Consider the following 57,089-nt stretch of genomic DNA (forward strand, 5'->3'; position numbering starts at 1 on the left):
CGCGTCGACGGCGGACCCGTGCGCAGCGCCCCGCTGCGCGCCTGGAACGGCGGCGACCGCTACGGCGGCGAGGACAACATCCGCTTCGACGAGTACCGCGCCACCGTCGAGGGCGCCCGTCCGGGCGCAAAGGTCACCGTGTGGTTCACCGGCCGCACCCACAAGGGCGGATCCGCGGCCGCCGAGCCCTTCACCTTCACCGTGGCCCGTACCGCGCCGCGCGCCGACACTCTCGTCGTCGCCGACGAGGGCGGCACCGCCGCGGCCCGCAACACCGCCGCGTACGTGAAGGCGCTCGCCGACAACGGACGCGAGGCGGCCGTGTGGGACGTCGCCACCCAGGGCGCGCCGCCCGCGCTGGGCGTCCTCGGCCACTACGACACCGTCCTGTGGTACGCCACCGGCCGCCCCGACGGAGCCACCCTGCTGGCCGTGCGCGACTTCCTCAACGAGGGCGGCAAGCTGATCACCGCGGGCGTCCGGGCGGGCAGCAGCACCCGGGTCGCCGGCGTGGAGAGCGACGACTTCGCCCGCTTCTACCTGGGGGCCGGCGCGCACACCGCGCAGGCCCGGCCCGGCCGCTTCACCGGTGCGGGTGAGCTCGCGGGGACCACGGCGCAGCTCGGACCGCTCGCCTGGGCCGGCGCCTTCAGCCCGCTGTCCGAGCAGCTGCCGCCGGAGACCTTCCCGCAGTTCCGCAGCGCCGCCGCCGGCGCCTACACCCCCGCGTCGATCACACAGGGTGACGGAAAGGCGGCGCCGGTGCCGTCCGCGGCCGCCGTCACGACGCGGGACACGGTGCTGTTCGGCTTCGGTCTGGAGCACGTCGCGGACCCCCGCGAGAGGGCTGCGCTGACCGGTGGAGCCCTGCGCGCGATCGGCGGATGAAACCCCTTGTTCCGCCCACCTGAGCAGGCCCTCTTTCACCTGCGAGGGGGCCGGACGGGCCCGCGCGGCCAATGTCACGTACCTCCCTTCTTAGAGGTAGGGTCGGTGGTGGTCGGGGACATCCCATACAGCCGCCGGGGACAGCCCGGCACACCAACGAGGAGATCGGTTCGTGACGATCCGCGTAGGCATCAACGGCTTTGGCCGTATCGGTCGTAACTACTTCCGTGCGCTCCTGGAGCAGGGTGCGGACATCGAGATCGTCGGTGTCAACGACCTGACCGACAACGCCACCCTGGTGCACCTGCTGAAGTACGACTCCATCCTGGGTCGTCTCCAGCACGAGGTCAGCCACACCGACGACACGATCACCGTCGGCAACATGACCTTCAAGACGATGGCCGAGCGGGACCCGGCCGCCCTCCCCTGGGGCGAGCTCGGTGCCGACATCGTCATCGAGTCCACCGGCATCTTCACCAAGCGCGAGGACGCCGCCAAGCACCTCGCCGCCGGTGCCAAGAAGGTCCTGATCTCCGCGCCCGCCTCCAACGAGGACATCACCATCGTGATGGGCGTCAACCAGGACAAGTACGACGCGGCCAACCACCACGTCATCTCCAACGCCTCCTGCACCACCAACTGCGTGGCGCCGATGGCGAAGGTGCTGGACGAGAGCTTCGGCATCGTCAAGGGCCTGATGACGACGGTCCACGCGTACACCAACGACCAGCGCATCCTCGACTTCCCGCACAAGGACCTGCGCCGCGCCCGCGCCGCCGCGGAGAACATCATCCCGACCTCGACCGGTGCCGCCAAGGCCACCGCCCTGGTCCTGCCGCAGCTCAAGGGCAAGCTGGACGGCATGGCCATGCGCGTCCCGGTCCCCACCGGCTCCGTGACCGACCTGGTCGTCGAGCTGGAGCGCGAGGTCACCAAGGACGAGATCAACACCGCCTTCCAGAAGGCCGCAGAGGGCCAGCTGAAGGGCATCCTCGAGTACACCGAGGACCCGATCGTCTCCGCGGACATCGTCAACTGGCCGGCGTCCTGCACCTTCGACGCCTCGCTGACGATGGCGCAGGGCAAGCAGGTCAAGATCATCGGCTGGTACGACAACGAGTGGGGTTACTCCAACCGCCTGGTGGACCTCACCGTCTTCGTCGGCGGCCAGCTCTGATCTCCGCCTGATCCCTCAGGCGCCGAGATGGTAAGGACGGGGCTCGTACGACGCGATGACGCGTCGTCCGGGCCCCGTTCCATGGCTGTTCCTTACCGAAGTCACGGAGTCACTGCATGAAGACGATCGACGATCTCATCCGGGACGGCGTCGAAGGCAAGCGAGTCTTCGTCCGCGCCGACCTGAACGTGCCCCTGGAGGGCACCGTCATCACCGACGACGGCCGCATCCGCGCCGTCGCGCCGACGATCGCCAAGCTGGCCGAGGCCGGCGCCAAGGTGATCGTCGCCTCCCACCTGGGCCGTCCCAAGGGCGCCCCGGACCCCGCGTTCTCCCTGGCCCCGGTCTCCGGCCGGCTCGGCGAGATCCTGGGCCGCCCCGTCGCATTCGCCACCGACACCGTGGGCGACAGCGCGAAGGCCACCGTCGCCGGTCTCGGCGACGGCGAGGTCACGCTGCTGGAGAACCTGCGGTTCAATGCGGGCGAGACCAGCAAGGACGACGCCGAGCGCGGTGCCTTCGCCGACGCCCTCGCCTCGCTCGCCGACCTCTACGTCGGTGACGGCTTCGGCGCCGTGCACCGCAAGCACGCCTCCGTCTTCGATCTCCCCGCGCGCCTGCCGCACGCGGCCGGCGGCCTGATCGCGGCCGAGGTCGGCGTGCTGAAGAAGCTCACCGAGGAGGTGCAGCGCCCGTACGTCGTCGTCCTGGGCGGCGCCAAGGTCTCCGACAAGCTGGGCGTCATCGACAACCTGCTGAAGAAGGCCGACCGCATCCTCATCGGCGGCGGCATGTCGTACACCTTCCTGGCCGCCAAGGGCCACGAGGTGGGCATCTCGCTGCTGCAGGAGGACCAGAAGGCCACCTGCCTGGCCTACCTGGCGGAGGCGGAGAAGCGCGGCGTGGAGTTCGTCCTGCCCGTCGACGTCCTGGTCTCGGCGGACTTCCCGGACCTCAAGGGCAAGACCCCGGCCGACTACGAGGTCGTCGCCACCGACGCCATCCCGGCCGACAAGGAGGGCCTGGACATCGGCCCGAAGACGCGTGAGCTGTACGCGTCCAAGCTCGCCGATGCCGGCACCGTCTTCTGGAACGGCCCGATGGGCGTCTTCGAGCACCCCGACTACGCGAACGGCACGAAGGCCGTCGCCCAGGCCCTGGTGGACACGGACGGCTTCACCGTCGTCGGCGGCGGCGACTCGGCCGCGGCCGTGCGCATCCTGGGCTTCGACGAGAACGCTTTCGGCCACATCTCGACCGGCGGCGGCGCCAGCCTCGAGTACCTCGAGGGCAAGACGCTCCCCGGCCTCGCCGCACTGGAGGACTGAACCACCGTGACCGCACGCACCCCGCTGATGGCGGGCAACTGGAAGATGAACCTCAACCACCTCGAGGCCATCGCCCATGTCCAGAAGCTCGCCTTCTCCCTCGCCGACAAGGACTACGACCGCGTCGAGGTCGCCGTCCTGCCGCCCTTCACCGACCTGCGCTCGGTGCAGACGCTGGTGGACGGCGACAAGCTGCAGATCAAGTACGGCGCCCAGGACATCTCGGCGCACGACTCCGGCGCCTACACCGGCGAGATCTCCGGCGCCATGCTCGCCAAGCTCAAGTGCACCTTCGTCACCGTCGGGCACTCCGAGCGCCGCCAGTACCACGGCGAGACCGACGAGATCTGCAACGCCAAGGTCAAGGCCGCCTTCCGGCACGGCCTGACCCCGATCCTGTGCGTCGGCGAGGGCCTGGACGTCCGCAAGGCCGGCAACCAGGTCGCCCACACCCTCGCCCAGGTCGACGGCGGCCTGAAGGACGTCCCGGCCGAGCAGGCCGCCACGGTCGTGATCGCCTACGAGCCGGTGTGGGCCATCGGCACCGGCGAGGTCGCCACGCCCGAGGACGCCCAGGAGGTCTGCGGGGCCATCCGCGGCCGCCTGGCCGAGCTCTACGACCAGGAGCTGGCCGACAAGGTCCGCATCCAGTACGGCGGCTCGGTCAAGTCCGGCAACATCGCCGCGATCATGGCCCAGCCCGACGTCGACGGTGCCCTGATCGGCGGCGCCTCGCTGGACGCCGACGAATTCGTCAAGATCGTCCGCTTCGGCGATCAGTAGCGGCTATGACGACGGGTGCTCCCCGTCGTACCCTGTCGGGGCCGGGACCGGCACGAATGCCGGTCGCCGGCCCCGCAGCACTTTCCATTCAGTCAGTCCGAGAGAGTTGGTCCAGCCGTGGTCATCGGGTTCTCGATCGCCCTCATCGTCTTCAGCGTGCTGCTGATGATGCTGGTGCTCATGCACAAGGGGAAGGGCGGCGGCCTGTCCGACATGTTCGGTGGCGGCATGCAGTCCTCCGTCGGCGGATCCTCGGTCGCCGAGCGGAACCTCGACCGGATCACCATCGTGATCGGTCTGCTGTGGTTCGCGTGCATCATTGCGCTCGGCGTCCTGATGAAGCTCGACAACTGACGCGTCGTCGTCACCGCGGCCTATGATGGGGCTGCGTTCTTCGTGGCCGGGCTGTAACTCCTGCCACTGGACGCGCGTTGGGCCTTACGTAGACTGAGGCGCCCGCAGCGGAGCCGACCACCTGGCTCCGCGGCACCATCACGCAGGGAGTTACGACCGTGGCAAGTGGCAACGCGATCCGAGGAAGCCGGGTCGGGGCGGGGCCGATGGGCGAGGCCGAGCGGGGCGAATCCGCACCGCGCCTGCGCATCTCCTTCTGGTGCTCGAACGGGCACGAGACGCAGCCCAGCTTCGCCAGCGACGCCCAGGTGCCCGACACCTGGGACTGCCCCCGCTGTGGCTTCCCCGCCGGCCAGGACCGGGACAACCCGCCGGACCCGCCGCGCACCGAGCCCTACAAGACCCATCTGGCCTACGTCCGCGAGCGGCGCAGCGACGCCGACGGCGAGGCCATCCTCGCCGAGGCGCTCGCCAAGCTGCGCGGGGAGATCTGAGGCCGGCTCACCCGGACGGACGCACAGCGGCCCGGTCGCACACCCCACACGGTGTGCGACCGGGCCGCTGTGCTGTGCGCTGCGCGGTGCACGTGCGAGGAATCGACGGCAGATCAATTAGGTTGGAAACGGCGGGGACCAACCGAGTAGAAGTGGGCTGATGTCCGAGATGAACGCACAGGGCCGCACCAGGCCGGACCGCACCCGCGAGTGGCAGGCACTGGCCAAGCACCGCGCCGAGCTGGGGGAGGTGCACCTGCGTCAGTTGTTCGCGGACGATCCGCGGCGCGCCGAGAGGTACGCCCTGACCGTCGGCGACCTGTACCTCGACTACTCCAAGCACCTCGTGACCGACGAGACCCTCACCCTGCTGCGCGAGCTGGCCGCCGCGATGGACGTGGCCGGCCTGCGCGACGCGATGTTCCGCGGCGAGAAGATCAACACCACCGAGGGCCGCGCGGTGCTCCACACCGCCCTCCGCGCCCCCGAGTCCGCCGTCGTCGAGGTCGACGGGGAGAACGTCGTCCCCGCCGTGCACGCCGTGCTGCGCAAGATGCAGGTCTTCACCGACCGCATCCTTTCGGGTGACTGGAAGGGTTACACCGGCAAGCGCATCCGCAACATCGTCAACATCGGTATCGGCGGCTCCGACCTCGGCCCGGCCATGGCGTACGAGGCGCTGCGCCCCTACACCCACCGCGACCTCACCTTCCGCTTCGTCAGCAACGTCGACGGCGCGGACCTGCACGAGGCCGTGCGCGACCTGGACGCCGCCGAGACGCTGTTCATCGTGGCCTCCAAGACCTTCACCACGATCGAGACCATCACCAACGCCACCTCCGCGCGCAACTGGCTGCTCGACCGGCTGGGCGTCGGCGAGGAGGCGGTGGCCAAGCACTTCGTCGCGCTGTCGACGAACGCCGAGAAGGTCGCCGAATTCGGCATCGACACCGCCAACATGTTCGAGTTCTGGGACTGGGTCGGCGGCCGCTACTCCTTCGACTCCGCCATCGGCCTCTCCCTGATGATCGCCATCGGCCCCGACCGCTTCCGCGAGATGCTGGCCGGCTTCCACCTCGTCGACGAGCACTTCCGCACCGCGCCCTTCGAGGAGAACGCCCCCGTCCTGCTGGGCCTGCTGGGCATCTGGTACGGCAACTTCCACGGCGCGCAGTCGCACGCGGTGCTGCCCTACAGCCACTACCTGTCGAAGTTCTCGGCCTACCTGCAGCAGCTCGACATGGAGTCCAACGGCAAGTCCGTCGACCGCGAGGGGACGCCCGTCACCTGGCAGACCGGGCCGGTCGTGTGGGGCACGCCCGGCACCAACGGGCAGCACGCGTACTACCAGTTGATCCACCAGGGCACCGAACTCATCCCCGCCGACCTGCTGGGCTTCGCCCGGCCCGTCGACGAACTGGAGCCGCGGCTCGCCGCCCAGCACGACCTGCTGATGGCCAACCTCTTCGCCCAGGGCCAGGCGCTCGCCTTCGGCAAGACGGCCGAGGAGGTCCGGGCCGAGGGCGTACCGGCCGAACTGGTGCCGCACAAGACGTTCCGGGGCAACCACCCGACGACGACGATCCTGGCGAACGAGCTCAGCCCGTCGGTGCTCGGGCAGCTGATCGCACTGTACGAGCACAAGGTGTTCGTGCAGGGAGCGATCTGGAACATCGACTCCTTCGACCAGTGGGGGGTCGAGCTGGGCAAGGTCCTCGCGAAGCGGGTCGAGCCGGCGCTGACGGAGGGCGCGGCGGTGCCGGGCCTCGACGCATCGACGGCGACGCTGGTCGCCCGCTACCGCACGGTGCGGGGCCGCTGACGCACGCACACACAACGCCGGGCGGGCTGCATCGCAGCCCGCCCGGCGTTGTGTTCGTGCGTACCGGTTACGGCGACGCCGGGGGGTAGAGGTCGCGCGGGAGCCGGGAGGCCGCCGCCGCGTCCAGGAGCCACAGCGTGCGCCGCGTGCCGCGCGCTCCGGCGGCCGGGGCCTGGACCTCGCCGGCACCGGAGAGGGCCATGGCCACCGCCGTGGCCTTGTCCTCGCCGGCCGCCAGCAGCCAGACCTCCCGTGCCGCCCGGATCGCCGTCAGCGTCAGCGACACCCGCGTCGGCGGGGGCTTGGGCGATCCGTGGACGCCGATGACCGTGCGCTCGGTCTCCCGCACGCCCGGGTGTTCCGGGAAGAGGGAGGCCACGTGCGTGTCGGGGCCGACGCCCAGCAGCAGGACGTCGAACGCCGGTACGGGGCCGTGGTCCTCCGGCCGGGCCGCGGCGGCCAGTTCGGCCGCGTACGCCTCGGCCGCCGCGTCGGCGTCCTCGTGCGTGCCGTCCGGGGCCGGCATGAAGTGCACCCGGGCCGGGTCGAGGCCGACCCGGTCGAGGAGGGCCTCGCGCGCCTGGGTGTCGTTGCGCTCGGGGTCGCCCTCGGGCAGGAAGCGCTCGTCGCCCCACCACAGGTCGAGCCGGGACCAGTCGATCGCGTCCCGGGCGGGCGCGTCGGCGAGGGCCGCGAGGAGCGCGTTGCCGTTGCGCCCGCCGGTCAGGACGACGGAGGCGCAGCCGCGGGCGGCCTGGGCGTCCACGATCTTCGTGATCAGCCGGGCCGCCGCGGCCTTGGCCATCAGCTCCTTGTCGTGGTGGACGACGATCTGCGGGGTGCTCACTTGCCCGCCCGCTTCCTGGCCTGCTTCTTCGCCGCCGGCTGCTCCGCCTCGTTCGCCTCGTTCGCCTCGGTGGCTTCGGCCGGCTCGGCCGGCTGCTCCGGGGCGGCCGGCTCGCCGCCGCCCCCGGCGGGGGTCGCGGCGGGCAGCGGTTCGCCCAGGGCCTCGACGCCGTACTTGACCGCGGACTCGTAGATGAGGTCCGGGTCGAGCCGGCGCAGCTCCTCCGCGAGGAGGTCGGCGGTGTCGCGGCGCTTGAGCGCGACCGACCGGTCGGGCTGGCCGCGCATGGTGAGCTTGGCCAGGGAGCCGTCGGCGCGGTCGAGGGTGATGACGCCGTCCTTGGTCTCCATGCGCACGGCGGTCAGGCCGGGCCCCTCGGAGACGGTGCGCCGGGCGGTCACCCCGAGGCGGTCGGCCAGCCACATGGCCAGCAGTTCGCCGCTGGGGTTGTACGCCTCGCCCTCGACCTCGGCCGCGGTGATCTCGATGCCGGGCTGCTGGTCGAGCGCGGCGGCGAGGACCGAGCGCCACGGCGTGATGCGGGTCCAGGCCAGGTCGGTGTCGCCGGGGGTGTAGGTGGCGGCGCGGGTGGCGAGCTCGGCGACGGGGTCCTCGGCGGTGTAGGCGTCGGTGACCCGGCGCTGGCCGAGCGCGCCGAGGGGGTCCTTGGCGGGGTTGGCGGGGGAGCCCACCGGCCACCAGACGACGACGGGGGCGTCCGGCAGCAGCAGGGGCAGCACCACGGACTGCGCGTGGTCTATGACCTCGCCGTACAGCCGCAGCACCACCGTCTCGCCGGCGCCGGCGTCGCCGCCCACACGGACCTCGGCGTCCAGGCGGGCCTGGGCGCGGTCACGGGGCGAGCGGCTGACCCGCTTGATGACGACGAGCTTGCGCGACGGGTGCTCGCGGGACGCCTCGTTGGCGGCCTTGAGCGCGTCGTAGGCGTGCTCCTCGTCGGTGACGATGACCAGGGTGAGGACCATGCCGCTGGCCGGGGTGCCGATGGCGCGGCGGCCCTGGACCAGCGCATTGTTGATCTTGCTGGCCGTGGTGTCCGTAAGGTCGATCTTCATGGCCGACGCCAGCTCCGTCCGTCTCGTGCGAGCATCTCGTCCGCCTCGACCGGCCCCCAGGTGCCGGCCGGGTACTGCGCGGGCCTGCCGTGCTTCTCCCAGTACTCCTCGATGGGGTCGAGGATCTGCCAGGAGAGCTCGACCTCCTTCAGGCGCGGGAAGAGGTTGGACTCGCCGAGCAGGACGTCGAGGATCAGCCGCTCGTACGCCTCGGGGCTCGACTCGGTGAAGGACTCGCCGTAGGCGAAGTCCATCGAGACGTCCCGGACCTCCATCTGGGTGCCCGGTACCTTCGAGCCGAAGCGCACGGTGACGCCCTCGTCCGGCTGCACCCGGATCACCAGGGCGTTCTGCCCCAGCTCCTCGGTGGCGGTCTGGTCGAAGGGGGAGTAGGGGGCGCGCTGGAAGACGACCGCGATCTCGGTGACGCGGCGGCCCAGCCGCTTGCCGGTGCGCAGGTAGAAGGGGACGCCCGCCCAGCGGCGGTTGTCGATGTCCAGCTTGATCGCGGCATAGGTGTCGGTCTTGGAGTTGGGGTCGGTGCCCTCCTCCTCCAGGTAACCGACGACCTCCTCGCCGCCCTGCCAGCCGTGCGTGTACTGGCCGCGCACGGTCTCCTTGCCCAGGTCCTTCGGCAGCCTCACGGCGCTGAGCACCTTGGTCTTCTCGGCGGCCACCGCGTCGGCGTCGAAGGAGACGGGCTCCTCCATGGCCGTCAGTGCCAGCAGCTGCAGCAGGTGGTTCTGGATGACGTCGCGGGCGGCGCCGATGCCGTCGTAGTAGCCGGCGCGGCCGCCGATGCCGATGTCCTCGGCCATGGTGATCTGCACGTGGTCGACGTAGGACCGGTTCCAGATCGGCTCGAAGAGGGTGTTGGCGAAGCGCAGGGCCAGGATGTTCTGGACCGTCTCCTTGCCGAGGTAGTGGTCGATGCGGAAGACCGACTCGGCGGGGAAGACGTCGTGGACGATCCGGTTGAGCTCCTGGGCGCTGGCCAGGTCGTGGCCGAAGGGCTTCTCGATGACGGCGCGCCGCCAGGCGCCCTCCTGCTGCTCGGCCAGGCCGTGCTTCTTGAGCTGCTGGACGACCGTGGGGAAGAACTTCGGCGGCACCGAGAGGTAGAAGGCGAAGTTGCCGCCCGTGCCCTGGGCCGCGTCCAGCTCCTCTATGGTCGCCTTGAGGGTCTCGAAGGCGGTGTCGTCGTCGAAGTCGCCCTGGACGAACCGGCAGCCCTGCACCAGCTGCTGCCAGACCTCCTCGCGGAAGGGGGTGCGGGCGTGCTGCTTGACGGCCTCGTAGACGACCTCGGCGAAGTCCTCGTCCTCCCACTGCCGGCGGGCGAAGCCGATGAGGGAGAAGCCCGGCGGGAGCAGGCCGCGGTTGGCCAGGTCGTAAACGGCGGGCATCAGCTTTTTACGTGACAAATCACCCGTGACGCCGAAGATGACCAGGCCCGACGGCCCCGCGATGCGCGGGAGCCGTCGGTCCAGAGCGTCACGCAGCGGATTGCTGCTGCTCAATTCATGCCTCCGGTGCCAGGCGCTTGAGCTCCGCCTCGGTGGACTTCAGAAGGTCGTTCCAGGACTGCTCGAACTTGTCGACGCCCTCGTCCTCCAGGAGCTGGACGACCTCGTCGTACGAGACGCCCAGGCGGGCCAGCGCGTCGAGCTCGGCCTTGGCCTGCTCGTACGTGCCGCGCACCGTGTCACCGGTGATCTGCCCGTGGTCGCCGGTGGCCTGCAGGGTGGCCTCCGGCATGGTGTTGACCGTGTTGGGGGCGACCAGGTCGTCGACGTACAGCGTGTCCTTGTAGGCCGGGTCCTTCACACCGGTCGAGGCCCACAGCGGACGCTGCTTGTTGGCGCCGGCCTTCTCCAGCTCGGCCCAGCGGTCGGAGGAGAACACCTCCTCGTACGCCTGGTACGCCAGCCGGGCGTTGGCCAGGGCGGCCTTGCCGCGCAGCTCCTTGGCCTCGTCCGTGCCCAGTGCGTCCAGGCGCTTGTCGATCTCGGTGTCCACGCGGGAGACGAAGAAGGACGCGACCGAGTGGATCAGCGACAGGTCCAGGCCCGCGGCCTTGGCCTTCTCCAGACCGGTCAGGTAGGCGTCCATCACCGCGCGGTAGCGCTCGAGCGAGAAGATCAGCGTGACGTTGACGCTGATGCCCAGCCCGATGGTCTCGGCGATGGCCGGCAGGCCCGCCTTCGTCGCGGGGATCTTGATCAGGGTGTTGGGCCGGTCCACCAGCCAGGCCAGCTGCTTGGCCTCGGCCACGGTGGCGCGGGTCTTGTGCGCCAGGCGCGGGTCGACCTCGATGGAGACCCGGCCGTCACGGCCGCCGGTGGCCTCGAAGACCGGGCGCAGGATGTCGGCGGCGTCGCGGACGTCCGCCGTGGTGATCATGCGGATGGCCTCTTCGACGGTGACCTCACGGGCGGCGAGGTCGGCGAGCTGCTGCTCGTAGCCGTCGCCGCTGGAGATCGCCTTCTGGAAGATCGACGGGTTGGTCGTCACGCCCACCACGTGGCTCTGGTCGATGAGCTCGGCCAGGTTGCCGGACGTGATGCGCTTGCGGGACAGGTCGTCCAGCCAGATCGCGACGCCTTCGTCGGAGAGGCGCTTGAGTGCGTCTGTCATGGGGTCTGCATCTCCTAGCAGGTATGTGTACGAAGCGTCAGCGGCGGGCGGCGTCGGCGATCGACTCGCGGGCGGCCTCGACCACGGCCTCGGGGGTCAGGCCGAACTCGCGGTAGAGCACCTTGTAGTCGGCGGAGGCGCCGAAGTGCTCCAGCGAGACGATGCGGCCGGCGTCACCGACGTAGCGGTACCAGGTCAGACCCACACCGGCCTCCACGGCGACGCGGGCCTTGACGTCCGGCAGCAGCACGCCGTCCCGGTACGCCTGGTCCTGCTCCTCGAACCACTCGACGGACGGCATCGACACCACGCGGGTCGGCACGCCCTCGGCCTGCAGGGTCTCGCGGGCCTCGACGGCCAGCTGCACCTCGGAGCCGGTGGCGATCAGGATGACCTGCGGGCGGCCGCCCTCGGCCTCCAGCAGCACGTAGCCGCCCTTGGCCACGCCCTCGTTGGGCTCGTAGGTCGGCACGTTCTGGCGGGTGAGGGCCAGGCCGTGCGGGGCCGGCTTGGCGACATGGCGCTTCATGATCTCGCGCCAGGCGATCGCCGTCTCGTTGGCGTCGGCCGGACGGACCATGTTCAGGCCCGGGATGGCACGCAGCGCGGCCATGTGCTCGACCGGCTGGTGGGTCGGGCCGTCCTCGCCCAGGCCGATGGAGTCGTGCGTCCACACGTAGGTGACCGGCAGCTTCATCAGCGCGGCCAGACGCACGGCCGGGCGCATGTAGTCGGAGAACACCAGGAAGGTGCCGCCGTAGACGCGGGTGTTGCCGTGCAGCGCGATGCCGTTCATGGTCGAGCCCATGGCGTGCTCGCGGATGCCGAAGTGGATCGTGCGCCCGTACGGGTTCGCCTCCGGCAGCGGGTTGCCCACCGGGAGGAAGGACGACGACGGGTCGATCGTGGTGTTGTTCGAGCCGGCGAGGTCGGCGGAGCCGCCCCACAGCTCGGGCAGCACGCCGCCGAGCGCCTTGAGGACCTCACCGGAGGCCTTGCGGGTGGCGACGTCCTTGCCGGCCGGGAAGACGGGGATCGCCTTCTCCCAGCCGTCCGGGAGCTCGCCCGCGGCGATGCGGTCGAACTCGGCGGCGCGCTCCGGGTTGGCCTCGCGCCACTTGAGCAGCTGCTTCTCCCAGGTCGCACGGGCCTCGCGGCCGCGGTCGGCGGCCTTGCGGACGTGCTGGAGGACCTCGTCCTCGACCTGGAAGTGCTGCTCGGGGTCGAAGCCCATGACGCGCTTGGTCGCGGCGACCTCGGCCTCGCCCAGCGCCGAGCCGTGGGAGGCCTCGGTGTTCTGGGCGTTGGGGGCCGGCCAGGCGATGATCGTGCGGGCGGCGATGATCGACGGCCGCTCGGTCTCGGCCTTGGCCGCCTGGAACGCCGCGTACAGCGCCTGGACGTCGAAGTCGCCGTTGGCGGCCTGCTCGATGCGCTGGACGTGCCAGCCGTAGGCCTCGTAGCGCTTGAGGACGTCCTCCGAGAAGGCGGTCTCGGTGTCGCCCTCGATCGAGATGTGGTTGTCGTCGTACAGCGCGATCAGGTTGCCGAGCTTCTGGTGGCCGGCGAGCGAGGACGCCTCGGCCGAGATGCCCTCCTCCAGGTCGCCGTCGGAGACGATCGCCCAGACGGTGTGGTCGAACGGGGACTCGCCCTGCGGCGCCTCCGGGTCGAACAGACCGCGCTCGTAGCGCGCGGCCATCGCCATGCCCACGGCGTTGGCGATGCCCTGGCCCAGCGGGCCGGTGGTGGTCTCCACACCGCGGGTGTGACCGTGCTCCGGGTGGCCCGGGGTCTTGCTGTCCCAGGTGCGGAACGCCTTGAGGTCCGCCAGCTCCAGGCCGTACCCGGCCATGAACAGCTGGATGTACAGGGTCAGGCTGGTGTGGCCCGGGGAGAGGACGAACCGGTCGCGGCCGGTCCAGTCGGCGTCACTGGGGTCGTGGCGCATCAGCTTCTGGAACAGCAGGTAGGCCGCGGGCGCCAGGGACATCGCCGTGCCGGGATGGCCGTTGCCGACCTTCTGCACGGAGTCCATCGCCAGGACACGGGCGGTATCGACGGCCCTCTGGTCCAGTTCGGTCCATTCGAGGTCTGTGGTGGTCGGCTTCATGCTCACCCTCGGATCAGGGCTCCTCTCCACATGATCAATCTGCCGGGGGCGGTATGTTCCGCCACGACGCGGCGGACCCGAGCCTACCCCCGCCTGGACGCGCATCTTTTCGACGTACAGTCGGGCTCACCGGCACTCATTTGAGACGTGTCAAACGTGTCGGACGGCTCTCATGTGATCGGTACGGACCGCCGGGTCATCAGCGGGATCCTCGACCATTCGATCGCCGACCGGGGCAACCTCATCCTGATGTGAATCATTCCCGCCGCGGGGCACGGCGGGTCCTCCTCTCCAGCCTGCCGGGCGCAGCGCCCGCGCGCCTGTCGAGGGCGGCTGTTCCGGCCGGGCCCCGGGGGAAACACGACCCACCCCGGCGAAGGCCGTGCTACCCCCTGCGTCTAGAGTGGCGTAGTACGCGCAAGCCTTTACCCGGGATTCAGGCCCGGACGCGCTTGCTGGCCTTATCTCTGTCAGGGGTGTGCGTGACGGCCGTCGAATCCCGTCCTGCAGGGGTGCTCGTCGACGAGCGCCCCGCTCACCGGCCGTTGGGTGCCCGGGTCAAGGGCTTCGTGGCGCTGACGAAGCCGCGCGTCATCGAGCTGCTGCTGATGACGACGGTGCCGGTGATGTTCCTGGCGGCCCAGGGCGTGCCCGACCTGTGGCTGGTCCTGGCCACCTGCATCGGCGGCTACCTCTCCGCGGGCGGTGCCGGGGCGTACAACATGTACATCGACCGGGACATCGACGCGATGATGGACCGCACGTCCCAGCGTCCGCTCGTGACCGGCATGGTCTCCCCCCGTGAGTGCCTGGTCTTCGCCACCGCGCTGACCGTCGGCTCGACGGTGTGGTTCTGGTACCTGGTCAACCCCCTGTCGGCGATGCTCTCGCTCGGCGCCAACGCGTTCTACGTCATCGTCTACACGATGATCCTCAAGCGGCGTACGGCCCAGAACATCGTCTGGGGCGGCATCGCGGGCTGCCTGCCGGTGATCATCGGCTGGTCCGCGGTGAAGAACGAGGTCTCCTGGGCCTCCCTGATCCTCTTCCTGGTCATCTTCTTCTGGACGCCGCCGCACTACTGGCCGCTGTCGATGAAGGTCAAGGACGACTACGAGCGCGTCGGCGTGCCGATGCTGCCGGTCGTCGCGGGCAACAAGGCCGTGGCCAAGCAGATCGTCCTCTACAGCTGGGTGATGGTCGGCGTGTCGCTGCTGCTCACGCCCCTGGGCTACACCGGCTGGTTCTACACGCTGGTCGCCGTGGTGTGCGGCGCGCTGTGGCTGAAGGAGGCGCACGCACTGCAGGCGCGCGCCAAGGCGGGCGTCACCGGGCCCAAGCTCAAGGAAATGCGCCTGTTCCACTGGTCGATCACGTACGTGTCGCTGCTCTTCACGGCCGTGGCCATCGACCCCTTCCTGCGCTGACACGCACCGCGACGTCCCGACGACGGGCGCTTCGGGTGGCCAAGGCCACCCGAAGCGCCCGTCGCCGTATGGGGCTACTCGTCGGTAGCATCCTGGCCATGGCAGACAACAAGGCAGCAGCAAAGCTCGCCCGGCAGATCACCGCCTTCGCCAAGCAGCACGGCGGCAGCGCCGAGGGGCAGCTCGCGCACATCGGCCGCGGCACGACGCGCATCGCCCTGGTCGGGGCCGACGGACAGTGGGGCAACCTCGTCGCCCGCACGCACGAGACGGCGCGCGAGGCGGTCGAGCTGGCCGGGCTCACGCTGCGGGACGACTTCGACGGCGAGATGGCGGCGAAGGTGCGCACGGGCCCGTACGAGTGGAAGCGCATGGCGGGCCTGCAGATCGGCGGCCCGAGCAACGACTGAATCCGTTGCGGGGCACGCCAGAGCGCCCCGAAAGGGGCGCGGGGAACTGCGCGACAAGCCACGACGCGCCCGCAGACGGGGGCCGTGCTTCGCCCGTCGGCTGCAGGCCGTCAGTGGCCGATCGCGCAGTTCCCCGCGCCCCTTTCGGGGCGCGTCGTCTAGCGGCCTGCGGCCGCGACCGGGACGGCGGCGGCCTCGCCGGCAGGCGCCGGCACCGAGGGCGCCTCCCCCCGCGTCCGGAGCGACAGCGACACCCGCAGGGCCGCGATCCATACCAGGCACGAGCCGAACATGTGCGTGCCGACCACGATCTCGGGCGAGTCGTTGAAGTACTGCACGTACCCGACGACCCCCTGCAGCATCAGCACGACGAACAGCTCCGCCACCCGGCGCCGCGGCACCGCCGGCGCCCCCACGGCCCGCAGCACGAACCACAGGGCCACCGTCAGGCCGACGACGACGAAGACGAAGTCGACGTGCAGCTGGGTGATCTGGTGCCAGTCCAGCGGGATGCGGTGGACGTTCTTCTTGGCGTCGCCCGCGTGCCGGCCGGAGCCGGTCACCACGGTGCCGGCCACGATCAGCAGGGCGGTCGTCGCGACCAGGATCCAGCCGAGCTGCCGTACGGGGCGGGCCACCAGGTCGCGCGGCTCCTCGTCGCCCTCGTGGGAGCGGTGCCACATCACCACGGCGACCGTCAGCAGCGCCGTGGAGGCGAGGAAGTGCGCGGCGACGATGTACGGGTTGAGGCCCGTCAGTACGGTGATGCCGCCGATGATGCCGTTCGCGGCGATGATCCAGAACTGGATCCAGCCCAGCCGGGTGAGGCCCTGCCGGCGCGGCAGGTAGGCGCGCGCCGCCACGATCGCCACGCCGACGACGGCGCACAGCACGTACGTCAGCATGCGGTTGGTGAACTCGATGACGCCGTTGATGCCCATGGCGGGCGTGGGCGTCAGGCTGTCCTCCGTGCACGTCGGCCACGTCGGGCAGCCGAGGCCCGACTGGGTGAGCCGGACCGCGCCGCCGGTGACCACGATGACGACGGCCATGAGGACGGTGGCGAGCGCGGCGCGCCGGACGAAGCGGGCGGAGGGCTGCCAGCGGTCGGCGACGAGCTGGAGGGGGTTCAGCGTTTTCGGCACGCCAGTCATCGTACGGGGGCGTTTGTGCACGGATTCACGAGCCCCCCGCAGCGTGCCGCGCCCCCCTCACTCCCAGCGGAAGAACCGGCCCGCGGCGCCCAGCCCCAGCACGGCCCACGCCCCCAGGATGCCCAGGTCGGCCCAGGGCATGGCGGCGCCGTCGCGCAGCACGTCCCGCAGGCCGCCGGAGAGCGCGGAGATGGGCAGCAGGCCCAGGACGGACTGCACCGCGCCCGGGAACTTCTCCAGCGGCACGATCACCCCGCCGCCGACCAGCAGGAGCAGGAAGACCAGGTTGGCGGCGGCCAGGGTCGCCTCCGCCTTGAGCGTGCCGGCCATCAGCAGCCCCAGGCCGGAGAACGCGGCGGTGCCGAGCAGGAGCAGGGCCACGACGGCGAACGGGTTGCCGTGCGGCGACCAGCCCAGCGCAAAGGCGATCACGGTCAGCAGCGCCACCTGCAGCACCTCGGTGACCAGCACCGAGCACGTCTTCGCCGTCATCAGCGCCCAGCGCGGCAGCGGCGAGGCGCCCAGCCGCTTGAGCACGCCGTAGCGGCGCTCGAAGCCGGTGGCGATGGCCTGGCCGGTGAACGCGGTCGACATCACCGCGAGCGCCAGCACGCCGGGGGCGAGGAAGTCGACGGCCTTGCCCGTACCGGTGTCGACGATGTCGACGGAGCTGAAGAGCACCAGCAGGAGCGTGGGGATGACCACGGTCAGCAGCAGCTGTTCGCCGTTGCGCAGCAGCATCCGGGTTTCCAGGGCGGCCTGCGCGCGGATCATCCGTCCCAGCGGCGCGGCGCCGGGGCGGGGGGTGAACGTACCGACGGCGGTCATCCGCGCAGCTCCTTGCCCGTAAGCTCCAGAAAAACGTCCTCGAGCGTGTGCCGCTCGACCGTTATGCGGTCCGGCATGACGCCGTGCTGGGCGCACCAGGCGGTGACCGTCGCCAGCAGTTGCGGGTCGACCGTGCCGCTCACGCGGTACGAGCCGGGGGTGGCCTCCGCGGCGGCGGAGCCGGTGGGCAGCGCCTTGAGCAGCGAGGCCAGGTCCAGGCCGGGCCGGCCGGTGAAGCGCAGGGTGTTCTCGGCGCCGCCCCGGCACAGCTTCTCGGGGCTGCCCTGGGCGACGACGCGGCCGCCGTCGACGATGGCGACGTCGTCGGCCAGCTGCTCGGCCTCGTCCATGTAGTGGGTGGACAGCAGGACCGTCACGCCGTCGGTGCGCAGCTCGCGCACCAGGTCCCAGGTGGCGCGGCGGGCCTGGGGGTCGAGGCCGGCGGTGGGCTCGTCGAGGAAGACGAGCTCGGGGCGGCCGACGACGGCCATGGCGAGGGACAGGCGCTGCTGCTGGCCACCGGAGAGCCGGCGGTAGTTCGTGCGGCCGCACTCGGCCAGGCCCAGGCGCTCGACGAGCGCGTCCACGTCCAGGGGGTGGGCGTGCAGGGCGGCGACGTGCCGCAGCATCTCGTGGGCGCGGGCGCCGGCGTAGATGCCGCCGCTCTGCAGCATCACGCCGACGCGGGGGCGCAGCCGGGCGGCGTCGGCGACCGGGTCCAGGCCCAGGACGCGTACGGTGCCGGCGTCGGGGCGGCGGTAGCCCTCGCAGGTCTCGATGGTGGTGGTCTTGCCGGCCCCGTTGGGGCCGAGGACGGCGGTGACGCCGCCGCGTGCGACGGTCAGGTCCAGTCCGTTCACCGCGGTCTTCGTCCCGTACCGCTTGACCAGGCCGTGGACCTCGACCGCGGGCTCTTCATGCATGCGGGAAGTCTACGGAGCCCGGGCCCGGACGGACCCCGCCGGGGTCGGCGGTTAGGTAACCCTAAGTGATCAAAGCCACCGTTCCGTGATCCTCCGGCGCTTGTCGGGCTTCGGGCAATTACGCAACAATGGTGTTGTGAAATACGCGGGCGAGGCACCGGAGGCTCCCGCGGCCGGCCAGGCCGCCGGGCCGGAACCCGTCGTGCCCGCACCCGCGCGCGACGCCCGCGACCGCGACGAGCAGCGCGGCACGCGCAACCGCGTGGCCCGCTCCATCCTCGACCACGGCCCCTCCACCGCCGCCGAGCTGGCCGAGCGCCTGGAGCTCACCCAGGCGGCCGTGCGCCGGCACCTGGACACCCTCCTCGCCGAGGGGATCGTCGAGCCCCGCGAGAAGCGCGTCTACGGCGCCCGCGGCCGCGGCCGCCCCGCCAAGGTCTTCGCGCTCACCGACTGCGGCCGGGACGCCTTCGACCAGGCCTACGACCAGCTCGCCCGCGACGCCCTGCAGTGGATCGCCCAGGCCGCCGGCGGCGGGGAGGCGGGAGAGGCCGCGGTCGCGGCATTCGCCCGGGCCCGCATGGCCGCGCAGGCCGAGGCGTACCGCGAGCGCGTGCAGGCCGCACCCCCCGAGGAGCGCACCGAGGCCCTCGCCCGGGCATTGACCGCGGACGGGTACGCTGCTACGGCGCGCAGCGCACCGGTCGGCGAACAGCTCTGCCAGCACCACTGCCCGGTCGCCCACGTCGCCGAGCAGTTCCCGCAGCTGTGCGAGGCGGAGACCGAGGTCTTCTCCCGCCTGCTCGGGACCCATGTGCAACGTCTCGCCACCATCGCCCACGGCGACGGTGTGTGCACGACGTTCATCCCCAAGACGATCAACACCGCATCCACCAGCACGGCCGGGAGGAACCCCGCATGACTCTCCCCACGGAGACTGCCCACCCTGAGCTCGAGGGCCTGGGCACCTACGAATACGGCTGGGCCGACTCCGACGTGGCCGGTGCCGCCGCCCGGCGCGGCCTCTCCGAGGACGTCGTCCGCGACATCTCGGCCAAGAAGTCCGAGCCCGAGTGGATGCTCAAGCTCCGTCTGAAGGGCCTCAAGCTCTTCGGCAAGAAGCCCATGCCGACCTGGGGCTCCGACCTGTCGGGCATCGACTTCGACAACATCAAGTACTTCGTGCGCTCCACCGAGAAGGCCGCGGCCTCCTGGGAGGAGCTGCCGGAGGACATCAAGAACACCTACGACAAGCTGGGCATCCCCGAGGCGGAGAAGCAGCGCCTGGTCGCCGGTGTCGCCGCCCAGTACGAGTCCGAGGTCGTCTACCACCAGATCCGCGAGGACCTGGAGGAGCAGGGCGTCATCTTCCTGGACACCGACACCGCCCTGAAGGAGCACCCCGAGCTCTTCCAGGAGTACTTCGGCACGGTCATCCCGGCCGGTGACAACAAGTTCGCCGCGCTGAACACCGCCGTGTGGTCCGGTGGCTCCTTCATCTACGTCCCGCCGGGCGTCCACGTCGACATCCCGCTGCAGGCCTACTTCCGCATCAACACGGAGAACATGGGCCAGTTCGAGCGGACGCTGATCATCGTCGACGAGAACGCCTACGTGCACTACGTCGAGGGCTGCACCGCCCCGATCTACTCCTCCGACTCGCTGCACAGCGCCGTCGTGGAGATCATCGTCAAGAAGGGCGGGCGCTGCCGCTACACGACGATCCAGAACTGGTCGAACAACGTCTACAACCTGGTCACCAAGCGTGCCGTGGCCTACGAGGGCGCGACCATGGAGTGGGTCGACGGCAACATCGGCTCCAAGGTGACCATGAAGTACCCGGCCGTCTACCTGATGGGCGAGCACGCCAAGGGCGAGACGCTCTCCATCGCCTTCTCCGGCCAGGGCCAGCACCAGGACGCCGGCGCCAAGATGGTCCACATGGCGCCCAACACCTCCTCCAACATCGTCTCCAAGTCGGTGGCCCGGGGCGGCGGCCGCACCTCCTACCGCGGTCTGATCGAGATCGCCGAGGGCGCCCACGGCTCGAAGTCCAACGTGCTGTGCGACGCGCTGCTGGTCGACACCATCTCCCGGTCGGACACCTACCCCTACGTCGACGTCCGCGAGGACGACGTCTCCATGGGCCACGAGGCGACCGTCTCCAAGGTCAGTGAGGACCAGCTCTTCTACCTGATGAGCCGCGGCCTGTCCGAGGACGAGGCCATGGCGATGATCGTGCGCGGCTTCGTCGAGCCGATCGCCCGCGAGCTCCCCATGGAGTACGCGCTGGAGCTCAACCGGCTGATCGAGCTGCAGATGGAAGGCTCGGTCGGCTGACGCCACCGCCCTTTCCACACGACGCAGCGAAAACTTTGTGACAGGAAGAGAGCACGACGACAGCCATGGCTGACAACACTCCCGTCGGCAGCACCACCGACGGCGCCATCCAGGTGGGCGGGGCCGAGCAGCCCATCGAATCCCGCTTCTCCGCCCTCGCCTCCTACGACGTCGCCGACTTCCCCGTGCCGCACGGCCGGGAGGAGGAGTGGCGCTTCACCCCGCTCGCGCGCCTGCGCGGCCTGCACGACGGCACCGCGGTCGCCGACGGCGCCGGGGTCAAGGTCGAGGTGAGCGCCCCCCAGGGCGTGACCGTGGAGACCGTCGGCCGCGACGACGCCCGCCTCGGCCGCGCCGGCAAGCCCGTCGACCGGGTCGTCGCCCAGGCGTACAGCTCCTTCGAGAAGGCCTCGGTCGTCACCGTCCCCAAGGACACGCAGCTCACCGAGCCGGTGCGCATCAGCGCGCACGGCGAGGGCGGGGTCGCCTTCGGCCACCTGCAGGTCGAGGTCGGCGCCTTCGCCGAGGCCGTCGTGGTCATCGACCACACCGGTGACGCCACCCTGGCCGCCAACGTCGAGTACGTCATCGGCGACGGCGCCAAGCTCACCGTCGTCTCCGTCCAGGACTGGGCCGACACCGCCGTCCACGTCGCCCAGCACACCGCGCTGATCGGCCGCGACGCCTCCTTCAAGTCCGTGATCGTCACCTTCGGCGGCGACCTGGTGCGCCTGCACCCGCGGGTCGTCTACGGCGCCCCCGGCGGCGAGGCCGAGCTGTACGGCCTGTACTTCACCGACAACGGCCAGCACCAGGAGCACCGCCTCTTCGTCGACCACGACACCCCGCACTGCCGCAGCAACGTCGTCTTCAAGGGCGCGCTGCAGGGCAAGGACGCGCACGCGGTGTGGATCGGCGACGTCCTCATCCGCGCCGCGGCCGAGGGCACCGACACCTACGAGCTCAACCGCAACCTCGTCCTCACCGACGGCGCCCGCGTCGACTCGGTCCCCAACCTGGAGATCGAGACCGGCGAGATCGTCGGCGCCGGCCACGCCTCGGCCACCGGCCGCTTCGACGACGAGCAGCTGTTCTACCTGATGGCCCGTGGCATCCCCGAGCAGGAGGCCCGTCGCCTGGTCGTGCGCGGCTTCTTCGCCGAGCTCGTCCAGCAGATCGGCATCCCCGAGCTGGAGGAGCGCCTGATCGCGAAGATCGAGGAAGAGCTGGAGGCGTCGGTCGCATGAGCGAGTTCGTGAAGGTGGCCTCCCTGGCCGAGCTGGAGGAGGACACCCCCAAGCGGGTCGAGGTCGACGGCACCCCGGTGTCCCTCGTGCGCACCGAGGGCGAGGTGTTCGCGATCAACGACATCTGCTCGCACGCCAACGTCTCGCTCTCCGAGGGCGAGGTCGAGAACTGCCACATCGAGTGCTGGCTGCACGGCTCCAGCTTCGACCTGCGCACCGGCAAGCCCGACTGCCTCCCCGCGACGCAGCCCGTCCCCGTATACCCCGTCAAGATCGAAGGGGACGACGTGCTCGTCTCCGTCACCCAGGAGTCCTGAGTTCCCCATGGCAACGCTTGAGATCCACGACCTGCACGTCTCCGTCGAGGCCGAGAACGGCTCCCGGGAGATCCTCAAGGGCGTCGACCTGACCGTGAAGCAGGGCGAGACCCACGCCATCATGGGCCCCAACGGCTCCGGCAAGTCGACCCTGGCCTACTCGCTGGCCGGCCACCCCAAGTACACGATCACCGGTGGCACCGTCACCCTCGACGGCGAGGACGTCCTCGAGATGTCCGTCGACGAGCGGGCCCGCGCCGGCGTCTTCCTCGCCATGCAGTACCCGGTCGAGGTCCCCGGCGTCTCGGTCTCCAACTTCCTGCGCACCTCCGCCACCGCCGTCCGCGGCGAGGCCCCCAAGCTGCGTACCTGGGTGAAGGAGGTCAAGGAGGCCATGGCGCGTCTGCAGATGGACCCCGCCTTCGCCGAGCGCAACGTCAACGAGGGCTTCTCCGGCGGTGAGAAGAAGCGCCACGAGATCCTCCAGCTGGAGCTGCTCAAGCCGAAGCTGGCGATCCTCGACGAGACCGACTCCGGCCTGGACGTCGACGCCCTGCGCATCGTCTCCGAGGGCGTCAACCGGGTGCGCGAGACCGGTGAGGTCGGCACCCTGCTGATCACCCACTACACGCGCATCCTGCGCTACATCAAGCCCGACTTCGTGCACGTCTTCGCGGGCGGCCGCATCGTCGAGTCCGGCGGCGCCGAGCTCGCCGACAAGCTGGAGAACGAGGGCTACGAGGCGTACGTGAAGGGTGGCGTCTCCCTGTGAGCGACGCACGCGAGGCCACCGGCCTGCAGGCGTCCTGCGACCCGCAGATTCGCCTCGCGGGCGGAGAAGCGAACGAAAGGGGCGGGGCGTGACCATTCAGCTGCCGGGTCTCCTCGACACCGACGCGATCCGCAAGGACTTCCCGATCCTGGACCGGATCGTCCACGACGGGAAGAAGCTCGTCTACCTGGACAACGCGGCCACCTCCCAGAAGCCGCGCCAGGTGCTCGACGTGCTCAACGAGCACTACGAGCGGCACAACGCCAACGTCCACCGCGGCGTGCACGTGCTCGCCGAGGAGGCCACGGCGCTGTACGAGGGCGCCCGTGACAAGATCGCGGCGTTCATCAACGCGCCGAGCCGCGACGAGGTGATCTTCACCAAGAACGCCTCCGAGTCGCTCAACCTCGTGGCGAACATGCTGGCCTGGGCCGACGAGCCCTACCGCGTGGACCACGAGACCGAGATCGTCATCACGGAGATGGAGCACCACTCCAACATCGTCCCCTGGCAGCTGCTCGCGCAGCGCTCGGGCGCGAAGCTGAAGTGGTTCGGCCTCACCGACGACGGCCGCCTCGACCTGTCGAACATCGACGAGATCATCACCGAGAAGACCAAGGTCGTCTCCTTCGTGCTGGTCTCCAACATCCTCGGCACCCTCAACCCCGTCGAGGCCATAGTCCGGCGGGCCCAGGAGGTCGGCGCGCTCGTCGTCGTCGACGCCTCCCAGGCCGCTCCCCACATGCCGCTGGACGTCCAGGCCCTGCAGGCCGACTTCGTGGCCTTCACCGGCCACAAGATGTGCGGCCCCGACGGCATCGGCGTCCTGTGGGGCCGCCAGGAGCTGCTGGAGGACCTGCCGCCCTTCCTCGGCGGCGGCGAGATGATCGAGACCGTCTCGATGCACTCCTCCACCTACGCCCCGGCACCCCACAAGTTCGAGGCCGGTACGCCCCCGATCGCCCAGGCCGTCGGCCTCGGCGCCGCGGTGGACTACCTCACCTCGATCGGCATGGAGAACATCGCCCGGCACGAGCACGCCATCACCGAGTACGCGATCCGCCGCCTGCAGGAGGTGCCGGACCTGCGCATCATCGGCCCCACCACGGCCGAGGACCGCGGCGCGGCCGTCTCCTTCACGCTCGGCGACATCCACCCGCACGACGTCGGCCAGGTCCTCGACGAGCAGGGCATCGCCGTGCGCGTCGGCCACCACTGCGCCCGCCCCGTCTGCCTGCGCTACGGAATTCCGGCGACCACGCGAGCGTCGTTCTACCTGTACTCCACGCCCGGTGAGGTCGACGCCCTCATCGAGGGCCTGGAGCACGTCCGGAACTTCTTCGGCTGACGAGGGCTGACTGTGAAGCTTGATTCGATGTACCAGGACGTCATCCTGGACCACTACAAGAATCCGCACGGGCGCGGCCTGCGCGACGGCGACGCCGAGGTGCACCACGTCAACCCCACGTGCGGCGACGAGATCACGCTGCGGGTGCGGCTCGACGGTGAGACGATCGAAGACGTCTCCTACGAGGGCCAGGGCTGCTCCATCAGCCAGGCCAGCGCCTCCGTGCTCAACGAGCTGCTGGTCGGCAAGGACCTCGACGAGGCCCGGCGGATCCAGGAGACCTTCCTGGAGCTGATGCAGTCCAAGGGCCGCATCGAGCCGGACGATGCCATGGAGGAGGTGCTGGAGGACGCCGTCGCCTTCGCCGGCGTCTCCAAGTACCCCGCGCGGGTCAAGTGCGCCCTGCTGAGCTGGATGGCGTGGAAGGACGCGACAGCGCAGGCGCTGTCCGAGAGGAAGACCGCATGAGCGACAACGCAGAGACCACGACCAAGCCGGCCACCGAGGAGGAGGTCCGCGAGGCCCTCTACGACGTCGTCGACCCCGAGCTCGGCATCGACGTCGTCAACCTGGGCCTGATCTACGGCATCCACATCGACGACGCCAACATCGCCACCCTCGACATGACGCTCACCTCCGCGGCCTGCCCGCTCACCGACGTCATCGAGGACCAGGCGAAGTCCGCCACCGACGGCATCGTCAACGAGCTGCGCATCAACTGGGTCTGGATGCCGCCGTGGGGCCCCGACAAGATCACCGACGAGGGTCGCGAGCAGCTGCGCGCGCTGGGCTTCAACGTCTGAAACGTCCGAGCCCCGGTCGCTCCCGCACGACACCCGGCAGCCCGCCCTCCCGCAACCGCGGGGAGGCGGGCTGCCGCCGTTCCTACGGGTTCCCCGTGTACAGCAGCCTGTTCGGGGTGCCCGGCTTGAGGTCGGTGACCGTGTCCTTCGTGGACTGCGCGAGCAGCCAGTTGATGACCGCCGACGAGGTCGCCGAGGGGTTGCGGGCCTTGTACAGGGCCGCCACGCCCGTCGTGAAGGGCGTCGCCTGGGAGGTGCCGCTCTTGATGGTCGAGCCGCCGCCCACGCGGTCGGAGACGATGTCCTCGCCCGGCGCCATGATGCGGGCGCAGGGCCCGTAGCTGGTGAAGTCCGTCATCTGGTCCATGCGGTTGGTCGCCCCCACCGCCAGGGCCGTCAGCGCCGCGCCGGGGGAGTGGGCGCAGGCGCTGTCGTTGCTGTTGCCGGCCGCGACGAGCGGCGGCACGCCCCGGGCGGCGACGTTGTCCACGGCGGAGTCCATGCTCCGCGACAGCGGCCCGACCAGGGAGGCGTTGAGGACGGAGGCGGTCGGGGCGTTGGTGGCCACCCAGTCCAGCCCGGAGAGGATGCCCGAGGTGCTGCCCCGGCCCTGGCAGTCCAGCACCCGGACGCTGACCAGCGTCGCCCGCCGTGCCACGCCGTACGTCGCACCGCCCACGACACCGGCCACGTGGGTGCCGTGGCCGCTGCCGGAGGCGCAGTCGCTCGCGTCGCCGCCCTGGGTGACCAGGTCGGCGCCCCGGCGGGCGCGGCCGCCGAAGTCCGGGTGGGAGTAGTCGATCCCGGTGTCCAGGATGAAGGCGGTGGCGCCCGCGCCGGTGCCGCTCACGTCGAACCGGCCGTTCAGCGGCAGCGAGCGCTGGTCGATCCGGTCCAGGCCCCAGGAGTCGGTCGGGGCCCGGGCGCCGGCCGCGACGGGCCGGTCCGCCTCGGCGAAGACCGCGTCCTCCTCCACCGCCTCGACGTCCGGCGAGCTGCGCACCGCCTCCAGCTGCTGGGGCGTCAGCGTGGCGGCGAAACCGGTCAGGGAGTGGGTGTAGACGCGGTCGGGCACCACGCCCAGCGCGGCGGACAGGGTCCGCGGGCTGGAGCCCTTGCGCAGGGTCACGATGTAGTGCCCGGGCACCCGCTCGCCCGCGGTGCGCTCCAGCGGCGCCAGGTGCGCGGCCCGGCCGGGTTCGGGGTCGGAGGCGGTGGCCGGGTAGATGGCGAGATGCACGGTCAGCGCGGCGGACAGGGACAGGGCTGCGATCAGACGGCGTCTGAGCGGTGTCATGCTGTTTTCCGTTCGGGGGGCCGGTGCGACGGGAACCGTTCGGAGAGGTCCGGCGGGTCGGGCGGTCCCCGGGCCGGGAGCGTTGTCCCGGGGGCCGCCCTCCCTATGGATATGTCGACTATTTCCGGAGTGCGACGCGGGCGGGGCCGTCCGGCTGGTGCGGTGCGCCATCCGCGTGACGCGACCGGCGGCCCCGGCGGCCCGCGCCGCGGACGGCCGGTTCGCCTTCGGCGGGCCCGTCCGGTTAGGTTTTCGCACATGACCGATGCAGTTGCTCCCCGTACCACCACCGGCGCCGTCGCCGCCGGCCTCGCCACCGTCGCCGCGGACGGCACCGTCCTCGACACCTGGTTCCCGGCCCCCGAGCTGACCGAGGCCCCCGGCCCGGCCGGCACCGAGGTGCTGGACGCCGAGCGCGCCGCCGAGCTGCTGGGCGAGGCCGCCGTCAAGGCCGTCGGCCCGGACCCCCGCCGGGGCGTCGACGTGGTGGCCGTCCGCACGGTCATCGCCTCCCTGGACGACAAGCCGCTCGACACGCACGACGTCTACCTGCGCCTGCACCTGCTCTCCCACCGCCTGGTCAAGCCGCACGGCCAGAACCTCGACGGCATCTTCGGCCTGCTCGCCAACGTCGCCTGGACCTCGCTCGGCCCCGTCCCGGTCGACCAGGTGGACCGCGCCCGCCTGAACGCCCGCGCCGAGGGCCTGCACCTGCAGGTCACCAGCGTCGACAAGTTCCCGCGGATGACCGACTACGTCACGCCCTCCGGCGTGCGCATCGCCGACGCCGACCGCGTCCGCCTGGGCGCCCACCTGGGCGCCGGCACCACCGTCATGCACGAGGGCTTCGTCAACTTCAACGCCGGCACCCTGGGCACCTCCATGGTCGAGGGCCGCATCAGCGCGGGCGTCGTCGTCGGCGACGGCTCCGACATCGGCGGCGGCGCCTCCACCATGGGCACCCTCTCCGGCGGCGGCAAGCAGATCATCTCCATCGGCGAGCGCTGCCTGCTGGGCGCCGAGTCCGGCATCGGCATCGCGCTCGGCGACGACTGCGTCGTCGAGGCCGGCCTGTACGTCACCGCCGGCACCCGTGTCTCCCTGCCCGACGGCGAGGTCGTCAAGGCCCTCACCCTCTCCGGCGCCAGCAACATCCTCTTCCGCCGCAACTCCACCACGGGCGCCGTCGAGGCCCACCCGTACAAGAGCAGCTGGGGCGGCCTGAACGAGATGCTGCACAGCAACGACTGACGCGGGCGGAGAGCAGGAAGCGGCCGTACGGCGGGGTGCCCCGCCGTACGGCCGCTCGCGTTTATGGGCAGGTCACGGCCTGAAGCGCAGCACCTGGGGGTCGTGGTCGCTGGCCTGGTCGGCGAACTCGGCGTTGATGTGGACGATGTCGTAGTCGACGCAGCCCACGCGGCGGCTGGTCAGGATGTGGTCCAGGACCTGGGAGTTGCCCTGGTAGACGTAGCCGTAGCGCTCCTGGCGGGGCAGGCGGGTGACCTGGTCGGTCAGGACGCCGCCGGCGGTCAGGGCCCCCAGGGCCGGGGAGAACTGGTAGTCGTTGAGGTCGCCGGCGACGACCACCTCGGCGTTGCGGTCGGCGGCGAGCAGCTGCTTGACGAAGCCGTTGACGAGCTGCGCCTGCCGGGTGCGCTGCACCTCCGAGGTGCGGGCCGGGGGCTGGAAGCGGCCCTCCAGGCTCTGGTCGCCGCCCTTGGAGTTGAAGTGGTTGGCGACGACGAAGACGTCCTTGCCGCGGAAGGAGAACTGGCCCACCAGCGGCTTGCGGCTGTTGGCCCATGCGGCCTCGCCCGGCTCGATGCGGCCGGGGGAGGCGGACAGGGCGGCCTTGCCGCCGGCGCGGGTGACCTTCACGGCCGTGGTGGAGTCGCCGCCGGGGATGTCCTTGAAGGAGACGCGGGCGGGGTTGAAGAGGAAGGCGGTACGGATGTTGCCGCCCGGCTGGCCGCCGTCCTGGCCGTCGACCGGGTCGATCTGCCGCCACTGGTAGGCCGGGCCGCCCGCGGCCTTGATGGCGTCGGTGAGCTTGGTCAGCGTCTGCGTGGCGTCGACGACGTGGTCGTTGGCGGGGCCGCTGTTGTCCTGGACCTCCTCCAGCGCCACGACGTCGGGCGAGGCGAGGTTGTCGACCAGGGCCGTCGCCAGGCGGTCGAACTTCGGCTGCGGCGTCTTCGGGGAGAGGTTCTCCACGTTGTACGTGGCCACGGCGAGTTCGCCGTCCTTCTGCTTGCGCGTGGTCTCGCGCTGCAGCTTGCGGTCGGTGAGGGTGCCCAGCGCGGTGGCCTGGAGGGTGTAGCCGCCGAAGTTGTCGTAGTCCAGCGGGCCCGTGGTGGTGCCGGTCAGCTCGTCGCCGACGTTCGCCACGGGGAAGGGGCGCTGGGCGAAGGGGATGAGCGAGGCGACCTTGACGCGGCCGGCGTTGGGGTCGGCGTACGAGCCGTAGAGGGTGCCGCCGCGGGCGGTGCGGTTGTGGCGGGGCTCGGCGGTGACCCACAGCTCGTGGTGGTCGTTGGTGGCGCCGGTGACGAGCGCGTTGCGGACCTCGACGCGCATGCCCTCCAGGGACTCGTAGCGGTCCAGGGCGTAGCGGGCCGGGCGCAGCGGGAGGTTCTCGATGGAGCCGCCGTGGGCGTCGGGGGCGTACCGGTCCGGGAGGGTGGCGGGGCTGAGCACGACGGGCGCCGGCAGGGCGTTGCCGGAGGAGGTGACGGTGACGGTGGCCTTGGTGATCTGGGTCACCGACTGGCCGCCCGCGGCCTCGCCGCCGGGGTAGTACTCGGTGACGGTGCCGGAGACCAGCACCGCGTCGCCGACGGCGACGGCGGGGGTGGTGGAGCCGGTGAAGACGAACACCGCCTCGCTGGTGGCCTCGTCGTGGTCGGGCCGGGTGTCCTGGACCCAGAAGCCGCGCGAGGAGCCGAAGGCGCGGACGGCGGTGACGACGCCGGGGACGTCGGCGACCTGGCGGCCGGCGAACGGCGAGAGGCGGGTGGTGCCCTGGATGTCGTGGATGCGGGTGCCTGCGGGGGCGGCGTCGGCGCTCGCGGCGTTCGCGCTCACGGGGGAGAGCAGCCCGGCGGCGAGCGCCCCGGCTATGAGGGAGCCGACGGTCGCGGTGCGTCCGGTCAGGCTGCGGCGGTTGCGGCTGGGCAGCACGAGGTCCTCCGGGTGGGAGTGGTCGGATCGGCGCTGGTCGGGCGCCGGCCATGCGTCGGCCAGGGGGGTGGGGTGTGCTCGGGTGGCGAACAGCCGCTGGTCAGGGCCCTGACAACGGCATGCGTCAGGACCCGACCGGCGATTGATCACGGATGATCACGGATGGTGCGGGTCTGGCCAAAAATGGTGCGAGGTGATTACTAGCCGTTGTGGGGTCGACACGCAATCTACGCGCGTCAATTTCCGGTGCGGACGGGTCAGTTGTCAAGGGTTTCGCCCACACCGGACCGTCCGTCACCTCACCCGCCGGGCGGGGCGGAACGCGGCCGGATCCTATCGGGGCCCGGTGACGGCCCGGTGAACGACGGGTGGGACACCGGCGCCGTCTAGGCTTGGCCCCGGCACCGGGGCCGTACATCCAGCGGATCCCGGCCGACGACAGTGAACCCGGTCCGGCCCGGTACGGCCGCCCGACGAGGAGTTGACCCCCCTGATGTCCGCAGAGCGCCCGACCATGCCGCCGGTGCGGCTGCCCTCCGACGCGGAGCTCGCCCGCGACGCGCTCGGCGCGCCGCTGTTCGCCCGCGCCGCCCGCCTCGCCCGCTGGGCCGGCGAGGGCACCCCGGTCGGCCGCGACGGCGAACTCCTCGCCGGCCAACTGCACACCGCCGCGCAACTCCTCGGCCTCGACGACGACGAGAACGGCACCGCGTACACCGCCGAGGCCTGGCAGCTGGCCCTGGACACCGGCATGGTGGAGTTCACCGAGGACCCCGCCGCCGAGCAGGCCCTGGAGGCCGCCGACGCCACCGGCGACGAGCCCGCCGGCACCGCCGCCGCCGGCGAGGAGCTGGCCACGCTCACCTCCGGCAGCCCCCGGGACGTGCTGGAGCTGTGGCTCGGCGGCCTGGAGACCGTCCTGGCCGACGCCGCCGCCCCCGACCTGGCCGACCTCGTCGACCAGCTCACCGGCTCCGCCGAGGACGGCGACCTCGACCTCGACGCCCTGGACTGGAACCCCGAGGAGGAGGCCGACTTCCTCGACGGCGTCCTCGGCAACCTCTACCTGCTCACCGCCCTCGAACAGGGCTCCCCCGAGCGGCCCGTGCCGCTGCCCGCGCTCGCCGCGTCCATGATCGTGCCGGACGACATGGACGAGCCCACGGACGAGGTGCTGGAGGAGGTCTCCGAGGCGATGATGCGCCTGGACGACCAGTTCCGGATCCTGGAGCCCACCGGCATCGTCCATTACCGGCCCGTCGACGAATCCCTCATCGAGGTCGTCGACGGCGAGGGCCACATCAAGGAGTCCGTCGACGGCATCTCCTCCGACCTGCCCGAGGACGAGGACGTCAGCCGCTACGGCATGGTCGCCCTCACCCCCCTCGGCCTGTTCGCCGTGCGCGCCCGCATGCTCGACGCCGGCATCGACGCGCCCGCCGTCGGCGACCTCGCCGAGGCCGGCGCCGACGAACTGCTCGCCGCCCTGCCGCACCACCCCCGGGGCGCCGCACACGCCGAGGCCCGCCTGTGGCTGGAGCGCCGCGGCGACCTCGACGCGGCCCGCGAACTCCTCGCCGCCGCACGCGGCGACGACGCGGAGGGCCCCGGGCGCCGGCTGGCCTGCCAGCAGGTCCTCGCCCTCGCCGGCCCCGAGGCCGAACCCGCCCTGCGCGAGGCCGTCACCGACCCGCATCTCGGCGGCCTGGCCCGCGTCTGGCTCGCCGAGCGCGGCATCACCGACGTCCCCGAGCCGGACGCGGCGACGGTCCTGTGGCTGACCGTCGACACGATCGCCGCCCAGCTCGACTCGGCCACGACCGAGGAGGACGAGGAGGACCTCCGCGAGCTCACCGAGTCGGTGGTGAGCCGGCACGGCGGCTTCTTCGACGCGGCCTGGAAGGTGGACCACCCGGCGACCGGCGACGTCCTGGAGGCGATGGGCCGGCTGCTGGCCGACAAGACGGCGGCCAAGCAGGCCCGCAAGGCGGCCTTCAAGGCCCGCTCCCGCGCGTAGCGCGGGGGCGCCCCGAAGGGGCGCGGGGCGGTATCGATCTGCGGCTACCGCCGCGTGGGCGCGACAAGCCACGACGCTCCCGCAGGTGCGGTGTCGGCTGCAGGCCGTCCGTGGCCGATCGCGCAGTTCCCCGCGCCCCTTACGGGGCGCCGTGGTGCCGCGCCCCGGCGCGCGGGGTCCGTGTGCGACTTTCCGCCGCACCGGCCGGCACCAGGCTTACCCGTCGCTTCGTTGGGTGTTCACGGGGCGTTCTCCGGGGAACGGGATCGTTGGCGGCGCCCGCCGCTCGTCCGGTTCTGGAGGCGCAGATGACCCTCAGTCGAAGAGAGTTCGCCGCACGATCCGCCCTCGCCGGTGCCGGGGTGGCGCTGGCCGGCAGCGCCGGGGTGCTGGCGAGCGCGCCCGGCGCGCTCGCCGCGCCCGCCGCGGTGGGGTACGGGCCGTTGCGGCCCGACCCGGCCGGCATCCTGGCCCTGCCCGAGGGCTTCACGTACCGCATCGTCACGCACAGCGGCGTCACCCGGCTGGAGAGCGGGGAGTACACGCCCTCCAACCACGACGGCACGGCCGCCTTCGAGGGCCCGCGCGGCAGCACCGTGCTGGTCAACAACCATGAGCTGAAGGGCCCGCGGGCCGGCTGGAAGCACCCCGTGCCGCTGGCGGAGGGGCTGGTGTACGACCCGGCCGCGGCCGGCGGCTGCACCGTCGTGGAGGTCGCCCGGCACGGCGACCACGTCGCCGAACGGGTCGGCATCGCGGGCACCTCCACGAACTGCGCGGGTGGCGCCACCCCCTGGGGCACCTGGCTGACCTGCGAGGAGACCGAGGACAAGGCCGGCGAGCACGGCATGACCAAGGACCACGGCTATGTCTTCGAGGTCGACCCGCACGACCGCCGCGCCTGTCGCGACCCCAAGCCGGTGAAGGCGCTGGGTCGTTACGCCCACGAGGCCGTCGTCGTCGACCCGCGCCGCGGCCATCTCTACCTGACCGAGGACGCCGACACCCCCAACGGCCTGTTCTACCGCTGGACGCCGCCGGACGGCTTCCGGCACGGGCACGGCCGGCTGCGCACGCTCGCCGACGACGCCGGCGTCCTGCAGGCGTTCCGATGCGTGGACTCCGGCGGCCGGTTCGTCGACGACCTCTCGCGTGCCACGCGCCCCGGCACGGTCTACGGCGTCGACTGGGTGGACGTCCCCGACCGCGACGCGCGCAAGGTCTCCGTGCGCAAGCAGTTCGCGAACGGCCGGGTCACCCGCGCCCGCAAGCTGGAGGGGATGTGGTGGGGCGACGGCGGCGTGTACGTGGTGTCGTCCTACGCCCGCGAGGAGAGCCCGGTCCGGCACGACGGCCAGGTGTGGTTCTACAGCCCCGGCCACCGCACCCTGACCCTCAAGGTCCGTTTCGGCGTCAACGAGCACCCGGAGCGGGAGGGTGCCTTCGACGGCCCCGACAACATCACCGTCTCCCCCCACGGGGGCCTGGTCATAGCCGAGGACGGCCAGGGTCTGCAGCACCTGTTCGGCGTGCTCGACGACGGGCGCACGTACCCGATCGCCCGCAACCAGCTCGACAACGGCACGCCCGGCAAGCCGGAGTACAGCGAGTTCACGGGGGTGACGTTCTCCCCCGACGGGCGGACGCTGTTCGCCAACATCCAGGAGCCGGGCATCATGCTGGCGATCACCGGGCCCTGGCGCCACCAGGGCGGCCGGGGGAATTCTGGGCGGTAGCCGCTGTTGACGTGGGGGTGAGCCTTCGGATCTCGGTACTGGACCGCTCCCACACCCGCCGCGGCCGCCCGCCCGGCGAGGCGCTGCGCGACACCGTACGGTTCGCGCAGCAGGCCGAGGCGCTGGGCTTCCACCGCTTCTGGGTCGCCGAGCACCACAGTGTGCCCGGCGTCGCGGGGTCCGCGCCCACGGTGCTCGCCGCGGCCGTCGCCGCCGCGACCTCGCGGATCCGGGTGGGCACGGGCGGCGTGATGCTGCCCAACCACCGCCCGCTCGTGGTCGCCGAGCAGTTCGGGGTGCTGGAGTCGCTCTTCCCCGGGCGCATCGACATGGGCCTGGGGCGTTCCGTGGGCTTCACCGACGGCATCCGGCGGGCGCTGGGCACCGGCAAGGAGGCGATGGGGGACTTCGGCGCGCAGCTCGCCGAGCTGGCCGACTGGTTCACGGGCGACCCGCTGCCGTACGCCGGTGTGCACGCCCGTCCCGCCGAGGGGCTGCGCCTGCCGGTGTTCGTGCTCGCCAACGACGCCGGTGCCGACGTGGCCGCCCGCGCCGGTGCCGCGCTGGTGATCGGCGGGCTGAAGCGGGAGGGCGCGGCGCTCGCCGCGATCGAGCGCTACCGCGAGGGCTTCCGGCCGTCGGTGTGGTGGCAGGAGCCGTACGTGGTCGTCGCCGGCAATGTGGCCGTGGCGGACACGCGCGAGGCGGCCCTGCGGCTGCTGATGCCGGAGGCGTGGGCGCTGGCCCGCTCCCGGACGCACGGGGTCTTCCCGCCGCTGGTGCCGGCCGAGGAGGTGGCGGCGCTGGAGATGACCGACCGGGAGCGGGAGCTGTACGAGTCCTCGCTCGCGGGCCACGTCCACGGGACGCAGGAGGAGGTGGCCGCCGCCCTCGCCGACCTGGTGCGGCGCACCGGGGCGGACGAGGTGCTGGTGACCACCGGCTCCTACGACAGGGCCGCGCTGCTGGACTCGTACGGCAGGCTGGCGCGGCTGACCGGCCCGGCGGGCGGCGTCACAGCGCCTGGGCGGCCGGCTTCACCAGATCCCGTACCGTCTTGGACTTGACGAACTCGCCCATCGCCGTCATCTCCCACTCGCCGGAGAACTGGCGGATGAACTTGCACATCAAAACGCCCGTCGTCGGCTCCGAGCCGGTGAGGTCGAAGCGGACGAGCTCCTCGCCCGTCTGCGCGTCGAGCAGCCGGCAGTACGCCTTGGCGACCTCGGTGAACTTCTGGCCGGTGAAGGAGCTGACGGTGAAGACCAGGCCGGTGACCTCCGGCGGCAGGCCGCCCAGGTGCACGGTGATCGACTCGTCGTCGCCCGAGCCCTCGCCGGTGAGGTTGTCGCCGGAGTGCTGGACGGCGCCGTTGAGGATCTGCAGGCGGCCGAAGTAGCAGGCGTCGATCATGTTGCGGTCGGGGCCGTAGGCGATGACCGAGGCGTCCAGGTCGATGGCCCGGCCGTTCCAGGCCGGCTCCCAGCCCAGGCCCATGCGCACCGAACGCATCAGCGGCTGGCCGTTCTTGACGAGGGAGACGGTCTCGTTCTTGCGGAGGCTGACCCGGCCCTTGTCCAGGTTCACCTTGCCGGGCGCGGCGGGCGCAGCCGGCATGGCGGGCGGCGCGGCGGGGACCGGGGGTGCGACCGGGGTCGCGGGCGCCGCGGGGGCGACGGCCGCCGGTGCCGCCGGCTCCTCCACGCTCACGCCGAAGTCCGTGGCGATGCCCGCCAGCCCGTCGGCGTAGCCCTGGCCGACCGCCCGCACCTTCCAGGCGTCGCCCCGCCGGTAGACCTCCACGATCACCAGTGCCGTCTCCGTCGCCAGCCGCGGCGGCGTGAAGGTGGCGATCACGGTGCCGTCGTCCGCGTTGCGCACGGTCGCCGTGGGCTCGATGCCGGCGAAGGTCGCCCCGGGGGCGTCCGGGCTGGCCGTGACCACGATCTTGTCGATCCCGGCGGGCACGGCCGCGGTGTCGACGGTGATCGCGTCGGGCGAGGAGCCGGAGGCGGCACGGTGGGTCACGCCCGGGCCGGTGGGCTGGTTGTAGAAGACGAAGTCGTCGTCGGAGCGCACCTTGCCGTTGGGGGCGAGCAGCAGGCCCGAAACGTCGAGCCGCACCGGGGCGGTGACGTCCACCGTCACGCGGGAGACGGAGAGCGGCAGGTTCGAGCCGGGTGTCATAGCGGTCATGACCCGGGTAACGCGCAAGGTCCCTTTACGGTTCCATGACCCGGCGGGCGCCTGTGCCGGCGGGTCACCGCTCGCCGGCCGGGGTGACGAAGCCGCTCTCGTAGGCGGCGATGACGGCCTGCGTGCGGTCGCGGACGCCGAGCTTGGCCAGGACGGCCGCCACATGCGTCTTGACCGTGGCGGCGCCCACCCCCAGGCGGTCGGCCATCTCGGCGTTGGTCATGCCGGTCGTCATCAGGCGCAGCACGTCCGCCTCCCGCTCCGAGAGCCTTTCGCGCAGGGCGGCCGCGCGCGCCTGCCGGGCGCCGCGCCCGGCGTGGGCGGCGGCCAGGTCTCGTACGGCGGCGGGGAACAGCAGCGAGTCGCCGTGCGCCACCAGGTGCAGGGCGCGTACGAGTTCGTCCGCGCCCGCGCGCTTGAGCAGGAAGCCGGTGGCGCCGGCGCGCAGCGCGTCGTAGACGTAGGAGTCGTTCTCGAACGTCGTGAGCACCACCACCCGCGGCGGGGCCTCCATGCCCGAGAGGATCAGTTCCGTGGCGCGGATGCCGTCGACCTGCGGCATCCGTACGTCCATGAGCACGACGTCGGGGCGCACCTCGCGGGCGAGGGAGACCGCCTCGGCGCCCGTCGTGGCCTCGCCGACGACCTCCAGCCCCGGCTCGGCCCCCAGGACGGCCCGCAGGGCGGTACGCACCAGGCGCTCGTCGTCCGCCAGCAGGATGCGCACCGGGCGCGCGTTCACCGGGCGTCCCCGCGCAGCGGCAGCCGCACCGCCAGCCGCCAGCCGTCCCCGTCCGCGCCCCACGAGGCGCTGCCGCGCAGCAGCCGGGCGCGCTCGGCGATGCCGGGCAGGCCCCGGCCGCCGCCGCGGCGCCGGGAGGAGCCCGGCCCCAGCGGATTGTCCATGGTGACCTCCACGTGGTCGTCGTCGGTGGTGATCAGCAGCCGTACGGGCACCGGGCCCGCGTGCCGCAGGGCGTTGGCGAGCCCCTCCTGCACGATGCGGTACGCCTCGCGGGAGACGTGCGGGGGCACCGCCCCCAGCCCGGCGGGCAGGGTCGCCTCCACCGTGCCGCCGGCGGCACGGGTGCGCTCCAGCAGGCCGTCGAGGTCCGTCAGGCAGGGGGCGGGGGAGTGCTGCGCGGCGCCGTCCTCGCGCAGCAGGCCGAGGACGGTGTCGAGTTCGCCGACGGCCGCGCGGGTGGTCTCCTCGATCGCCTCCAGCGCCTGGCGGACGAACACGGGGTCGCTCTCCAGCAGCCGGCGCGCGGCGCCGGCCTGCAGCGTCACGGCGCTGAGCGCGTGCCCGACCGAGTCGTGCAACTCCCGCGCCAGCCGGTTGCGCAGGGCCAGTTCGCGGGCGCGCCGCTCGCTGGCGGCCAGCCGTTCGGCGGCGGTCGGGCCCAGCAGGACGGGTGCGCAGCGGGCCAGCAGCCCACCGACCGCCCACGAGGTGACGACGATCAGCGCCAGCAGCGCGGCCCCGGCCAGGGGCGCCAGCGCCGCGCCCGGCCCGTCGAAGACCTGGAGCCACGCCACGTCGTGCGTCCGCCAGGGCCGGCCGAGGACCGGCAGTGCGAGCAGCACCAGGGCGGCCGGCGGTGCGGCCAGCGACATGCCGCTGACCAGGCCTCCGGCCAGCAGGTGCAGCGCGTACCACAGTGCCGTGCGCCCCCGCGCCGCCCAGGTGCGGGCCGGGCCGCCGGCCGGCCCGTCCGCCGGCAGCACGAGCAGCGCCCGCGCGGCACCGCTCTCCAGCGGCCGTGCGAGCGGGTGCAGGGCGGTGACGGCGGCCGGTGGCAGGGCGAGCAGGAGCGCCCCGAACTGCCAGCGGACGCTGGGGTTCATGAACACGTTGGTCGTCGGCAGGAACACCGACAGCACGGTGTTGGTCAGCAGGTAGTACGGCATGAGCAGGGCGCCGCCCAGCAGCAGGTGCACCCAGCGCAGCCGGGCACGGCGCCCCAGGAGGCCCGTCAGGGCGACCCTCACCGCGTACGGGCCGGGGCCGCTGCCGCCCGCCGGGTGAAGTAGCGGGCGCCGGCGGCCAGCACCAGAAGTCCGATGATCACTTGGACAGCGTAGGTGACGAGCATCAGCGGGGTGGCCGCCCGGTCGTGCCGGTCCGGGGAGGTCAGCGCCGCGACGATCAGCCAGCCGCCCCAGCAGCTGAGCGCCGCCGAGGGAACGGCCGTGCACAGCAGCGCCGTCCGCAGCCCCCAGCCGCCGCCACGGCGCCGCAGGAACTGCACCAGCCCGGCCGCGGCGGCCGCGGCGGCGAGCACGAAGGCGGCATCCAGGACGGCGGCTTCGGCATGGCGGCCGGCGGCGATCCGCGCGGGCAGCCCGATCGTCGACCCGGTCGCCCACACCAGGTGCACCCCCAGCGGCAGCGGGGCCAGCGCCAGCGCCGCCAGCGCCGGCAGCCGCTCGCCACGGCCCCGGGCGCGACGGCCCGCCTCCCCCGTGCGCCCGCGCCACAGGTGGCCCCAGCGGTCGCGGGCGTACAGCGCGAACAGGGCGCCCAGGCACAGCCCCTGGACGATGAAGCCGCCGTAGACCACGCGGAAGACCCAGTCGGCGAGGAACGGTTCGGCCGCCTTCGCCGGCGTCGCGCCGTGCCCGGCACCGACGGCGCGCAGCACCTGCTGCGCGGGGAAACCCACCATGATCGGCGTCAGCAGCCCGGCCGCCCCGTACATCGGCAGCACGAGCAGCCACGCCGGGACCCGCCTGCCCCAGGGCCGCGTCAGCAGGAGGGCGAGCACGATCACGCACAGGTCCATCGCGACGGTGGCCGCGTTGATCGCCTTCAGCATCACGTCGTCGGTCAGCAGCGGACTGCCGTCGGGGATCCCGGCCCGGCTGCCGCACAACCAGGCGATCTTGAGCGTCAGGTAGGGCGCACAGGCCAGGACGGCGACGGCCCGCAGCAGACGGCGGGCGGTGGCGGGGGCGCTGGGCCGGGACGGGGCGAGGACGTGCGTCATGCCATCAAGGCTTCCGCGCCGCCGCGGCCGGCGCCTCGGCCCACACGGCGGACCTCCTCCGCCGCGCGGCGGAGCCGCCCTCCTCCCGGCGAACGGGCGGGCCGGGGGGTGGCGCCCGGGGGCGCAACGGCTCGTACAGTGCGTGCATGGCCTCCATGAACGACAGCGCGGCAGCGGCACCGGTGCTGCACATCAAGGGACGGATATTGACCGGTCCGGACCCCCTGAGCGGGGTGCGCGACGAGATGTGGGTGGTCGGCGGGCGGATCACCTACGACCGGCCGGCCGGCGCGCACGACGTCACCACCCTCCGCGGCTGGGCGCTGCCCGGACTCGTCGACGCCCACTGCCACGTCGGGCTCGACGCCCATGGCGCCGTCGACGACTCGACCACGGAGAAGCAGGCCCTGACCGAACGGCACGCCGGAGCCCTGCTGCTGCGCGACGCCGGCACGCCCGCCGACACCCGCTGGATCGACGACCGCGAGGACCTGCCGCGCATCATCCGTGCCGGCCGCCACATCGCCCGCACCAAGCGCTACATCCGCAACTACGCCCACGAGATCGAGCCCGAGGACCTCGTCGCGTACGTGGCGCGCGAGGCCCGCCGGGGCGACGGCTGGGTCAAGCTCGTGGGCGACTGGATCGACCGCGAGACCGGCGACCTCGCCGCCTGCTGGCCCCGCGGCGCCGTCGAGGCCGCGATCGCCGAGGCGCACCGCCTCGGCGCGCGCGTCACCGCGCACTGCTTCGCCGAGGAGACCCTCGCCCCGCTGGTCGAGGCGGGCATCGACTGCATCGAGCACGCCACCGGACTGACCGAGGAGACCATCCCGCTCTTCGCCGAACGGGGCGTGGCCATCGTGCCGACACTCGTCAACATCGCCACCTTCCCGCGGCTCGCGGACGGCGGCGAGAAGAAGTTCCCGCAGTGGGCCGACCACATGCGCCGCCTGCACGCCCGCCGCTACGAGACCGTCGGCGCCGCCCACGACGCCGGCATCCCCGTCTACGTCGGCACCGACGCGGGCGGCGCACTGCCGCACGGCCTGGTCGCCCAGGAGGTCGGCGAGCTCGTCAAGGCCGGCATCCCGCCCCTGGAGGCGCTGTCCGCCGCCTCGTGGGGAGCACGCGCATGGCTCGGCCGGCCGGGCCTGGAGGAGGGCGCCCCGGCCGACCTGGTGCTCTACGACGCCGACCCCCGCGCGGACGTACGGGTGCTGGGCGCCCCGCAGCGGGTGATACTGCGGGGCCGCGTGGTGCTCTAGCTGGTTCCAGTGGGGCACCGTCAAGTCAAACCCACCCTTTGGAGTGAACCGGCTCCGGATTGACGTGGGTTCACCCTCACGGCACCCACCATGGCGGGGTCGATGCCGTCGGCGCGCGATGTCCCCCATTGGCGCGCCGGCGGCTCCTTGTCTCCCGTGGGGGTTCCACACACGTGTCCAGCACCACCAGCCCGTCCTTCGGCATGCCCGCACGCCGTCCGGCGGCCCTCCTCGCGCTCGTCCTCGGCGCGCTGACCCTCGGCGCCGCACCCGCGCAGGCCGCCGATGCGACCGGCACGGCAGGCACCGCCGAAGCCACCGTCCTGCGCACCGGCCTCGACGTCTCCGTGCTCGGCCGGGCCGCGCACGTACCCGTCGACGCCGTGCTCAACGACGTCCGCGCGCCCGGCGACGCCAAGAGGACCACGCTCGACATCGGTCTCGACGGCATCGAGGAGGGCCGCCCCGTCGGCATCCTGCGCGCCGACGCCGCCACCGCCCACGCCACCGCCGACCGCACGGCGGCCAAGGCCCGCGCCGAAGTCGCCGGCGCCGTCGTCCGCCTGCCCGGCCTGCCGGTCCGCCCCCTGCTGCAGGCCCGGCAGATCACCGCGGAAGCCGTGTGCGAGAGCGGCCGCACCCCCACCGCGAACGCCCATGTGCCCGGCAGCGTCTCGGTGCTCGGCAAGAAAGTCACCCTCACCGCGAACGGACCGACCGACGTCACCGCCCCGGGAGTCGGCCACGTGCGGCTGACGCTCTCGCAGAGCACCACGACGACACGCACGGCCGCGGCCACGGCACTCGACCTGGACGTCGCCGTCGACCCGCTGACCCTGGGCGTGGCCAAGGTGACCGGCAAGGTGACGCTGGCGCGGGCCACGTGCCGCACGCCGCAGGCACAGACCCCGGACGTCAAGCCGCAGACGGCGGCCACGCGGGCGGCCGCCACACAGGCTGCCGCCGCGCCGGTGGGCAAGAACCTCGCCGAGACGGGAGGCAGTTCGACGACGCCGTACCTGCTGGGCGGGGCGGGACTGCTGGTCGTGGCGGGCGGCGCGGCACTGATCGCGGCGCGCCGCCGCAGGGGGTAGGCAGAGTCCCTTATGGGGTGCTGCCCGACAGGGCCTGCTTGAGGGCCTCGATGAAGCGGTCCGTCGTTTCGCGGTCGCGGACCGCCAGGCGCACGTACTCCGGGCCCAGGCCCGGGAACGTGTCGCCCCGGCGCACCGCGAAGCCCAGGGCGCGCAGGCGCAGGCGTACCGCCGCCGCGTTCGGCAGGCGGATCAGGACGAACGGGGCCGTCGCCGGGCCGACCGCCGCCACCTCGGCGAACTCCGCGAGCCGGGCCAGCAGGTGCGTCCGGTCGGCGGCGGTCTCCTGCGCCGCCCGCTCGGCCTCCGCCAGCGCGAGGGCCTTGCTGCACGCCTCGGCGGCGGCCAGCGCCGGCGTCGACACCGGCCACAGCGGCTGGGCCCGCTCCAGGGCGGCCACCGTGTCCGGGGCGGCCAGGACGTAGCCGATGCGCAGCCCCGCCAGGCCCCACGTCTTGGTGAGGCTGCGCAGGACGACCAGGCCCGGCAGGTCCGTACGGGAGGCCAGCGATTCCCGCTCGCCCGGCACCGCGTCCATGAACGCCTCGTCCACCACCAGCGTCCGGCCCGGGCGGGCCAGCCGGGCCAGGTCACGGGCCGGATGCAGCACGGAGGTGGGGTTGGTGGGGTTGCCGACGACCACCAGGTCCGCGTCGGCCGGCACCGCCCGCGGATCGAGCCGGAAGCCGCCCGCGGCGTCCAGCACCACGCGCTCCACCGCGTGCCCCGCGTCCCGCAGCGCCGACTCCGGTTCCGTGAACTGCGGATGGACCACCACCGCCCGCCGCACCCGCAGCGCGCGGGCCAGCAGCACGAACGCCTCCGCCGCACCGGCCGTCAGCAGCACCCGCTCCTCCGGCAGCCCGTGCCGCACGGCCACCGCGCGCCGTGCCGCCCGGCCGTCCGGGTACGCGGCGAGCGTGCCCAGGGAGTCGGCTATCCGCTCCCGCAACCACTGCGGGGGTGTGCCGGCGCGCACATTGACCGCCAGATCGGTCAACTGCGCGCCCAGGCCGCGCACTTCGGCGTCCCCGTGGTGGCGCAGGTCGAGGTCGGGAGCTGTTTCAGGGGATATGCGGTGCACGAGCGGATACGTTACCGGCGGGCGACGGCACAGGTCGCACGCGGTGACGTCCGCTTGCCGACGAGGAGGACGGCCCCCTCGCCGGCGGCCGCGAGCGCCGCCGCCTCCGCCACCCCCGGGACGCCCACGGCGGCCAGCGCCGCCGGCGACGGCCGGCCCGGGCCCGGGCGGGCGGCCAGCGCGGCCGCCGGGTACGCGAGCAGCGGCACGCCGAGGCGCCGTGCGGCGGCCACGACGCCGGGCTCGTCCGCCTTGGCGTCGACGGTGGCCAGGGCGACGACCGCCGTCGCCCCGGCGGCCTCGCGGAGGGTGCGCGCGATCAGCGCCAGCACCTCGTCGGCGCTCACGCCGCGGCGGGCGCCGACACCGACGTACACGCTCACGCCCGCGCGGCCGCCGCCGCGACGAGGCGGGCCGCCGCGCCGGGGGCCCCCGCCCAGTGCACGTGCAGGTACGAGGCGTGCACGGAGCCCCCGTGGACGAAGCCCTCGACCTGACGGCGCGGGTGCGTGAACCCCCACGCCGGGGTCGCGCCGGCGGCCGGCTCGATCACCGTGCGGTGGAACTCGTGCCCGCGCACGCGGGTGCCGGCGGCGGCGAGCGGACTGTCGGCCACGGCGACGGCCTCGCGATAGCCGAGCGTCAGCCGCTCGGACATGCGCGCGTCGGCGGGCAGCACGCCGCACATGGGCCTGCCGTCCAGGGAACGGGCGAGATAGAGCAGGCCCGCGCACTCGGCGGCGATCGGACCGCCGACCGCGGCGAAATCGGCGACCGCCTTGCGCAGGGGCTCGTTGGCCGAGAGCTCGGGGGCGTAAACCTCGGGGAATCCGCCACCGATGACGAGGGCTCGCGTGCCGTCGGGGAGCGACTCGTCGCGGAGGGGGTCGAAGGCGACGACCTCCGCCCCGGCGGCGGTGAGCAGCTCGGTGTGCTCGGTGTACGAGAACGTGAACGCGGCACCGCCGGCGACGGCCACGACCGGCCCGGCACGATTCGGCCCGTCCGGCGCTTGGGGAAGAAGCCCGCCGCGGGCGCTCCACGCCTCCTCCGCGAGCGGCGGCGCGCTGCGCGCCAGGGCCAGCAGGGCCTCCAGGTCGCAGCCCTGGCGCACCCTCGCCGCGAATTCCGCCACCGCGTCCACCGCATCGGCGTGCCGTTCCGCCACCGGCACCAGCCCCAGGTGGCGGGACGGCGTGTGGACCTGCCCGGCGCGCCGGACGGCGCCCAGCACCGGTACTCCGGCGCCGCCCAGTGCCTCGCGCAGCAGGTCCTCGTGGCGGTCGGAGGCGACCTTGTTGAGGATGACGCCCGCGACCCGTACCTCCGGGTCCCAGGAGGCGAAGCCGTGCACGAGGGCCGCCACCGAACGCGACTGCGAGGACGCGTCGACGACGAGCACCACGGGGGCGCGCAGCAGCTTGGCCACGTGGGCGGTGGAGGCCAGTTCGCCCTGGCCGGCGGCGCCGTCGAACAGGCCCATCACGCCCTCGACGACGGCGACGTCGCAGCCCGCGGCTCCGTGCAGGAACAGCGGGGCGATGCGCTCCGGCCCGCACAGGTACGCGTCGAGGTTGCGGCCGGGGCGGCCGGTGGCGAGCGCGTGGTAGCCGGGGTCGATGTAGTCCGGGCCGACCTTGTGCGGGGAGACGGCCAGGCCCGCGTCGGCGAAGGCCCGCATCAGCCCGGTGGCGACGGTGGTCTTGCCGCTGCCGGAGGCCGGGGCGGCGACGACCAGGCGGGGGACGGTCACCACTCGATGCCCCGCTGGCCCTTCTGGCCGGCGTCCATGGGGTGCTTGACCTTGGTCATGTCGGTGACCAGGTCGGCGGCGTCCAGGAGCTGCTGCGGCGCGTTGCGGCCGGTGATGACGACGTGCTGGGTGCCGGGCCGGTCGCGCAGGACCTCGACGACCTCGTTCACGTCCACCCAGCCCCAGTGCAGGGGGTAGGCGAACTCGTCCAGCACGTACAGCTTGTACTTCTCCGCCGCCAGGTCGCGCTTGAGCTGCTCCCAGCCTTCCTTGGCCTTCTCCTCGTTGCTCAGCTCGCTGTCGCGCTGGATCCACGACCAGCCCTCGCCCATCTTGTGCCAGTCGACCGTGCCGCCCTCGCCGGAGGCGCCGAGCACGCGCAGCGCGTTCTCCTCGCCGACCTTCCACTTGGCGGACTTCACGAACTGGAAAACCCCGATCGGCCAGCCCTGGTTCCAGGCCCGCAGGGCCAGCCCGAAGGCGGCCGTCGACTTGCCCTTGCCGGTGCCGGTGTGGACGAGGAGCAGCGGGCGGTTGCGGCGCTGGCGGGTGGTGAGCCCGTCGTCGGGAACGACGGTCGGCTGTCCCTTGGGCATCAGGCGGCCCTCCTGGTGTGGGTGTCGCGGACGGTGCGGACGAGCGCGGAGACGGTGTCCGCGCGCAGGTCGTCGAGGGTGACGACCGGGCCGCCCAGGGCCCGGCCGAGGTCGCCGGCGAGCCCCAGGCGCACCGGCCCGGCCTCGCAGTCCACGACCACCGAGGCCGTGCCCGCGGCGGCCAGCAGGCCGGCCGCGCGCCGGGCGCGCTGCACGGGCTCGGGACCGCCGGTGGCCCGGCCGTCGGTGACCACGACCACCAGGGGGCGGCGCGAGGGGTCGCGCAGGCGCTCCACCCGCAGCACCTCGTGGGCCTGCAGCAGACCTGCGGCCAGCGGGGTGCGGCCGCCGGTGGGCAGCTGCTGCAGCCGGGCGGCGCCCGCCTCGACCGACGAGGTCGGCGGCAGCGCGAGCTCCGCCGCCCCGCCCCGGAAGGTGATCATGCCGACCTTGTCGCGGCGCTGGTAGGCGTCCATGAGCAGCGACAGGACGGCGCCCTTGACGGCGCTCATCCGCTTGCGCGCGGCCATGGAGCCGGAGGCGTCGACGACGAACAGCACGAGGTTGCCCTCCCGGCCCTCGCGCACCGCCTCGCGCAGATCGTCGCGGCGCACCACGAGCCCCCGCCCGGTGCGCCCGCGCGCCCGCTGGTGCGGGGCGGCGGCCTGCACGGTGGCGGCCAGGTGCAGGGCGGACAGCACGCGCCCGCGGGGGCGGCGCGCTCCGGTCGTACGCCCGTGCGCGGTCAGGGCGCGCGAGCGGCGCCCGTCGGCGCCCTCGCCGAGGCCGGGCACCGAGAACCGGCGGGTGCGGAAGGGGTCGGCGGCGGCCACGGCCGGGGCCTCGGCGGCCTCGCCGCCGCCGGCCGCCGGCGCGTCCTGCGGTCCGCCGTCCGGCGCCCGCTCCTCCCGCTGGGGCGGTACGTCCGGGGCGAGGGGGCCGTCGTTCCCGCCGTCGGGACCGCCGTCGTTCCCGCCACCGGGGCCGTCGTCCGGGCCACCGCTCGGCCCGTCGTCCGGCCCCTCGGGTCCCTCGGGCCCCTCCGGGCCGGGGTCCGGCTCGGGATCGGGCTCCGGCTCGGGGTCCTCGTCCTCGAACTGCGCGAGGATCTCGTCCAGTTTGGCCTCGTCCAGGCCCGGCGCGTCGAACGGCGCGCGCCGCCGCCGGTGGGGGAGCGCGAGCAGGGCCGCCTGCCGCACGTCCTCCGTCAGCACCCGGGTGCGCCCCGCCCACGCGGCCAGGGCCGTGGCCGTCCGCGCGGTGACGATGTCCGCGCGCATGCCGTCCACCTCGAAGCCGGCGCACACCGCCGCGATCCGGCGCAGCGCGCCGTCCCCGAGCCGGACGCCGGGCAGCAGCGCCCGGGCCGCGGCGAGGCGGGCGCGCAGCGCCTCCTCCTCGGCGGCCCACCGCCCGGCGAAACCGGCCGGGTCCTCGTCGAAGGCCAGGCGCCGGCGCACGACCTCGACCCGCTCCTCGGTCTCGCGCGAGGCCGCGACCTCGACGGTCAGCCCGAAGCGGTCCAGGAGCTGCGGGCGCAGCTCGCCCTCCTCGGGGTTCATGGTGCCCACGAGCAGGAAGCGGGAGGCGTGACGGACGGAGACGCCCTCGCGCTCGACGGAGGAGACACCGGTGGCCGCCGCATCCAGCAAGCTGTCCACGAGGTGGTCGCCCAGCAGGTTGACCTCGTCGACGTAGAGCACGCCCCGGTGGGCCGCGGCCAGCAGACCGGGCTCGAACGCCTTGACGCCCTCGCCCAGGGCCCGCTCGATGTCGAGCGAGCCGACGAGCCGGTCCTCGGAGGCGCCGACGGGCAGCTCGACCATCCGCGCGGGGCGCACGGCACGGTCGGCGCCCGCGTGCGGCCCGTCCGGGCAGTGCGGGTCCGGCGCCGCCGGGTCGCACGAGAACCGGCAGTCCGCGACGGTCTCCACCTCGGGCAGCAGCGCCGCGAGCGCCCTGACGGTGGTGGTCTTCGCGGTGCCCTTCTCGCCGCGCACCAGGACACCGCCGATCGACGGCGAGATCGCGTTGAGCAGCAGACCCAGGCGCATGTCGGCCATGCCGACGACGGCGGTGAAGGGGTAGACGGACGAGGACATCAGCGGTTACCTCCCTGGTGGGGACGGGTCAGGGGCGGCGCCCCGGGCGGTATGAACGGCACTGCGGCCGGCACCCCGTCCTCGATGAGGCGCAGCAGCGCGTCCGTGTCCGCGTGTTCCTCGATCAGATCGCCGAGCCGGTCGAGCTGTTCCTCGCGCAGCGCGGCGAAGGACGTGCCGGGCGCGGGGACGAACGCCCGTCCGGCCGCCTTCGCGACCTCGCGCAGGAACGCCCGGCGGAAGCCGTCGCTCTCCAGCGAGCCGTGCCAGTGCGTGCCCCACACCGCGCCCACCCGGCAGCCGTCGAGGAACGCTTCGTCCCCGCCGCGTACGTCCGCCACGCCGTGGTGGATCTCGTACCCCTCCACGGGCTCGCCCAGGGCCGTGCCGACCGGCCGGGCCAGGGTCTTCTCCACCGCGAACCGCACGTGCACCGGCAGCAGGCCCAGCCCCTCGACCGTGCCCGCCCGCGACTCGACCTCGTCGTCGATGCGCTCGCCCAGCAGCTGGAAGCCGCCGCAGATGCCCAGGACGGGACGGCCCTGCGCCGCCCGCCGGACGAGGGCGTCGGCGAGCCCGCGCGTGCGCAGCCACTCCAGCGCCCGTACGGTGCCGCGCGTGCCCGGGACGACGACCAGGTCCGCGTCGGCGAGCTCCTCGGGGCGGTCCACGAACCGCACGACGACGCCCGGTTCGGCCGCCAGCGCGTCCACGTCGGTGAAGTTCGACATCAGCGGTACCGCGCACACGGCGACCCGCAGGATGTCCGCGCCGTGCGGCGGGGCGACGACGGACTCGCGGACCGTGCCGCGCAGGGAGACCCGCAGGCCGTCCTCCTCGTCGATGCCCAGGCCGTGGGCGAAGGGCAGCACGCCGAACGTCGCCCGGCCCGTCAGGTCGCGCAGCATCTCCAGGCCCGGCTCCAGCAGCGTCACATCGCCCCGGAACTTGTTGACCACGTAGCCCGCTATCAGCTCCTGGTCCTCGGGCGAGAGCAGCGCCGTCGTCCCGAAGAAGGACGCGAAGACACCGCCGCGGTCGATGTCGCCGACCACGACGACGGGCAGGCGCGCGGCCCGGGCCAGACCCATGTTGACGATGTCGGAACGGCGCAGGTTGATCTCCGCCGGACTGCCGGCGCCCTCGCAGATCACCGCGTCGTGCGTACGCCGCAGCTCGGCCAGGCACTCCGTCACCGTGGCGAACAGCTGCTCCTGGCGCCCCTGGTGGTAACCGCGGGCGCTCAGCTCGCCCACCGGCCTGCCCATCAGCACGACCTGGCTGCTGCGGTCGCTGCCGGGCTTGAGCAGCACCGGGTTCATCAGCGCACTCGGCTCGACGCGCGCCGCGGCCGCCTGCATGGCCTGCGCCCGCCCTATCTCCGCGCCCTCGCGCGTCACGAACGAATTGAGCGACATGTTCTGCGCCTTGAACGGCGCGACCTTGACGCCCTTGCGGGACAACCAGCGGCAGATGCCCGCCGTCACCACGCTCTTGCCCGCGTCCGAGGTGGTCCCGGCCACCAGCAGGCTCCCGCCCCGCGGTTGCGATGTCACCGGTTCCTCGCTTTCCCAGTCCTCGTCGTCCCGGCCCTCAGAAGGCTGCCCACTGCCCGGCCCCCGACCGCACAGCCCAGCGCCAGCAGCGACACCCGGCGCGAGAGGCGCACCGCGCGCTCGATGTCTCCGGTGCGCACGGCGCGCAGCTCCGCGCCCAGGACGGGCCGGTGCTCGATGCGGCCGCCGTACGCCAGCGTCCCGCCCAGACGTACCCCCAGCGCCCCCGCGAACGCCGCCTCGACCGGGCCGGCGTTGGGGCTCGGGTGACGGTGCGCGTCCCGCCGCGCCACCCGCGCGGCACCGCGCGGATCCGGCGCGGCCAGCACCGCCAGGGCCGCGGTCAGCCGCGCACCGGGCCAGCCGACGACGTCGTCCAACCGGGCCGACGCCCAGCCGAAGCGGCGGTGGCGCGGCGACTTGTGACCGACCATCGCGTCCAGCGTGTTCACCGCGCGGAAGCCCACCAGGCCCGGTACGCCCGCGAGCGCGCCCCACACCAGGGCGCCGACGACGGCGTCCGAGGTGTTCTCGGCCACCGACTCCACCACGGCCCGGGCGATCTGCTGGGCGTCCAGCGACGACGGGTCACGGCCGCACAGATGCGGCAACCGCTCCCGGGCCACCTCCAGATCACCGGCGGCCAGCGCCCCGCCGATCGCCCGGGCCTCCCGGGCCAGCGACGTCCCGCCGATCACCGCCCAGGTGACGGCCGCCGTCAGGGCGACGTCCGCGCCCCGCCGGCCGCGCACGGCGCGGGCCAGCAGTGCGGCGCCCGCCACGGTGGTACCGGTGCACACGGCGGCGTACAGCGCACCGCGTCCGCGGTCGTCGCGCCACCAGCGCTGCTCCAGGGCGTGGGCAGCACGCCCGAACGCGGCAACAGGGTGCCCCCTGCGGGGGTCACCGACAACCAGGTCGCCCAGGAATCCGAGGGCGGCGCCGCAGGCGAAACCGCGACAGGGCATGGCCGATGCGTGTCCTCACTCAGGGTCCTCGCCCTGGCTCGACGTGACCGGCGACCAGAGTCTCCTGGCTCCCGGATCCGCATCGCCCCCGGCCTTCCGGCTCGCGCCGTGGCCCTATGGGTGGGGGGACACTCCCCGGTGACAGTGGCGGGACCGCGCCGGATTCGCACCGGCTTCCTCTGCTGTCGCCGTTTGGCCCGGGCAGTCCACCATGGGCCCGGAAGGCCCGTCAACTCGCCTTCCGGGGCTCCGCCCCGGACCCCCCGGGAAACGGGGAAATGGGGGCACCTCCCAGCGGTAGCTGGGGGAGGGACCGGGGCAACAACCCCCGTCCCGCCCTCCGCGGAAGCGGCGTCGTGTCAGGCCACGATCAGCGAGATGCCGTATCCCACGGCCGCGGCGCACAGCGCGAAGCACGCGTACGCGCCCGTGCGCGCCAGCGCGCCCGAGGCCGCCGTGCCGCCGGTGGCGTCCGCCTTGCGCGACGTGCCGACGATGCCGAGCGTGAACAGGCCCACGAGGCCGACGGTCACCACGAGGCTGACCCCGAAGACCTCGGCGAAAGCTGCCCAGTCGATGTGCATGGTGTCTCTTCCTCCGTGCCCGGCGCTCAGCCGGTCGTCGCGGGGGTGGGGGCGGGGGCGGCGGTGGGGCCGGCCGGCGGCGGGGCGACGGCCTGGAGGGCCGCGGTGACCACGCCGACGGGCTCGGCGGCGGGGGCGGCGATGCCCTGCGGCTCGTTGAGGTCGTTGACGTTGTCGTGGGTGACCGGCTTGCGGCGCGAGGCGGCCCAGATGCCGCCGCAGACGGCGAGGCCGAGGACGGCGACGGCGGTGACGCCCCAGGTGCCCTGGTCGGCCAGGAGGGCCGCGCCGGCGGCGACGAGGCCGGCGGCCGGCAGGGTCAGGCCCCAGGCCGCGACCATGCGGCCGGCGGTCGACCAGCGCACGACGCCGCCCTTGCGGCCGAGGCCGGCGCCCATGATCGAGCCGGAGCAGACCTGGGTGGTGGAGAGGGCGAAGCCGATGTGGGAGGAGGCGAGGATCACCGTGGCGGCGCCGGTCTGGGCGGCGAAGCCCTGCGCGGGCTTGATGTCGGTGAGGCCCTTGCCGAGCGTCTGGATGATGCGCCAGCCGCCGAGGTACGTGCCGAGTGCGATGGCCAGGCCCGCGGAGACGATGACCCACATCGGCGGGTCGGAGTGCGGGGCGACGACGCCGCCGGCGACCAGGGTGAGGGTGATGACGCCCATGGTCTTCTGGGCGTCGTTGGTGCCGTGGGCGAGGGAGACCAGGGCGGCCGAGGCGATCTGGCCGGCGCGGTAGCCCTTCGCGGTGTCGCGCTCGTCGCGGCCCTTGGCCAGGCGGTAGGTCAGGCGGGTGGCGACGGTGGCGGCGATGCCGGCCACGATCGGTGCGGCGACCGCGGGGATGAGCACCTTCATGACGACCTTGTCGGCGTTGACCGCGTGGAAGCCGACGGAGGCGACGGTGGCACCGATGAGGCCGCCGAAGAGGGCGTGCGAGGAGCTGGAGGGCAGGCCGGCCAGCCAGGTGAGCAGGTTCCAGACGATGGCGCCGACGAGGCCGGCGAAGATCACTTCGGGCCGGATGCCGGCGCTCTCATCGATGATGCCCCCGGAGATCGTCTTGGCGACCTCGACGGACAGGAACGCACCGACGAGATTGAGGACGGCCGACATGGCGACCGCGGTCTTGGGCTTGAGCGCTCCGGTGGAGATGGTGGTGGCCATGGCGTTGGCCGTGTCGTGGAAGCCGTTCGTAAAGTCGAACACCAAGGCCGTGACGATCACGATCCCGATGAGAAGCGTGATGTGTTCCATTCACCCAGGCAATCAGTTCGATGGTCAGTACGCGGCGACCGTAGGGACTCAGGGTGAACGGAAGGTGAACGGGGTCGCGAGCGCCGGCGAAGGCGTCCGGAGGTGGAGATCGATGATGCTGTCCGAACCGTCCCCGCAGATCCCCGGACAAGGGGGCCCGCTCCCCGACGGCATCGCCCGTACCTGGGCGGATGTGGTCTCCACGGCCCGCCGCGCCGCCGCCGACCGGCTGGTGGTGGGCACCTCGGGGAACGTCTCCGCGAGGGTCGGGGACGTGGTGCTCGTCACGCCCAGCGGCGTCCCGTACGACCGGCTGGGCCCCGCCGACGTCGTCGGCGTCGACCTGGACGGCCGGCAGGTGCTCGGCACGCTCGCCCCCACCAGCGAACTGCCCATGCACCTGGCCGTCTACCGCGCCACCGGCGCCGCCGCGATCGTGCACACCCACGCCGTGCACGCCACGGCCGTCTCCCTGCTGGTCGGCGAGCTGCCCGCCGTCCACTACATGACCGCGGCCCTCGGCGGCCCGGTGCGCGTGGCTCCGTACGCCCTGTACGGCACCGAGGAACTGGCCGGGCACGTGCTGGCCGCCCTCGACGGCCGCACCGGCTGTCTCCTGCGCAACCACGGCACCCTCACCTACGGCGACACCCTCGACCGGGCCTACGACCGCACCGCCCAGCTGGAGTGGATGTGCCGGCTGTGGCTCACGGCATCCTCCGTCCCCGGCGGCACCCCGGCCCTCCTCTCCCCGGACCAGCTGGCGCAGGCGGCGGAGAAACTCTCCGGCTACGGCCAGGAGCCGTAGTGCGCCCGCCCACTGGCCGGTGGCGGCGACGCCGCCCACACTGGAAGGCGTGAGCGCCCGCCGAGCGGCCGCGTGGGCCGCAACCACACTGATCGGTCTCGGCGCAGCCGCCGTCGCCGCCGGCCGCTACGCCGGCGACGCCGCCCTCAAGGCCGCCCCGGGCCACCCGCTGCCGGGTGAGCCCCGGCTCACCGTGCACGACGTGGAGTCCGGCACCGTCACCCTCACCCGCACCCCGGCCGCGCTGCGCCCCGGCACGTACGGCCTGGCCGGCCGCCGGGTGCACGCAATCGTCGGGCCGGTCGTCCCGGACGTCTCGCATCCGCACGACTGCGTGGTGCGGCGCCTGGAGAAGGTGGTCAGGGGCAGTCTGCAGCCCGGCGACCGGGTCCGCCTCACCCCGCAGCTGCACACCGGCACGCCCCGGGACGCGCTGGGCATCGACCACGACGACGTGACGGTGCCGGGCGAGCTGGGGCCGCTGCCCGCATGGTTCGTGCCGGGCGGCCGCGACACGTGGGTGATCAGCGTGCACGGTCCGTTCGCCGGCCGCGAGCACGCCATGGTGCTGATGCCGTTCCTGCACCGGCACCGCCTGCCGGTGCTCGCCGTCACCTACCGGGGTGATCCCGGAGCCCCGCGCCAGGCGCACGGAATCAGCCACTTCGGTGCAAGGGAGTGGCGGGATGTGGACGCTGCTGTCCGCTACGCGGTGGCTCACGGCGCCCGCCGCGTGGTGCTGCACGGCTGGTCGACCGGGGCGACGATGGCGCTGCTGGCCGCCGTCCGCGAGGCGGAGGGCGGCTCCGGCCCGGAGCTGCGGGGGCGCGTCAGCGGGCTCGTCCTGGACGCCCCGGTGCTCGACTGGCCCGCCCTGATGGCGGCCCTGTCGGTCCACCGCGCCCCGGCGCCGCTGATTCCGCTTGCGGTCCGGGCGGCCGAGGGCCGCCTCGGTCTCGCCCCCGACGGACTCGCCCGGGCCGCCGACCCCGGCCCGCTCCGGGTGCCCGTCCTCGTCCTGCACGGCACCGAGGACACCCTCGCGCCGCTGGAGCGCTCCCGTGCGCTCGTCGCCCGCAAACCGGAGCTGTTCTCGCTGCAGACCGTGCGCGGCGCCGGCCACGCCGGGGCCTGGAACACCGACCCGGAGCGCTACGAGGAGGCGCTGCGCCGCTTCCTCGTCCCCCTCATGTGAGGCGCCCCGTGGCACCCCGCCAGGGGCCGCGCGCGGCCGGATAGTTGATTCCGATTGGGTTTTCGGAGCGTGAACGGCAAGACTGCTCCTGTGACGTCCCGTACTCCGCGCGACTCCCGGCTCAGACTGGTCCCCCGACAGCCGATCACGGCCGCCCGCCGGGCCGTGGCGGGCCGCGGCGCCCGGCCGGCGCCCCGCCCGCCCGCCGGCACCCCGGCCCGGCAGGAACTCGCCCGGCAGGCCCGGGCCGGCCTCACCGGCGCGGTCCGGCTGGCCCGTTGGGCGGCCGAGGAGTGCGCCCGCGGCGCCGTGCTGCGACCCGGCGCGGAAGGCGGCCTGTGCGGCCCCACGGCCGAACGCGCCACGGCGGCACTGGGGCTGACCCCGCACGAGGTGCGCCACCACTGGGACCGCGCGCGCCTGGCCGGCCTGCTGGAGCTGCACGGCGACACCGCCCGGCCCGGCTGGCGGCTGCAGGCGTGGGACCGCGACGACAGCGCCGTGCTGCGCGGCTGGGTCGCCCTCTTCGACGCCTGGTCCCTGGCCCACCCCGAGCCCGCCGACGCCGACCCGACGGTCGCCGCCGAGGTCGTGGAGGCCGTCCCGCAGCTGCTGTCCGTCATGCACCTGTCGGCCGGACCGGTGTCGGTGGCGATGCTGCTCGACCTGCTGCAGCAGCGCGTCGCCGAGATCCGCGCCGAGCGGTGCGAGGTGCCCTACGGGGGCCCGCCCCCGCCCGCCCCGGCCCGCGCCGCCGCCGGCGACCCCCTGCCCGGCCTGCTGGACTGGGCCCTCGCCGCCCTGGACTCGGTCGGCGCCCTGGTCATGCGCGGCACGGGCCCGGCCGCCGAGGCCGTGCTGACCCCGCTCGGCAACTGGGCGGTGTGGGTGAAGCTGGAGCAGATCTGCGTCGCCGCCCAGAGCCCCGCCGGCAACATCGAGCTGTCCGCGCAGGCCATGCTGCTCGGCTGCGCCGACCTCAGCCCCGGCCCCGCCCGCGCCGAGTACCGCGCCTGGCTGGCGGCCCGGCCCGTGCGCAGCGCCGTCACCGAGCTGCTGGAGGCCGCCCGCGGCGACGACGCCATGGTCCGCGGCCTGGCCTTCGAGGCGCTGCGCGCCGTCGGTGCGCCCGCCGAGCCCGCCGTGCGGGCCGCGGCCGCCGAGCCCGTCCTGCGGCCGTACGCGCTGCTGTGGCTGGCCGAGCACGAGGGGCACGACCCCGAGGACGCCGCGGAGGTGCTCACCCGCGAGGAGGCCACCTGGCTGTGGGTGGACACCGCGGCGGCCGTGGCCGACCACGGGGAGGGGCGCCTGCTGGTGCGCCACCTGGAGTCGGCGGTGCAGGGCACCGTGCCGGGGCTGCTGGAGGAGGTCCGCGCGGTGGGCCATCCCCGCACCGTCCAGGTGCTGGTCGCGCTCGCCGCCGCCCACCCCGACCCGGCCCTGGCCAAGGCGGTGCGCCGGGCGGCGTTCCAGGTGCACCGGGGCGGCGCGTAGGGGCGCAGGGGCGCCCGCCGGGGGCCCACGGGCCCCCGGGCGCCCTCAGCCCGCCACCTGCGGCCCCTGGGGCGCGTACGTGCCGAAGCTCCAGACGTTGCCGCCGAGGTCGCGGGCCATGTAGTCGCGCGAGCCGTACTCCTGGTCCGTCGGCGGCATCACGATCTCCACGCCGTGCTCCACCGCCCGCTTGTGGTGCGCGTCGGTGTCCTCGACGACCACGTAGACGCCCATGGGCCCGGCGCCCGCCATCGCGTCGTCGAAGACGCCGCCGCGGCCTCTGGAGCCGACCATGACGATGCCGTTGCCGTAGACGAGCTCGGCGTGCAGGACGGTGCCGTCCTCGCTCTCGTACAGCGCGGCCCGGGTGAAGCCGAAAGCCTCGGTGAGCTGGTCGATCGCGGCCTTCGCATCGTCGTACAGCAGTGCCGGGCAGATGGTGGGCGCGGCGGTGCTCGTCCCTGTCATGAGGTCACTCCTTGAACGTGTCGCAGCGGGTCGTGTCCCCCGTCGTGTACCCGGTGGTGAACCACTGCCGGCGCTGGGCCGCCGAGCCGTGCGTCCAGCTCTCGGGTGTGACCTTGCCCTGGAACCGCTCCTGGATGCGGTCGTCGCCGACGGCGGCCGCGGCCGACAGGCCGTCGTCGATGTCGGCCCTGGTCAGCTGCTTGACCAGCGGCCGGCCGGTGGACTTCTCCGGGGTCGTCGTCGCGTGGTGGGCCCACACGCCGGCGTAGCAGTCGGCCTGGAGCTCGACCTTGACCGAGTTGCTGCCGGCGCCGGTGAGCCGGTCCTGGGCGCGGGAGAGGGTGCCGGTGAGGTTCTGCACGTGGTGCCCGTACTCGTGGGCCACCACGTACGCCTGGGCGAAGGGCCCGCCGCTCGCCCCGAACTTCGTGCGCAGCTCGTCGAAGAAGCCCAGGTCGAGGTAGACCTTGCGGTCGCCGGGGCAGTAGAACGGGCCGACGGCCGAGGTGGCGGCGCCGCACGCGGTGGCGACCCGGCCGGTGAACAGCACGGTCGAGGCCGGCGTGTAGGTGCCCGAGCGGCGCGTGAGCTCCCCGCTCCAGAACGACTGGGCGCTGTTGACGATGCCGACGATGCGGCAGTCCTGCCGGGTGTTGGCGTCCTTGCCCGTACGGCAGCTGCGGGCGACCTCCGCCTCCGAACTGGCGGAGGCGTGCGGCGCCGGCCCGCCGCCGCCGAGCCCCAGCTCCTGCGGCCCGACGCCGAAGATCAGCCCGAGCGCCAGGGCGATCAGCCCGACGATGCCGCCCCCGACGGTCAGCCCCCCACCGGGGATGCCCGAGCGCCGATCCTGCACCTGCGAGGTGTCGAGATCCGCGTCGTCGTCGAACTGCATGCGCCCACCGCCCTCCGGGCTCGCCGTCCTCCCGGAACGAGTATCGGGGACGCGCACGGACCCCGCCCGGGAAAACGGCTTGCACGCCCCCGTTAGACTGGCTCCATGGCCATTCTCCTCGTGCATTAGACGGCGTCGAACGACCGCAGCCCGTCCCTCCGCCGTCCACCCTGCTCAGGAGTACCACCCCGTGATCACCGCTTCCGGCCTCGAGCTGCGCGCCGGCGCACGCGTCCTCATCGAGTCCGCCAGCTTCCGCATCGCCAAGGGCGACCGCATCGGCCTCGTCGGCCGCAACGGCGCCGGCAAGACCACCCTCACCAAGTGCCTGGCCGGTGAGGGCATCCCCACCGCCGGCAGCATCACCCGTTCGGGAGAGGTGGGCTACCTCCCCCAGGACCCGCGCACCGGCGACCTCGACGTCCTCGCCCGCGACCGGGTCCTCTCCGCGCGCGGCCTCGACGAGGTGCTGCGCAAGATGCGCGAGAACGAGGACCGGATGGCCAACGGCAAGGGGGCCACCCGCGAAAAGGCGATGAAGAAGTACGAGCGCCTGGAGACGGAGTTCCTCACCAAGGGCGGGTACGCCGCCGAGGCCGAGGCCGCCACCATCGCCGCCAGCCTGGGCCTGCCCGACCGCGTCCTCGGCCAGCCCCTGCACACCCTCTCCGGCGGTCAGCGCCGCCGCGTCGAGCTGGCCCGGATCCTGTTCTCCGACGCCGACACCCTGCTGCTGGACGAGCCGACCAACCACCTCGACGCCGACTCCATCGCCTGGCTGCGCGACTACCTCAAGACCTACCGCGGCGGCTTCGTGGTCATCTCCCACGACGTCGACCTCGTCGAGACGGTCGTCAACAAGGTCTTCTACCTCGACGCCAACCGCTCGGTGATCGACGTCTACAACATGGGCTGGAAGCTGTACCAGCAGCAGCGCGAGGCCGACGAGAAGCGCCGCAGGCGCGAGCGGCAGAACGCCGAGAAGAAGGCCGCCGCCCTCAACGCCCAGGCCGACAAGATGCGCGCCAAGGCCACCAAGACGGTCGCCGCGCAGAACATGGCCCGCCGCGCCGAGAAGCTGCTCTCCGGCCTGGAGGCCGAGCGCGCCGCCGACAAGGTCGCCAAGCTGCGCTTCCCCGAGCCCGCGCCCTGCGGGAAGACGCCGCTGATGGCCGAGGGCCTGTCGAAGTCCTACGGCTCCCTGGAGATCTTCACCGACGTCGACCTCGCGATCGACAAGGGCTCCCGCGTGGTCATCCTCGGCCTCAACGGCGCCGGCAAGACCACCCTGCTGCGCCTGCTGGCCGGGGCCGAGCAGCCCGACACCGGGCGGGTCACGCCCGGTCACGGGCTGAAGATGGGCTACTACGCGCAGGAGCACGAGACCCTCGACCCGGAGCGCACGGTCCTGGAGAACATGCGCTCCGCGGCGCCCGACCTGGACCTGGTCGAGGT

At 73.0% G+C, this 57,089-nt stretch carries 51 protein-coding genes, 1 pseudogene and 1 riboswitch (2 of these 53 cut by a window edge); of the genes and pseudogenes, 27 read left to right on the forward strand and 25 right to left on the reverse strand.

Annotation, left to right across the window (positions count from 1 at the left end; all coding sequences use genetic code 11):
• The 7 genes and pseudogenes from AC27L3_RS19140 to pgi form a co-directional block, all read left to right on the forward strand.
• Positions 1-795, forward strand: a pseudogene (locus AC27L3_RS19140) (M14 family metallopeptidase); its annotated part reaches 1,458 nt to the left of the window's first position; the annotation flags it as partial.
• A gap of 265 nt (positions 796-1,060) precedes the next feature.
• Entirely contained in the window at positions 1,061-2,065 is a 1,005-nt protein-coding gene (gene gap / locus AC27L3_RS19145; RefSeq protein ID WP_487235255.1) for a type I glyceraldehyde-3-phosphate dehydrogenase, read from the forward strand.
• A 116-nt stretch (positions 2,066-2,181) separates the two neighbouring features.
• Positions 2,182-3,393 carry a phosphoglycerate kinase gene (locus AC27L3_RS19150; RefSeq protein ID WP_487235256.1) on the forward strand — a complete coding sequence of 404 codons (1,212 nt, stop codon included), beginning with the start codon at positions 2,182-2,184 and terminating at the stop codon, positions 3,391-3,393.
• A gap of 6 nt (positions 3,394-3,399) precedes the next feature.
• On the forward strand, positions 3,400-4,176 hold the full coding sequence (tpiA, locus tag AC27L3_RS19155) for a triose-phosphate isomerase (RefSeq protein WP_487235257.1): 777 nt from the start codon (positions 3,400-3,402) through the stop codon (positions 4,174-4,176).
• Between the two features lie 117 nt (positions 4,177-4,293).
• Positions 4,294-4,530, forward strand: a complete 237-nt coding sequence (secG, locus tag AC27L3_RS19160; RefSeq protein ID WP_487235258.1) for a preprotein translocase subunit SecG — start codon at positions 4,294-4,296, stop codon at positions 4,528-4,530.
• A 158-nt stretch (positions 4,531-4,688) separates the two neighbouring features.
• On the forward strand, positions 4,689-5,024 hold the full coding sequence (locus tag AC27L3_RS19165) for an RNA polymerase-binding protein RbpA (protein WP_003957010.1): 336 nt from the start codon (positions 4,689-4,691) through the stop codon (positions 5,022-5,024).
• A 169-nt stretch (positions 5,025-5,193) separates the two neighbouring features.
• Entirely contained in the window at positions 5,194-6,846 is a 1,653-nt protein-coding gene (pgi, locus tag AC27L3_RS19170) for a glucose-6-phosphate isomerase (RefSeq protein ID WP_487235348.1), read from the forward strand.
• A 67-nt stretch (positions 6,847-6,913) separates the two neighbouring features.
• Here the strand turns inward: pgi and pgl are convergent, their stop codons facing one another.
• Genes pgl through tkt form a run of 5 tightly spaced genes read right to left on the reverse strand, consistent with a single transcriptional unit; the run spans position 6,914 to position 13,525 of the window.
• Positions 6,914-7,693 carry a 6-phosphogluconolactonase gene (gene pgl, locus AC27L3_RS19175; protein WP_487235259.1) on the reverse strand — a complete coding sequence of 260 codons (780 nt, stop codon included), beginning with the start codon at positions 7,691-7,693 and terminating at the stop codon, positions 6,914-6,916.
• Positions 7,690-8,769, reverse strand: a complete 1,080-nt coding sequence (opcA, locus tag AC27L3_RS19180) for a glucose-6-phosphate dehydrogenase assembly protein OpcA (protein WP_487235260.1) — start codon at positions 8,767-8,769, stop codon at positions 7,690-7,692. The genes pgl and opcA overlap by 4 nt, the downstream gene beginning before the upstream one ends.
• Positions 8,766-10,289 carry a glucose-6-phosphate dehydrogenase gene (gene zwf / locus AC27L3_RS19185; protein WP_487235261.1) on the reverse strand — a complete coding sequence of 508 codons (1,524 nt, stop codon included), beginning with the start codon at positions 10,287-10,289 and terminating at the stop codon, positions 8,766-8,768. The genes opcA and zwf overlap by 4 nt, the downstream gene beginning before the upstream one ends.
• Before the next feature lies 1 nt (position 10,290).
• Positions 10,291-11,406 carry a transaldolase gene (gene tal / locus AC27L3_RS19190; protein ID WP_487235262.1) on the reverse strand — a complete coding sequence of 372 codons (1,116 nt, stop codon included), beginning with the start codon at positions 11,404-11,406 and terminating at the stop codon, positions 10,291-10,293.
• A gap of 37 nt (positions 11,407-11,443) precedes the next feature.
• Positions 11,444-13,525, reverse strand: a complete 2,082-nt coding sequence (gene tkt, locus AC27L3_RS19195) for a transketolase (RefSeq protein WP_487235263.1) — start codon at positions 13,523-13,525, stop codon at positions 11,444-11,446.
• Positions 13,526-14,001: 476 nt separating this feature from the next.
• Here tkt and AC27L3_RS19200 point away from each other — a divergent pair, with 476 nt between their 5' ends.
• Both AC27L3_RS19200 and AC27L3_RS19205 read left to right on the forward strand, forming a co-directional pair.
• Complete coding sequence (locus tag AC27L3_RS19200) at positions 14,002-14,946, forward strand: heme o synthase (protein ID WP_344437015.1); 945 nt, start codon at positions 14,002-14,004, stop codon at positions 14,944-14,946.
• 98 nt (positions 14,947-15,044) lie between these two features.
• Positions 15,045-15,356, forward strand: a complete 312-nt coding sequence (locus AC27L3_RS19205) for a hypothetical protein (RefSeq protein ID WP_487235264.1) — start codon at positions 15,045-15,047, stop codon at positions 15,354-15,356.
• Between the two features lie 158 nt (positions 15,357-15,514).
• On the opposite strand, the gene AC27L3_RS19210 is transcribed toward AC27L3_RS19205, so the two are convergent.
• The 3 genes from AC27L3_RS19210 to AC27L3_RS19220 form a co-directional block, all read right to left on the reverse strand.
• Positions 15,515-16,501, reverse strand: coding sequence for a COX15/CtaA family protein (locus tag AC27L3_RS19210; protein WP_487235265.1), 987 nt, complete (start codon positions 16,499-16,501; stop codon positions 15,515-15,517).
• A 66-nt stretch (positions 16,502-16,567) separates the two neighbouring features.
• Entirely contained in the window at positions 16,568-17,338 is a 771-nt protein-coding gene (locus AC27L3_RS19215; protein ID WP_487235266.1) for an ABC transporter permease, read from the reverse strand.
• Positions 17,335-18,261 carry an ABC transporter ATP-binding protein gene (locus tag AC27L3_RS19220; protein ID WP_487235267.1) on the reverse strand — a complete coding sequence of 309 codons (927 nt, stop codon included), beginning with the start codon at positions 18,259-18,261 and terminating at the stop codon, positions 17,335-17,337. The genes AC27L3_RS19215 and AC27L3_RS19220 overlap by 4 nt, the downstream gene beginning before the upstream one ends.
• Before the next feature lie 136 nt (positions 18,262-18,397).
• On the opposite strand from AC27L3_RS19220, the gene AC27L3_RS19225 reads away from it, so the two are divergent.
• The 8 genes from AC27L3_RS19225 to AC27L3_RS19260 all read left to right on the forward strand — a co-directional run bounded on the left by AC27L3_RS19225 (position 18,398) and on the right by AC27L3_RS19260 (position 25,088).
• Positions 18,398-19,183: a helix-turn-helix transcriptional regulator gene (locus AC27L3_RS19225; protein WP_487235268.1), complete on the forward strand. Its 786-nt coding sequence runs from the start codon at positions 18,398-18,400 to the stop codon at positions 19,181-19,183.
• Positions 19,180-20,601: a Fe-S cluster assembly protein SufB gene (gene sufB, locus AC27L3_RS19230; protein WP_365964828.1), complete on the forward strand. Its 1,422-nt coding sequence runs from the start codon at positions 19,180-19,182 to the stop codon at positions 20,599-20,601. The genes AC27L3_RS19225 and sufB overlap by 4 nt, the downstream gene beginning before the upstream one ends.
• A 65-nt stretch (positions 20,602-20,666) precedes the next feature.
• Positions 20,667-21,848: a Fe-S cluster assembly protein SufD gene (gene sufD / locus AC27L3_RS19235; protein ID WP_487235269.1), complete on the forward strand. Its 1,182-nt coding sequence runs from the start codon at positions 20,667-20,669 to the stop codon at positions 21,846-21,848.
• The gene (locus tag AC27L3_RS19240) at positions 21,845-22,165 is read left to right on the forward strand and encodes a non-heme iron oxygenase ferredoxin subunit (protein ID WP_344437005.1); all 321 of its coding nucleotides are present in this window, start codon (positions 21,845-21,847) and stop codon (positions 22,163-22,165) included. The genes sufD and AC27L3_RS19240 overlap by 4 nt, the downstream gene beginning before the upstream one ends.
• Positions 22,166-22,172: 7 nt before the next feature.
• Positions 22,173-22,937 (forward strand): Fe-S cluster assembly ATPase SufC, encoded by a 765-nt coding sequence (sufC, locus tag AC27L3_RS19245; RefSeq protein ID WP_487235270.1) that lies wholly within the window; start codon positions 22,173-22,175, stop codon positions 22,935-22,937.
• A gap of 94 nt (positions 22,938-23,031) precedes the next feature.
• Entirely contained in the window at positions 23,032-24,285 is a 1,254-nt protein-coding gene (locus tag AC27L3_RS19250) for a cysteine desulfurase (RefSeq protein WP_425583282.1), read from the forward strand.
• Positions 24,286-24,297: 12 nt separating this feature from the next.
• Complete coding sequence (gene sufU / locus AC27L3_RS19255) at positions 24,298-24,753, forward strand: Fe-S cluster assembly sulfur transfer protein SufU (RefSeq protein ID WP_487235271.1); 456 nt, start codon at positions 24,298-24,300, stop codon at positions 24,751-24,753.
• Positions 24,750-25,088: a metal-sulfur cluster assembly factor gene (locus AC27L3_RS19260; protein ID WP_344436998.1), complete on the forward strand. Its 339-nt coding sequence runs from the start codon at positions 24,750-24,752 to the stop codon at positions 25,086-25,088. The genes sufU and AC27L3_RS19260 overlap by 4 nt, the downstream gene beginning before the upstream one ends.
• Positions 25,089-25,170: 82 nt before the next feature.
• On the opposite strand, the gene AC27L3_RS19265 is transcribed toward AC27L3_RS19260, so the two are convergent.
• Entirely contained in the window at positions 25,171-26,385 is a 1,215-nt protein-coding gene (locus AC27L3_RS19265) for a S8 family peptidase (protein ID WP_487235272.1), read from the reverse strand.
• 258 nt (positions 26,386-26,643) lie between these two features.
• Here AC27L3_RS19265 and dapD point away from each other — a divergent pair, with 258 nt between their 5' ends.
• Positions 26,644-27,636 carry a 2,3,4,5-tetrahydropyridine-2,6-dicarboxylate N-succinyltransferase gene (gene dapD / locus AC27L3_RS19270; protein WP_487235273.1) on the forward strand — a complete coding sequence of 331 codons (993 nt, stop codon included), beginning with the start codon at positions 26,644-26,646 and terminating at the stop codon, positions 27,634-27,636.
• Between the two features lie 72 nt (positions 27,637-27,708).
• Here dapD and AC27L3_RS19275 read toward each other — a convergent pair whose 3' ends face one another.
• Entirely contained in the window at positions 27,709-29,565 is a 1,857-nt protein-coding gene (locus tag AC27L3_RS19275) for an endonuclease/exonuclease/phosphatase family protein (RefSeq protein WP_487235349.1), read from the reverse strand.
• Positions 29,566-30,061: 496 nt separating this feature from the next.
• Here AC27L3_RS19275 and AC27L3_RS19280 point away from each other — a divergent pair, with 496 nt between their 5' ends.
• From AC27L3_RS19280 to AC27L3_RS19290, 3 genes are all read left to right on the forward strand, one after another.
• Positions 30,062-31,585 carry a hypothetical protein gene (locus tag AC27L3_RS19280; RefSeq protein WP_487235274.1) on the forward strand — a complete coding sequence of 508 codons (1,524 nt, stop codon included), beginning with the start codon at positions 30,062-30,064 and terminating at the stop codon, positions 31,583-31,585.
• 308 nt (positions 31,586-31,893) lie between these two features.
• Positions 31,894-33,321 (forward strand): alkaline phosphatase PhoX, encoded by a 1,428-nt coding sequence (locus AC27L3_RS19285; protein WP_487235275.1) that lies wholly within the window; start codon positions 31,894-31,896, stop codon positions 33,319-33,321.
• Positions 33,322-33,338: 17 nt separating this feature from the next.
• Positions 33,339-34,388 carry an MsnO8 family LLM class oxidoreductase gene (locus AC27L3_RS19290; RefSeq protein WP_487235276.1) on the forward strand — a complete coding sequence of 350 codons (1,050 nt, stop codon included), beginning with the start codon at positions 33,339-33,341 and terminating at the stop codon, positions 34,386-34,388.
• Here the strand turns inward: AC27L3_RS19290 and AC27L3_RS19295 are convergent.
• The 4 genes from AC27L3_RS19295 to AC27L3_RS19310 all read right to left on the reverse strand — a co-directional run bounded on the left by AC27L3_RS19295 (position 34,336) and on the right by AC27L3_RS19310 (position 38,507).
• On the reverse strand, positions 34,336-35,517 hold the full coding sequence (locus AC27L3_RS19295) for a TerD family protein (protein WP_487235277.1): 1,182 nt from the start codon (positions 35,515-35,517) through the stop codon (positions 34,336-34,338). The genes AC27L3_RS19290 and AC27L3_RS19295 overlap by 53 nt on opposite strands.
• 64 nt (positions 35,518-35,581) lie before the next feature.
• Positions 35,582-36,259: a response regulator gene (locus AC27L3_RS19300; RefSeq protein ID WP_487235278.1), complete on the reverse strand. Its 678-nt coding sequence runs from the start codon at positions 36,257-36,259 to the stop codon at positions 35,582-35,584.
• Entirely contained in the window at positions 36,256-37,509 is a 1,254-nt protein-coding gene (locus AC27L3_RS19305; protein WP_487235279.1) for a sensor histidine kinase, read from the reverse strand. The genes AC27L3_RS19300 and AC27L3_RS19305 overlap by 4 nt, the downstream gene beginning before the upstream one ends.
• The gene (locus AC27L3_RS19310; protein WP_487235280.1) at positions 37,506-38,507 is read right to left on the reverse strand and encodes a hypothetical protein; all 1,002 of its coding nucleotides are present in this window, start codon (positions 38,505-38,507) and stop codon (positions 37,506-37,508) included. The genes AC27L3_RS19305 and AC27L3_RS19310 overlap by 4 nt, the downstream gene beginning before the upstream one ends.
• A gap of 155 nt (positions 38,508-38,662) precedes the next feature.
• On the opposite strand from AC27L3_RS19310, the gene AC27L3_RS19315 reads away from it, so the two are divergent.
• Positions 38,663-39,775, forward strand: a complete 1,113-nt coding sequence (locus AC27L3_RS19315) for an amidohydrolase family protein (RefSeq protein WP_487235350.1) — start codon at positions 38,663-38,665, stop codon at positions 39,773-39,775.
• Positions 39,776-39,978: 203 nt separating this feature from the next.
• Positions 39,979-40,869, forward strand: a complete 891-nt coding sequence (locus AC27L3_RS19320) for an SCO1860 family LAETG-anchored protein (protein ID WP_487235351.1) — start codon at positions 39,979-39,981, stop codon at positions 40,867-40,869.
• Between the two features lie 10 nt (positions 40,870-40,879).
• Here AC27L3_RS19320 and cobC read toward each other — a convergent pair whose 3' ends face one another.
• The 9 genes from cobC to AC27L3_RS19365 all read right to left on the reverse strand — a co-directional run bounded on the left by cobC (position 40,880) and on the right by AC27L3_RS19365 (position 50,771).
• Positions 40,880-41,953 carry an Rv2231c family histidinol phosphate aminotransferase CobC gene (gene cobC, locus AC27L3_RS19325; protein ID WP_487235281.1) on the reverse strand — a complete coding sequence of 358 codons (1,074 nt, stop codon included), beginning with the start codon at positions 41,951-41,953 and terminating at the stop codon, positions 40,880-40,882.
• Positions 41,954-41,964: 11 nt separating this feature from the next.
• Positions 41,965-42,336, reverse strand: coding sequence for a cobalamin biosynthesis protein (locus tag AC27L3_RS19330; protein ID WP_487235282.1), 372 nt, complete (start codon positions 42,334-42,336; stop codon positions 41,965-41,967).
• Positions 42,333-43,709, reverse strand: a complete 1,377-nt coding sequence (locus AC27L3_RS19335) for a cobyrinic acid a,c-diamide synthase CobB (protein WP_487235283.1) — start codon at positions 43,707-43,709, stop codon at positions 42,333-42,335. The genes AC27L3_RS19330 and AC27L3_RS19335 overlap by 4 nt, the downstream gene beginning before the upstream one ends.
• Positions 43,703-44,302 (reverse strand): cob(I)yrinic acid a,c-diamide adenosyltransferase, encoded by a 600-nt coding sequence (gene cobO, locus AC27L3_RS19340; RefSeq protein WP_487235284.1) that lies wholly within the window; start codon positions 44,300-44,302, stop codon positions 43,703-43,705. Before cobO ends, AC27L3_RS19335 begins: the two co-directional genes overlap by 7 nt.
• On the reverse strand, positions 44,302-46,404 hold the full coding sequence (locus tag AC27L3_RS19345) for a putative cobaltochelatase (protein WP_487235285.1): 2,103 nt from the start codon (positions 46,402-46,404) through the stop codon (positions 44,302-44,304). Before AC27L3_RS19345 ends, cobO begins: the two co-directional genes overlap by 1 nt.
• Positions 46,404-47,927: a cobyric acid synthase gene (locus AC27L3_RS19350; RefSeq protein ID WP_487235286.1), complete on the reverse strand. Its 1,524-nt coding sequence runs from the start codon at positions 47,925-47,927 to the stop codon at positions 46,404-46,406. Before AC27L3_RS19350 ends, AC27L3_RS19345 begins: the two co-directional genes overlap by 1 nt.
• A 29-nt stretch (positions 47,928-47,956) precedes the next feature.
• Positions 47,957-48,928: a cobalamin biosynthesis protein gene (locus AC27L3_RS19355; protein WP_487235287.1), complete on the reverse strand. Its 972-nt coding sequence runs from the start codon at positions 48,926-48,928 to the stop codon at positions 47,957-47,959.
• Between the two features lie 58 nt (positions 48,929-48,986).
• Positions 48,987-49,107, reverse strand: a riboswitch (cobalamin riboswitch).
• 180 nt (positions 49,108-49,287) lie between these two features.
• Entirely contained in the window at positions 49,288-49,512 is a 225-nt protein-coding gene (locus tag AC27L3_RS19360; protein ID WP_487235288.1) for a hypothetical protein, read from the reverse strand.
• 26 nt (positions 49,513-49,538) lie between these two features.
• Positions 49,539-50,771 carry an inorganic phosphate transporter gene (locus AC27L3_RS19365; protein ID WP_487235289.1) on the reverse strand — a complete coding sequence of 411 codons (1,233 nt, stop codon included), beginning with the start codon at positions 50,769-50,771 and terminating at the stop codon, positions 49,539-49,541.
• Positions 50,772-50,883: 112 nt separating this feature from the next.
• Here AC27L3_RS19365 and AC27L3_RS19370 point away from each other — a divergent pair, with 112 nt between their 5' ends.
• The 3 genes from AC27L3_RS19370 (at position 50,884) to AC27L3_RS19380 (ending at position 54,271) form a co-directional block, all read left to right on the forward strand.
• On the forward strand, positions 50,884-51,579 hold the full coding sequence (locus AC27L3_RS19370; RefSeq protein WP_487235290.1) for a class II aldolase/adducin family protein: 696 nt from the start codon (positions 50,884-50,886) through the stop codon (positions 51,577-51,579).
• A gap of 49 nt (positions 51,580-51,628) precedes the next feature.
• Positions 51,629-52,774 carry an alpha/beta hydrolase gene (locus AC27L3_RS19375; RefSeq protein WP_487235291.1) on the forward strand — a complete coding sequence of 382 codons (1,146 nt, stop codon included), beginning with the start codon at positions 51,629-51,631 and terminating at the stop codon, positions 52,772-52,774.
• A gap of 90 nt (positions 52,775-52,864) precedes the next feature.
• On the forward strand, positions 52,865-54,271 hold the full coding sequence (locus AC27L3_RS19380; RefSeq protein WP_487235292.1) for a hypothetical protein: 1,407 nt from the start codon (positions 52,865-52,867) through the stop codon (positions 54,269-54,271).
• Between the two features lie 45 nt (positions 54,272-54,316).
• Here the strand turns inward: AC27L3_RS19380 and AC27L3_RS19385 are convergent, their stop codons facing one another.
• Both AC27L3_RS19385 and ypfJ read right to left on the reverse strand, forming a co-directional pair.
• On the reverse strand, positions 54,317-54,739 hold the full coding sequence (locus AC27L3_RS19385; RefSeq protein WP_487235293.1) for a VOC family protein: 423 nt from the start codon (positions 54,737-54,739) through the stop codon (positions 54,317-54,319).
• Positions 54,740-54,743: 4 nt separating this feature from the next.
• Entirely contained in the window at positions 54,744-55,634 is an 891-nt protein-coding gene (ypfJ, locus tag AC27L3_RS19390; RefSeq protein ID WP_487235294.1) for a KPN_02809 family neutral zinc metallopeptidase, read from the reverse strand.
• Between the two features lie 190 nt (positions 55,635-55,824).
• Between ypfJ and AC27L3_RS19395 the strand changes: the two genes are divergently transcribed.
• Positions 55,825-57,089, forward strand: partial view of an ABC-F family ATP-binding cassette domain-containing protein gene (locus tag AC27L3_RS19395; protein WP_487235295.1) — the 5' portion only. The gene runs 334 nt beyond the window's last position; the window shows 1,265 of its 1,599 coding nt (coding positions 1-1,265); its start codon is at positions 55,825-55,827; its stop codon lies beyond the right edge, outside the window.

The organism is Streptomyces sp. PKA51 (genome assembly GCF_057552455.1).

What these genes read in the sequence shown, in the direction of transcription:
- AC27L3_RS19150 (WP_487235256.1), top strand. Translation starts at nt 2,182, where the DNA reads ATGAAGACGATCGACGATCTCATCCGGGACGGCGTCGAAGGCAAGCGA.
- pgi (WP_487235348.1), top strand. Translation starts at nt 5,194, where the DNA reads ATGAACGCACAGGGCCGCACCAGGCCGGACCGCACCCGCGAGTGGCAG.
- opcA (WP_487235260.1), bottom strand. Translation starts at nt 8,769, where the DNA reads ATGAAGATCGACCTTACGGACACCACGGCCAGCAAGATCAACAATGCG.
- tal (WP_487235262.1), bottom strand. Translation starts at nt 11,406, where the DNA reads ATGACAGACGCACTCAAGCGCCTCTCCGACGAAGGCGTCGCGATCTGG.
- AC27L3_RS19205 (WP_487235264.1), top strand. Translation starts at nt 15,045, where the DNA reads ATGGCAGACAACAAGGCAGCAGCAAAGCTCGCCCGGCAGATCACCGCC.
- AC27L3_RS19215 (WP_487235266.1), bottom strand. Translation starts at nt 17,338, where the DNA reads ATGACCGCCGTCGGTACGTTCACCCCCCGCCCCGGCGCCGCGCCGCTG.
- AC27L3_RS19220 (WP_487235267.1), bottom strand. Translation starts at nt 18,261, where the DNA reads ATGCATGAAGAGCCCGCGGTCGAGGTCCACGGCCTGGTCAAGCGGTAC.
- sufB (WP_365964828.1), top strand. Translation starts at nt 19,180, where the DNA reads ATGACTCTCCCCACGGAGACTGCCCACCCTGAGCTCGAGGGCCTGGGC.
- sufD (WP_487235269.1), top strand. Translation starts at nt 20,667, where the DNA reads ATGGCTGACAACACTCCCGTCGGCAGCACCACCGACGGCGCCATCCAG.
- AC27L3_RS19240 (WP_344437005.1), top strand. Translation starts at nt 21,845, where the DNA reads ATGAGCGAGTTCGTGAAGGTGGCCTCCCTGGCCGAGCTGGAGGAGGAC.
- sufC (WP_487235270.1), top strand. Translation starts at nt 22,173, where the DNA reads ATGGCAACGCTTGAGATCCACGACCTGCACGTCTCCGTCGAGGCCGAG.
- AC27L3_RS19260 (WP_344436998.1), top strand. Translation starts at nt 24,750, where the DNA reads ATGAGCGACAACGCAGAGACCACGACCAAGCCGGCCACCGAGGAGGAG.
- AC27L3_RS19265 (WP_487235272.1), bottom strand. Translation starts at nt 26,385, where the DNA reads ATGACACCGCTCAGACGCCGTCTGATCGCAGCCCTGTCCCTGTCCGCC.
- dapD (WP_487235273.1), top strand. Translation starts at nt 26,644, where the DNA reads ATGACCGATGCAGTTGCTCCCCGTACCACCACCGGCGCCGTCGCCGCC.
- AC27L3_RS19280 (WP_487235274.1), top strand. Translation starts at nt 30,062, where the DNA reads ATGTCCGCAGAGCGCCCGACCATGCCGCCGGTGCGGCTGCCCTCCGAC.
- AC27L3_RS19285 (WP_487235275.1), top strand. Translation starts at nt 31,894, where the DNA reads ATGACCCTCAGTCGAAGAGAGTTCGCCGCACGATCCGCCCTCGCCGGT.
- AC27L3_RS19295 (WP_487235277.1), bottom strand. Translation starts at nt 35,517, where the DNA reads ATGACCGCTATGACACCCGGCTCGAACCTGCCGCTCTCCGTCTCCCGC.
- AC27L3_RS19310 (WP_487235280.1), bottom strand. Translation starts at nt 38,507, where the DNA reads ATGACGCACGTCCTCGCCCCGTCCCGGCCCAGCGCCCCCGCCACCGCC.
- AC27L3_RS19315 (WP_487235350.1), top strand. Translation starts at nt 38,663, where the DNA reads ATGAACGACAGCGCGGCAGCGGCACCGGTGCTGCACATCAAGGGACGG.
- AC27L3_RS19320 (WP_487235351.1), top strand. Translation starts at nt 39,979, where the DNA reads ATGCCCGCACGCCGTCCGGCGGCCCTCCTCGCGCTCGTCCTCGGCGCG.
- cobO (WP_487235284.1), bottom strand. Translation starts at nt 44,302, where the DNA reads ATGCCCAAGGGACAGCCGACCGTCGTTCCCGACGACGGGCTCACCACC.
- AC27L3_RS19345 (WP_487235285.1), bottom strand. Translation starts at nt 46,404, where the DNA reads ATGTCCTCGTCCGTCTACCCCTTCACCGCCGTCGTCGGCATGGCCGAC.
- AC27L3_RS19355 (WP_487235287.1), bottom strand. Translation starts at nt 48,928, where the DNA reads ATGCCCTGTCGCGGTTTCGCCTGCGGCGCCGCCCTCGGATTCCTGGGC.
- AC27L3_RS19360 (WP_487235288.1), bottom strand. Translation starts at nt 49,512, where the DNA reads ATGCACATCGACTGGGCAGCTTTCGCCGAGGTCTTCGGGGTCAGCCTC.
- AC27L3_RS19365 (WP_487235289.1), bottom strand. Translation starts at nt 50,771, where the DNA reads ATGGAACACATCACGCTTCTCATCGGGATCGTGATCGTCACGGCCTTG.
- AC27L3_RS19370 (WP_487235290.1), top strand. Translation starts at nt 50,884, where the DNA reads ATGATGCTGTCCGAACCGTCCCCGCAGATCCCCGGACAAGGGGGCCCG.
- AC27L3_RS19385 (WP_487235293.1), bottom strand. Translation starts at nt 54,739, where the DNA reads ATGACAGGGACGAGCACCGCCGCGCCCACCATCTGCCCGGCACTGCTG.
- ypfJ (WP_487235294.1), bottom strand. Translation starts at nt 55,634, where the DNA reads ATGCAGTTCGACGACGACGCGGATCTCGACACCTCGCAGGTGCAGGAT.